Here is a 54,104-nt window from a genome sequence, read left to right on the forward strand (position 1 = left end):
ACCTCTGGCGAGTGCAGTGCAGCCGCCAGTTTCTTCATGTCGTCCGAGTCCTTGTTGTCCGGGCGGGCAACCAGGATGTTCACGTAAGGCGAGTCGCTGCCTTCGATGGCCAGCGCGTCTTTTTCCGGGTTCAGCTTGGCTTCCAGCGCGTAGTTGGTGTTGATCAGGGCAGCATCGACCTGGGTCAGCACGCGCGGGATTGTGGCGGCTTCCAGCTCACGGAACTTCACGTTTTTCGGGTTCTCGGCAACATCCTTCACGGTGGACAGGATGTTCTTGTTGTCCTTGAGCTTGATCACGCCTGCCTTGTCCAGCAGCAGCAGGGCGCGGCCGCCGTTGGTGGCGTCGTTGGGGATGACCACGGTGGCGCCGGAGGACAGCTCGTCCAGCTTCTTGATCTTGGTGGAATACACGCCCAGCGGCTCGATGTGCACGCCGGCCACGCTGACCAGGTTGGTGCCCTTGGCCTTGTTGAACTCATCCAGGTACGGCTGGTGCTGGAAGAAGTTGGCGTCCAGGCGCTTTTCGGCAACCTGTACGTTCGGCTGGATGTAGTCGGTGAATTCCTTGACCTTCAGCTCCACGCCTTCTTTGGCCAACTGCGGTTTGACGAAGTTGAGGATTTCGGCGTGCGGCACCGGGGTGGCGGCAACGGTCAGGGTATCGGCGTGGGCCGAGAAGGCCGCAACAGCGGCAGCGACAGCAAGCAGCTTCTTCATTGATCACTCCTTGTGAGGGCCGCGACGGCCCCCGAACGGGTCGGCCAGGCCGACCCCATTGGGGTTACTTACGGGAAAAATGCACGACCAGTTTGTCGCCCACGCTCTGCAGTACTTGAACCAGTACCAGCAGCAGTACCACGGTCACTACCATCACATCGGTCTGGAAACGCTGGTAACCGAAGCGGATAGCCAGGTCGCCCAGACCACCGGCGCCCACCACACCGGCCATGGCGGTGTACGAAACCAGGGTGATGGCGGTGACGGTAATAGCCGCGAAGATACCCGGACGGGCCTCTGGCAGCAGCGCACTGGTGATGATCTGGCGGGTGGTGGCGCCCATCGACTGGGTAGCCTCGATGATGCCGCGGTCCACTTCACGCAGGGCGGTTTCCACCAGGCGGGCGAAGAACGGCGTGGCACCCACCACCAGCGGCGGGATGGCGCCGGCAACGCCCAGCGAGGTGCCGGTGATCAGTACGGTGAACGGGATCATCACGATCAGCAGGATGATGAACGGCAGCGAGCGCAGGATGTTGACCACCAGCGACAGCAACGCGTACACGCCCTTCTGCTCGAACATCTGCTTTGGCCCGCAGAGGAACAGCAGCACACCCAGTGGGAGGCCCAGCAGCACGGTGAAGAACAGCGAGCCGAACAGCATGATCATGGTGTCGATGGTGGCCAGCCAGATTTCGGCCCAATCGACGTTGGCAAAGAAATTCAGGGCGTCCATCAACGCAGTACCTCCATATGTACGTCAGCTGCCTTGAAGCGGCCGAAGGCCGCTTCCATGTCACCGCCGATCAGGGCGAGGGTGAGCTGGCCATAGGGGACATCCTTGATGCGGTCGATACGCCCGGCGAGGATGCTGTAGTCCACACCGGTTTCGCGGGCCACGGTGCCCAGCAGCGGCGCGTACGTGGCGTCGCCCTGGAAGGTCAGGCGCACGATGCGGCCAGGTACGTGGGCAAAGTCGTCGCGCTGCTCGCCTTCGTCGACCTGCTCGTCTTCCTGGACAAAGCGCTTGGTGGTGGGGTGCTGCGGGTGCAGGAACACATCGGCCACCGAGCCTTGCTCGACGATCTGGCCGGCGTCCATCACCGCCACGCAGTCGCAGACACGGCGGATCACGTCCATCTCGTGGGTGATCAGCACGATGGTCAGCTTCAGCTCACGGTTGATTTCGGCCAGCAGTTGCAGGACCGAGGCCGTGGTTTGCGGGTCGAGGGCACTGGTGGCCTCGTCGCACAGCAGGATCTTCGGGTTGGTGGACAGGGCGCGGGCGATGCCGACGCGCTGCTTCTGGCCGCCGGACAACTGCGCCGGGTACTTTTTGGCGTGGTCTTGCAGGCCGACACGGGCCAGTAGCTCGGTGACGCGCTTGTCGATTTCGCTGCGCGACAGCTCGCCGGCCAGGGTCAGTGGCAGGGCGACGTTGTCGGCGACGGTCTTGGAGGCCAGCAGGTTGAAGTGCTGGAAAATCATCCCGACCTGCTGACGGAAGCCGCGCAGCTGGCTGGCGTTGAACGCGGTGACGTCTTCGCCGTCGACGATGATCTTGCCGCCGGAGGGTTCTTCCAGGCGGTTGATCAGGCGCAGCATGGTGCTTTTGCCGGCGCCGGAATGGCCGATCAGGCCGAACACCTGGCCATCTTCGATGGTCAGGCTGGTCGGATTCAGTGCGGGGATTTCCCTACCGGCAACGCGGTAGGTCTTATGTACCTGTTGGAACTCGATCACGTAGCGAACCTTGTGGGGCGCATTGAAATTTGGGTCAGCGGTTAGCTGGGGTCGCGCATTTTAGCCTTTTCCCATAGCTGTTCTTAGCATTTATTTCGTAATGCACCAATCCTTCGGGCATATCGCGACAACCGGTAATCCTGATTGAACGCTCGGCAACGCCCTCCAGTCACTACTTGGACAAGCCCTGAACGGGCAAGCCTTAAGACTGATGAGGAGAGCCGATCATGCCCAGCAAGAAAACGGACGCGCCCAAGCAGAGTGAAGCCGCCGGCACCCAGACCCCTGACCGGGCCAATACCAATGCCAAGCTGCAGAGCCTGGAGGCCGACCGCAGCGATGCGACCGGGCATGCGCTGCGCACCAACCAAGGCGTACGCATCGCTGACAACCAGAACACCTTGAAGGCAGGTGATCGCGGGCCTTCGCTGCTTGAAGACTTCATCATGCGCGAGAAGATCACCCACTTTGACCATGAGCGGATCCCCGAGCGCATCGTGCACGCCCGCGGTACCGGGGCCCACGGGGTCTTCCAGAGCTATGGCAACCACGCGGAGCTGACCAAGGCCGGCTTCCTGCAGGACCCGGAAAAGATCACCCCGGTTTTCGTGCGCTTTTCCACGGTGCAGGGCCCACGCGGTTCTGGCGACACGGTGCGCGATGTGCGGGGCTTTGCCGTCAAGTTTTACACCGACGAAGGCAATTTCGACCTGGTCGGCAACAACATGCCGGTGTTTTTCATCCAGGATGCCATCAAGTTTCCCGATTTTGTCCACGCGGTAAAGCCAGAGCCACACAATGAGATACCTACCGGCGGCTCGGCGCATGACACCTTCTGGGATTTTGTCTCGCTGGTGCCGGAGTCGGCCCACATGGTCATGTGGGCCATGTCTGATCGCGCCATCCCCCGCAGCCTGCGAATGATGGAAGGCTTTGGCGTGCACACCTTCCGCCTGATCAATGCCGAGGGTGTGGCCAGCTTCGTCAAGTTTCACTGGAAGCCGAGCCAGGGAGTGCATTCGCTGCTGTGGGACGAAGCCCAGAAACTGGCGGGCAAGGACACCGACTTCCAGCGCCGTGACCTGTGGGAAGCCATTGAAACCGGCGACTACCCGGAATGGGAACTGGGCGTGCAGATTGTGCCGGAGGCTGACGAACACAAATTCGACTTCGACCTGCTGGACCCGACCAAGATCATTCCCGAAGAACTGGTACCCGTCACCCCGCTGGGCAAGATGGTGCTGAACCGCAACCCGGACAACTTCTTCGCCGAGGTCGAGCAGGTTGCCTTCTGCCCTGGCCATATCGTGCCGGGTATCGACTTCACCAATGACCCCCTCCTGCAGGGCCGGCTGTTCTCCTATACCGACACGCAACTGAGCCGGCTGGGCGGGCCGAACTTCCACCAGATCCCGATCAACCGCCCTGTGGCGCCCAACCACAACAACCAGCGCGACGCGTTGCACCAGCACACCGTGCACAGGGGCCGTGCCTCGTATGAGCCGAACTCCATCGACGGCGGCTGGCCGAAGGAAACGCCACCCGCAGCACTGGATGGCGGCTTCGAGAGCTTCCAGGAGCGCATCGATGCGCACAAGATTCGCCAGCGCAGCGATTCGTTCGGCGACCATTTCTCGCAAGCGCGGTTGTTCTTCCAGAGCATGAGCCCGACAGAGCAACAACACATCATCAAGGCCTACAGCTTCGAGCTGGGCAAGGTCGAGCGCGAGGCCATTCGTGCCCGTGAGGTGAACGAGATTCTGGCCAACATCGATCTCAAGCTGGCGGCCGCCGTAGCCGCCAACCTGGGGTTGCCGGCACCCAAGGCGGGCACCGTTCAGGTGAAAGGCAGCAAGCTTGCCGAGTCCCCGGCATTGAGCCAGATGAACCACCCAGGGGTTGTGGGCATCAAGGGGCGCAAGATAGCTGTGCTGCTGGCCGATGGCGTGGATGCCGGCAGTGTCGACCGGCTGGTCAAGGCGCTTGAGGCGCACAGCGCGCGCATCATGCTGCTTGGGCCCACCTCGGCACCGGTCAAGGCTGCCGACGGCAAGGCACTGCCCGTGGATGCCTCGATGGAGGGCATGCCTTCGATCATGTTCGACGGGGTGCTGGTACCGGCCGGGAAGGCCGCGCTGGATGCGCTGGGGGCGAGTGGCCTGGCCAAGCATTTCCTGCTCGAGGCCTACAAGCACCTGAAGGCGATCGGCTTTGCCAAGGAGGGCAAGGTGCTGGTGGACGCGCTGGGCCTGAAGGAGGACAAGGGGCTGTTGCTGGGCGATGACCAGAAGACGCTGGACGCTTTCGTCAAAGCGGTCGAGGGGCACCGGGTGTGGGAGCGTGAAGCTGCTGCGGAGGCTGTACCGGCCTAAGGGGCTGCTTCGCACCCCATCGCGGCACAAGGCCGCTCCTACCGGAGATTGCATGCCCTGGTAGGAGCGGCCTTGTGTCGCGAAAAGGGGCGCGCAGCGCCGCCCGTGTTTTCAGCGCTGATGCGGTACCAGAACCACCTGCGCCGGCAGCGAGCGTTGAATCTCATGCTTCTGCTTCAGCTGGAACCCACTGTCGATCTTGCGCACGCGCTTCTCCAGCAAGTTCTTCAGCCACGGCGCATCGTCAGTGCGCGGCACCTGGAACACCACTTCGCAGTCATAGCTCACCACATCGGCGGCAATGTCATCGAGCTGGCGGCGCATGGCGCGGCTGTCAGTGGTCTTCAAGGCCACCACCGTGCTTGGCGCTGTCGGGTCGATGATGCGTGCCTTGGGCTTGGCCTCGGCGGCTTTCAAGGCAGCCTCTGCCTTCTCCAGCTCGGCCTTGCGTGCCTGGGACAGGGGATCGCCACCGGTCACTGCCGGGGCTTGCGGCATCAGTGCCCGGGCACGGGCCAGGGCGGTAGCGGCCGCATTCACATCACCCTTTTGCAGGACGATCTGGCTGCGTTGCAGGTAGGCTTCGGCCAACTGACGCTGGTATTGCTCCAGGCGCGCGTCGTCAGGCGACTGCGCTTGCAGGGCTGCCAGCTGGTCTTCGGCGGTGGCCAGCTCGTTGCTGGCGATGTTTTGTTGCAACTGCTGCCAGGCATCGGCTTGGGCAGGTGCGGGGGCCTGTTCGACCGGCGCGCTGGAACAGGCAGCCAGGAGCAGGGAAAACGCGGCAACAAGCAGATAACGGGAGGCGAACGGCTTCATTCCTGCGACTCTCTATTTGCGCAAAAAGCGAGCAAGTCTACACCCAGGTGCGCACGCTCGAAAACAGGTCTTACAGACCCTTTACCCGGCAAAAGGTTGCAAGGCGTGCCTTCACACGCCCTGCTGTTCAGCGTTTTGGCAGGGCCAGGCTCAGCAAGAATAGCACCGCCGCGCAGACCACGATCGACGGGCCGGCGGGGGTATCCTTGAACCACGACATGGCCAGGCCACAGCAGACCGCGGTAACGCCCAGCAGGCTGGCGCCCACGGCCATCTGCTCGGGGGAGCGGGCGTGACGCTGCGCCGCAGCCGCGGGGATGATCAGCAGCGAGGTGATCAGCAGCACACCGACGATCTTCATGGCCACCGCAATCACCACCGCAATCAGCAGCATCAGTGCCAGGCGCAGGCCGGCAACGGGCAGGCCTTCGACCGTGGCCAGTTCTTCGTGCACGGTGACTGCCAGCAGCGGCCGCCACAGCGCGGCAAGCAGCACCAGCACCAGCGCACTGCCGCCGAGGATCCAGGCCAGGTCGGTGGTGCTGATGGCCAGCAGGTCACCGAACAGGTAGGCCATCAGGTCGATGCGCACATCGTGCATGAAGCTCAGTACCACCAGGCCAAGCGACAGGGTGCTGGGGGCGAGGATGCCGAGCAGGGTATCGGACGCCAGCGGTTGGCGTTGCTGCAAGGTCACCAGCAGGATCGCCAGCAGCAGGCAGCCGATGGTCACTGCCAGTGCCGGGCTGACGTCCAGGGCAAAGCCCATGGCCACACCGAGCAAAGCGGCATGGGACAGGGTGTCGCCAAAATAGGCCATGCGCCGCCATACCACGAAGGAACCCAGCGGGCCGGCGACCAGCGCCAGGGACAAGCCGGCAAGCAAGGCGTAGAGAAGAAAATCAGCCATGCTTGCAGTGCTCTCCGTGAACATGGGTGCCAGGTGCGACCACCGAGCCGTGCAGGTCGTGGCTGTGGTCGTGGTGGTGGTGGTAGATGGCCAGGCTAGGTGCGGTCTGGCCGAACAGTTCGACGAACGCCGGGTCGCCGCTGACTTGCTCGGGGTGGCCCGAGCAGCACACGTGACGGTTCAGGCACACCACCTGGTCGGTGGCGCTCATCACCAGGTGCAGGTCGTGGGACACCATCAGCACGCCGCAGCCATGGCGGTCGCGCAGGCGGGTGATGAGGTTGTACAGCTCGGTCTGGCCGACCACGTCCACACCCTGCACCGGCTCGTCGAGCACCAGCAACTGGGGTTCGCGCAGAAGGGCGCGGGCCAGCAGCACGCGTTGCATCTCGCCGCCGGAAATGGTCTGGATCGGGCTGTCGATGACCTGTTCGGCGCCCACTTCCTGCAGCGCCGACAAGGCTGCGGCGCGGTCTACGCCGGGCACCAGGCGCAGGAAGCGCAGCACCGACAGCGGCAGCGTGGCATCGACCTGAATCTTTTGCGGCATGTAGCCAATGCGCAGCTTCGGCTTGCGCCATACCTTGCCGCGGTGTGGCTTGAGCAGCCCGAGTACGGCGCGCACCAAGGTCGTCTTGCCCGCCCCGTTGGGGCCGATCAGGGTGACGATCTGGCCTGGAGCGACCGACAGGTCGATGCTGTCGAGCACCGCCTCGCCGCCAAAGGTGACGCCGACCTGCTCAAGGCGGATCAGGGCGTCGCTCATGCCGCGCTCCGGCAGCTGCCGCACAGGCCGACCACTTCGACGGTTTGGGTCTCCACCGTGAAGCCGACGCCTTTGGCGCTGCTGATGATGGCCTCGCTGATGCTGCTCTGCTCCAGCTCGATGGCCACATGGCAGGCCCGGCAAATCAGGAACTGGCCTTGGTGCACGTGTTCGGGGTGGCTGCAGCCGATGAAGGCGTTGAGCGAGGCGATGCGGTGCACCAGGCCGTTTTCCAGCAGGAAGTCCAGCGCGCGGTACACCGTGGGTGGCGCGGCGCGGCGGCCGTCCTGCTCGCTGAGCACGGCGAGGATGTCGTAGGCGCCCAGCGGCTTGTGGCTTTGCCACACCAGCTCCAGCACACGGCGGCGCAGCGCGGTCAGGCGCAGGCCCTGGCGGGTGCACAAGGCGTCGGCTTCAGCCAGTGCGCTATGTACGCAATGGGAATGATCGTGAGGACGGTTGGCCAGCGGCGTGATGGACATGGGCAGCGACGGTTCTGGATGGAGACGTTATTATGTTACCTGTTTCTGACGACTCGAGTATCCACCGTGTCCCGATTCCTAGCTCTGTTTGTCGCTTTCATCGCATTTTCCGCCCAGGCCGATGTGCGTGTGCTCACCAGTATCAAGCCCTTGCAGCAGATTGCCGCTGCCGTGCAGGATGGCGTTGGCAGCCCTGACGTGTTGCTGCCGCCAGGTGCTTCGCCGCACCACTATGCCTTGCGCCCGTCCGATGTGCGCCGCGTAGGCGATGCCGACCTGCTGTACTGGATCGGCCCGGACATGGAGAGCTTCCTGCCGCGGGTGCTGGGCAGCCGTAGCAAGCCGACGGTGGCCGTGCAGTCGCTGACGGGCATGAAGCTGCGCCATTTTGGCGAGGACAGCCATTCCCATGAGGAAGAAGACCACGACGACCATGACCACGATCACCGTCCAGGCAGCCTGGATGCACATTTGTGGTTATCGTCGGTCAACGCGCGGGTAATCGCGGCCAGAATGGCGGCTGATCTGGCACAGGTCGACCCCGCTAACGCAGCTCGCTACCAGAGCAACCTGAAGGCCTTCGATGAGCGGCTGGATGCACTGGATGGGCGTATCAAGGCGCGGGTGCACGGTATTGCCGACAGGCCGTACTTCGTGTTTCACGAAGCGTTCGATTACTTCGAGGCTGAATATGGCTTGAAGCACACCGGCGTGTTCAGCGTGGCGTCCGAGGTGCAGCCTGGTGCGCAACATGTGGCAGCCATGCGCAAGCGCCTGCAGGAAGTGGGCAAGACGTGCGTGTTCAGCGAGCCGCCACTGCGACCGCGCCTGGCCGAGACCCTGACTGCCGGGCTGCCGGTGCGCCTGGCCGAGCTGGATGCACTGGGCGGCACCGATCCGGTGGATGGCAAGGGTTACGAGCGCTTGCTGGAGAAGCTGGGTGGTGAGCTGGCGGGGTGCCTGGAACAGCTGTAAGCCTGCACCGGCCCCTTCGCGGGCATGCCCGCGAAGAAGCAGACGGGGTCTAGAGGGCGAACGGCAGGTGCAAGGCCACTTGCTGGCGCTGTGCCAGGCGCACTTCGAACTCGCCCGGGTCGTGGATCATCACATCCATCCCGGCAAACGATTCGGCCGCGATCAGGCGCGACAGCCAGAAGCGCACGCAGCCTACCCGCAACATTTCCGGCCACAGCTCGGCTTCGGCGGCAGTGAACGGCCGCAGCGCCGCATAGGCTGCCAGCAATGCCTGGGCACGCGGTACATCCACCGCGCCCTTCTCATCCAGGCACCAGTCGTTCACGGTGATGGCGATGTCATACAGCATCGGCCCGGAGCAGGCGTTGTAGAAGTCGATCACACCGGTCAGGTGGGTGCCTTCGAACATCACGTTGTCGCGGAACAGGTCGGCATGCAGGTTGGCCCGTGGCAACGCCAGAATCTGCGCCTTGTGCGCGGTGATTTCATCCAGCGCCGGCTGCAGCAGTGCGGCCTGTTCGGCAGTCAGGCGCGGCAACAACTCGGCACCCGAGGCCAGCATCCAGTCCAGGCCACGGTCGGTGCGGCGCTCGATGATGTGCTCGCGGGTGGCCAGGTGAATGTGTGCCAGCAGCTCGCCGACCTGGGCGCAGTGCTGGTTGTTCGGCGCCTTGATGTGCTTGCCCGACAGCCGTGGCTGCAGCAGTGCCGGCTTGCCGCACAACTCGCGCAGGCCATTGCCGTCGCGGTCACGAATGGCATAGGGCACCGGCATGTCGGCGTCGTGCAGGGTGTCGAGCAGTTCGATGAAGAACGGCATGTCCTCGCTGGGCCCGCGCTCGATCAGCGTCAGGACGAACTCCCCCTGTTCGAGGCTGACGAAGAAATTGCTGTTCTCGGTGCCGGCGGCAATGCCCTGGAAGTCGAGCAGACGGCCCAGCTCGTACGGCGCCAGAAAGGTTTCCAGCTCAGGCCGGGTCACGGGGGTGAAGACTGACATGATGAAAAAATGCCCATACGGGCACTTCCGCCGGGAAGTGCCGGGTTGATGTGAACGGTGCGCGTCAGATTACCACTCGAAGATCTTCCAGGACGGAATCAGCATGTCCGGCTGGTCGGATCGAATGAAATTGGCATCAGTGCCATCAGCGCGTACCAGAAAATAAGGCTTGCCGTTTTTCGGCGTGATCTTGATCGCATACAGGAAGCCGTTCTGCCGGTACTCCTGGATGGTTTTGTCGCCTTCCGTGCGAATGGTCACCTCGGGATCGGCCGAGGGGGCGTCGTCCGCCGCCAGGGTGACGACTGGCGTGGTTGCCAACAGGCCGAGCAGTAACAGGCGATTGAGTGTACGCATGATAACCTAGTCCCTTTGTCGTCAATGATTCTGGCTATTCTAGCGCCGGACCCGTCGAAAAGGTTGATTCTGCTCATGAGCCAAGCCCCCCTCGTCCTGGTGGACGGTTCCTCCTACCTGTACCGCGCCTTTCACGCGCTGCCGCCGCTGACCACGTCCAAGGGCATGCCGACCGGTGCGGTGAAGGGTGTGTTGAACATGCTCAAGAGCCTGCGAAAACAGTACCCCGACAGCCTCTTCGCGGTGGTGTTCGACGCCAAGGGCGGCACCTTCCGCGATGCCATGTTTGCCGAGTACAAGGCCAACCGCCCGAGCATGCCTGACGACCTGCGGGTGCAGGTCGAGCCGCTGCATGCCAGCGTGAGGGCACTTGGCTACCCGCTGCTGTGCGTTGAGGGTGTCGAAGCCGACGACGTGATCGGCACCCTGGCGCGCAGCAGCGCCGCCCAGGGCCGCCCGGTGATCATCTCGACGGGCGACAAGGACATGGCCCAGCTGGTGGACGGGCACATTACCCTGGTCAACACCATGACCGGTAGCGTGCTGGACGTGGCTGGCGTGCACGAGAAATTTGGCGTCGGCCCGGAACATATCATCGACTTCCTGGCCCTGATGGGTGACAAGGTCGACAACATCCCAGGCGTACCCGGCGTTGGCGAAAAAACCGCGGTGGGCCTGCTGACCGGTATCGGCGGTGGCCTCAGCGACCTTTACGCCAACCTGGACAAGGTGCCCGCGCTGGCCATTCGCGGCGCCAAGACCCTGCCGGCCAAGCTGGAGGAGCACCGCGATGCGGCGTTCCTGTCCTACGAACTGGCCACCATCAAGGTCGATGTGCCGCTGGATGTCGAGGTCGAGGCACTGGTGTGTGGCGAGCCCGACCGCGATGCGCTGTTGGCGCTGTACACCGAGATGGAGTTCAAGAGCTGGGTTGCCGAGGTGCAGCGCGACGCGGCAAGGGCTGGTACTGAGGTTGCGCCGGTCGCAGAGCCGACGGCCAAGGTCGAGCCGCAGTACGAAACCATTCTGGACCAGGCCCGTTTCGACGCATGGCTGGAAAAGCTGCGCCAGGCGCCGCTGTTCGCCTTTGATACCGAAACAACCGGCCTGGATGCCCAGAAGGCGCGGCTGGTTGGCCTGTCTTTCGCTGTCGCGCCCCACGAGGCGGCTTATGTGCCGTTGGCGCACGACTATGAAGGTGCGCCGGCCCAGTTGGACCGCGAGGCTGTATTGCTGGCACTGAAACCACTGCTGGAAGACCCGGCCAAGGCCAAGGTCGGGCAGAACGCCAAGTACGACATCAATATCCTCGCCAACGGTTCGCCCGCCATCGAAATGCGCGGCGTGGCCTACGACACCATGCTCGAGTCGTACGTGCTGAATTCCACCGCTACCCGTCACGACATGGACAGCCTGGCGCAAAAGTACCTCGACCACACCACCATTGCCTTCGAGGACATCGCCGGCAAAGGCGCCAAGCAACTGACCTTCAACCAGATCCACCTGGACAAGGCCGGCCCTTACGCTGCCGAAGACGCCGACATCACCCTGCGCTTGCACCAGGCGCTGCAGGCGCGCCTGGCGCAGACGCCGGGCGTGCTGCCGGTGCTGATGGACATCGAAATGCCGCTGGTGCCGGTGCTGGCCAAGATCGAGCGCCAGGGTGCGCTGGTCGATGCCGCCCTGCTGCACGTACAGAGCGGTGAGCTGGGCGTGAAGATGGCCGAGCTGGAACTGCGGGCCTACGAGCTGGCCGGTGAAGAATTCAACCTCGGCTCGCCCAAGCAGCTGGGTTCGATCCTTTACGACAAGCTGGGCATGCCGGTGCTGAGCAAGACCGCCAAGGGCCAGCCATCCACCGCCGAAGCCGTACTCGATGAACTGGCCTTGCTCGGCTACCCACTGCCTGAGGTACTGATGCAGTACCGCAGCCTGAGCAAGCTCAAGAGCACCTACACCGACAAGCTGCCGGGCCAGATCAACCCGCGCACCGGGCGAATCCACACCTCCTATCAGCAGGCAGTGGCAGCCACCGGCCGGTTGTCGTCGAGCGACCCGAACCTGCAGAACATCCCGATCCGTACCGCCGAGGGCCGGCGTATCCGCCAGGCGTTCATTGCCAGCCCGGGCTACAAACTGCTGGCGGCGGACTACTCGCAGATCGAGCTGCGCATCATGGCCCACCTGGCCAAGGACGAAGGCCTGCTGCACGCCTTCCGCAACGACCTCGACGTGCACCGGGCAACGGCGGCGGAAGTGTTTGGTGTTGCCCTGGAAGACGTCACCACCGACCAGCGCCGCAAGGCCAAAGCCATCAACTTCGGCCTGATCTACGGGATGAGCGCTTTTGGCCTGGCCAAGCAGATCGGCGTCGACCGCAAGCAGTCGCAGGACTACATCGACCGTTACTTCGCCCGCTACCCGGGCGTGCTGGCCTACATGGAGCGCACCCGTGCGCAGGCCGCCGAGCAAGGCTTTGTCGAAACCCTGTTCGGCCGCCGCCTGTACCTGCCAGACATCAACGCCAAGAACCCGGCCCTGCGCAAAGGCGCCGAGCGTACGGCGATCAACGCGCCGATGCAGGGCACCGCAGCCGACATCATCAAGCGGGCCATGGTCAATGTGGATAACTGGCTGAGCGAGAGCGGGCTGGATGCCCGGGTGATCCTGCAGGTTCACGACGAACTGGTGCTGGAGGTGCGTGAGGACCTGGTTCAGCAGGTGAAAGATGAAATTCGCCAGCACATGAGCCAGGCCGCGCAGCTGGATGTGCCGCTGCTGGTGGAAGCAGGAATCGGTGCGAATTGGGACGAAGCTCACTGATTGAGCGGGGAAAGCTGTGTAGGATCTGCGACGTAGTGACGCGGATCCTGGCACTGCTCAGTGCCGTTGGTGCTGCAGTTTCATGAAACTATCGCAAATAGTTTTCAGGGCTTCGGAACTAAACCGGTGAAGCGGAACTCAGAGTAACTGAATGGCTGGTGAAGCCCTTCGATGCTCCTATGTTGTGTTAAGTGTTGGCAGATATCTGGACCCCGCCCTAGCGGTCCGGACTTGGACCCCGAACTTCCCCCTCCCCATACGAAGTCCGGGGTTTTTTTTGCCCGCAATTTGACGGGCAGCCGCTGCTGCTCCCCATTGTAGGAGCAGCCTCGTGCTGCGAAAGGGCCGGTATGGACAACAGATTTCTACAGCCTGTCATCGCCTCTTCGCAGCACAAGGCTGCTCCTACAGCGATCTGCCCAGGCCCTCAGGCCACTGGCTTGTCTTCCAGTTCCATCCAGCCCGCCAGCACGCGGTAGGCGTCTTCCACGCCCAGGCGCTTGGGTGCCGAGAACAGCTGGATAGTCACGCCATCACCCCAGCCCTTGCGGATTTCCGACTGCACTTTCAGCAAGGTGTTCTTGCCCGCGCCGTGGGTCAGCTTGTCGGCCTTGGTCAGCAGGATGTGCATGGGCATGCGGCTGGCCTTGGCCCAGTCGAGCATCATCTTGTCGAAGTCGGTCATCGGGTGGCGCACGTCCATCATCAGGATCACGCCGCGCAGGCACTCACGGCTGCCCAGGTAGGCTTCCAGATGTTTCTGCCAGTGCTGCTTGAGCGGGATCGGCACTTTCGCATAACCGTAGCCCGGCAGGTCGACCAAACGCCGTTCATCGTCCAGACTGAAGAAATTCAACAGCTGGGTGCGCCCCGGGGTTTTCGAGGTACGCGCCAGGCTGGCATGGGTCAGGGTGTTGAGGGCGCTGGATTTGCCGGCGTTGGAGCGGCCGGCAAAAGCCACCTCGTAACCCTGGTCTTCCGGACATTGTTCGACCTTGGCAGCGCTGAGGGCGAATGTGGCTTTCTGGCAGAGGCCGAGGATGGGGTTCTTGACTTGCATGGGATATCCGATGTGGGTGTTGCCTGACTCTGAAGGCCCGAGCCTGGCAAGCGGTGTCGTTTCCGTTTGGATGGCGGAAGTATATAATGCCCCAGTTTTTGTGTGCTCATTCTCCCAGCGAAGGGGAACGGGCATGGGGTGTCGAACAATAGCTCGCGCATCAGAACGCAGCGCGGCCCCCAACCCTGAAGGTCGTTCCGCATGGCGAAATGGCTGCTTGCTGTCGGTATGTTCCTGCCGGTTTTCAGCGCACAGGCTACACAGGATCCCGAGGTGTTGTACAACCGCACGTGTGCGGCCTGTCACACCGGGCAGTTGCCACAGGCACCCAGACAAGGTGACCGGGCAGCATGGGAGCCAAGGCTGGCGCAAGGCATGGATGTACTGGTGAAGCACGTGACCCAGGGTTTCAAGGCTATGCCGCCGCGTGGATTGTGCATGGACTGCAGTGCCGAGGACTACCGTTTGGTCATCCTTTGGATGAGCGGCAGTCCCGATACATAACATTTCACCCTTAGCCGTGTTGGATTAGCTGATGAACAAACTAGTCGTGAGTCTGCTGTTGACCCTGGGTGTCGCAGGTGCGGCCACTGCTGCGCAAACTGTCAAGGGCGATGCCGCCGCCGGTCAGGCCAAGACGGCCGTGTGTGGCGCCTGCCACAACCCCGACGGCAATAGCCTGGCACCAAACTTCCCGAAACTGGCCGGCCAGGGCCAGCGTTACCTCGAAAAACAACTGCACGATATCAAGTCGGGCAAGCGTACCGTGCTGGAGATGACCGGCATGCTGACCGCGTTCAGCGACCAGGACCTGGCCGATATCGCCGCCTACTTCTCCAGCCAGAAAGGCAGCGTGGGTGCCGCCGATCCCAAGCTGGTCGAACGTGGCCGTTCGCTGTTCAATGGCGGCGACCTGGAGAAAGGCATGCCTGCCTGCACCGGTTGCCACTCCCCCAACGGCGCAGGTATTGCTTTGGCCGGCTTCCCGCACCTGAGCGGCCAGCACTCGCAGTACGTGACCAAGCAGCTCACGGACTTCCGCGAAGGCAACCGCACCAACGATGGTGATGCCATGACCATGCGCACCATTGCCGGCAAGCTGAGCAACCACGACATCGAGGCGTTGGCCAGCTACATCCAGGGCCTGCATTAACCTTCAGTTAATGTTGTAGGCCAATGATGAAAGGGCGGCCGGGCCGCCCTTTTTTCAGTCCGCAGCCGTTACACTACAGAACTCGATCCCTTCCCGGCCTGTCTCAGTGCAGGTAGGGTCGTGGCGACCTATGACTGCTCAGGAGTAAAGCATGCGTAAACTGATTCTCAGCGCCGCGCTGGTCGCTGCCAGCGTATTTGGTATGACTGCCGTCCAGGCCGCCGAGCCTGTTGCTGGCAAGGAATACCTCGAGCTGAGCAACCCTGTTCCAGTTTCCGTGCCTGGCAAGATCGAAGTGGTCGAGCTGTTCTGGTACGGCTGCCCACACTGTTACCACTTCGAGCCGACCATCAACCCGTGGGCTGAAAAGCTGCCGGCTGACGTCAACTTCAAACGTGTTCCTGCCATGTTCGGTGGCCCATGGGACGCACACGGCCAGATGTTCCTGACCCTCGAAGCCATGGGCGTCGAGCAAAAGGTGCACGCCGCAGTCTTCGATGCTATCCAGAACCAGCGCAAGCAGCTGACCAAGCCGGACGACATGGCCGACTTCCTCGCCACTCAAGGCGTCGACAAGGACAAGTTCCTCGCCACCTTCAACTCCTTCGCCATCAAAGGCCAGGTTCAGAAGGCCAAGGAACTGGCGAAGAAGTACGAAATCACCGGCGTACCGAGCTTGGTCGTCAACGGCAAGTACCGCTTCGACCTGGGTACCGCTGGCGGGCCGGAAGGCGTACTGAACGTCGCCGATCAGCTGATCGCCAAGGAGCGCGCCGCCAAGTAGGCGGCGTAACCCATGCCCCGCTTCAGAACCACGCGTGGCATTGGCCTGCCCCAGCCGCAGGTCAACGAGCATCACCTGCAGGCTTCTGGCCTGCCCGAGGATGGTCGACTGCGGCTGCTCAGCTTCAACATTCAGGTTGGCATCAGCACCGAGCGCTACCGGCATTACCTGACTCGCAGCTGGCAGCACTTGCTGCCGCACAACGGGCGTGCCGGCAACCTGCAGAAAATCGGTGATTTGCTGGGCGACTTCGACCTGGTGGCCTTGCAGGAGGCCGACGGGGGCAGCCTGCGCTCAGGCTATGTAAACCAGGTCGAGCACCTGGCTCACCTGGGGGCCTTCCCCTACTGGTACCAGCAACTCAACCGCAACCTCGGGCGTTTCGCCCAGCACAGCAATGGCGTGCTCAGCCGCCTGAAGCCGCAAGCGCTCGAAGACCACCCATTGCCTGGCCCGGCCGGCCGTGGGGCGATCCTGGTGCGTTTTGGCGAAGGCGAAGATGCGCTGATCGTGGTGATGATGCACCTGGCGCTTGGCGCCAAGACCCGCGCCCTGCAACTGGGCTACATCCGCGAGCTGATTGGCGGTTACCGTCACCAGGTGCTGATGGGCGACATGAACACCCATGCCACCGACCTGCTGGAGCACTCGCCGCTGCGCGACCTGGGCCTGATCGCCCCGCAAGTCGAGGCGACTTTCCCCAGCTGGCGCCCCCAGCGTTGCCTGGACCATATCCTGCTCAGCCCAAGCCTCACGCTTGAGCGTGTCGAGGTGTTGGCGCGGCCAATTTCCGACCACCTTCCCGTCGCTGTCGAGATTCGATTGCCTGATGCATTGACTGTGGATACGCTGCCGGTCTTGAGCTAATTGCCATCACCGTTTGCGGACCCGGGCATGACTGAAGACGCTGAGCGCTGGAAAGAAAAATACCTTAAAAGCATCGAGCAGCAAGAAAAGCTCGAACGCCGCTGGGACGCCCGTCTCGACCTGCTGCGTCGTGGTCTGGTGCGCAGCACCCTGGCTGCCGAAGGCAGTGACAAGGTGGTGGACGCGTGCATGAAGGAAATGCGCGAGGTTATCCGCAGCGACAACATGGACGCCGGCCTCGCCGGGTTGATTCCGCGCCTTGAAAAAGCGGTGCTGGACTCCGAGCAGCGCCGGGAAACCCGCATGAACCAGGTCAGCGATGCGCTGACCGCGCTGGTCGGCCAACTGCAAGGCTTGCCGCTGCCCAGCGATATCTCGCGGCCGTTGAAAAAGCTGGCCAAAAAACTCGATGGTGGCGTTGCCCAGTCCCGCGACCTGCCGCCGCTGCTGGGCGAGCTGAGCGGCTTGCAGGGCCTTGCACTGTCGGCCCTCGGCAAACCGGGGGACGACACCCGGCCCGGCTTTTTGCAACGCCTGTTCGGTAGCCGCGAGGATGAGCCACAAGGCGAGCCCGCGCCCGCGCCGGCAGCGGTGCCTGCTGCTGAGGCGCCCCCGGCTGCACAGCACAGTATCGAAGCCCCCCAGCCAGACGATGTGGATGCGCTGCAACCGCTCTCAGCCTATACCGCCGAAGCGACGGTAGCGCCCGAACCTGAGCTGGAGATATCCGGCCCGGCGTTGATCGAAACAATTGAAACCCCGGCCGCCCAGCCACTGCCACAGGAAGAAGCGCCCGAGCCGGGAGCGGCCTTCAGCGAACCCTTGGCAGAAGAACAACCGGCACAAACACTTGAAGAAACCTTTGGCGAAGACGGCCCCTATGCGCTGCCCTACGCGGTAGAGCCGCCCTACAGCCAGGTTGCTGCGCACATCGAGAAGACCCTGATCGGCCTGCTCGATGACCTGAGCCTGCCCGAGCGGCACAAGGCCCAGGCGCTGGAAATGCGCGAGCGCGTTGCCCGGGGCCTGAACTGGTACGAGCTGATCCCGGTGCTGGATGACCTCGCCGTGCTCATGCTGGCGATCACCGACAGTGGCCAGCACGAGTTCGAAACCTACCTGCAGCAACTCAATGAGCGCCTCGAAGGCTTCCAGAGCCACCTGCACGAGGCCAGTGCAGGCCATGCGGACAACAGCTCTGCCGCTCGCGAGCTGGATACCCAGTTGCGTGAGCATGTCGATGGGTTGCAAAACAGTGTGCAGGGCGCCGCCGACGTCGATAGCCTCAAGCACATCCTGGACAACCGCCTGGAAGGCCTGCTGGTCACCATGGACGAGCACAAGCACGAGCGGGACCGCCGCGAGCAAGAGCTGGCGGGGCGCCTGCAAGGCTTGTCCGAGCGAGTGGCGAACATGGAGCACGAGGCGCTCGGTTACCGCGAGCACCTGGAAGAGCAACGCCAGAAAGCCCTGCTCGACCCCCTGACCGGTCTGCCCAACCGCGCGGCCTGGAGCGAGCGGGTCGAGCGCGAAATAATCGAATGGCAGGAGAATGGCGGCCATCTGGCCATGGCGATCCTCGACCTGGATCATTTCAAGCGCATCAACGACAGTTATGGGCATCTGGCCGGGGACAAGGTGTTGAAGATTGTCGCCGACCAGCTGCGCAAGCGCCTGCGGGGCCGTGACTTCATCGCCCGCTTCGGTGGCGAGGAATTCGTCCTGCTGCTGCCACAGACATCACCGGCCGCCGCTGCTCAAGTGGCGGAAATAATGCGGGCCACGGTGGAAGCCTGCCCGTTCCACTTCAAGGGCGAGCGGGTGGTGATCACCACCTCCATCGGCCTGGGTGCGTTCCGCTCCGGCGAGCGCGGCGACCAGGTGCTCAAGCGCGCCGATGCGGCGCTGTACCGGGCCAAGGAGCTGGGGCGCAACCGCGTCGAGCAGAACTAGCCTGCAAACACAGACCCACGGCAAGCGCGGCCATGGGGAGCACGTTATACTGTAGCGCTCATTCGCTGAGGCCACTGACGTGCTTTCCACGCTGAAAAAAACGCTGATTTCCTTTTTGCTGTTATCTGTCGCCGGTTGCTCGACGGGCCTGCGCATCGACCGCAGCCACCCCTCGGCCAACCAGGACAACCGCATCCAGTTCGTTGTCCTGCATTACACCAATGCTTCGCTGGAGCGCTCGCTCGCGTTGCTCACCCATGGTGAGGTCAGCAGCCATTACCTGATCGGCGACGGCCCTGCGACGGTGTATCAACTGGTGGATGAAAACCGCCGTGCCTGGCATGCCGGCGACAGCCAGTGGCAGGGGCGCACCTGGCTGAACTCCTCGTCCATTGGCATCGAGATCGTCAACCCTGGGTTCACCGACACACCCAATGGCCGGGTCTGGCACCCTTACAGCGAAGCGCAGGTCCAGTCGCTGATTGCGCTGCTCAAGGACATCGTAAAGCGCAACAACATCGAACCGCGGCACATCATTGGTCACAGTGATATCGCTCCATCACGCAAGCTGGACCCGGGGCCGCTGTTCCCGTGGAAGCGCCTGGCCGATGCCGGGCTGGGTATCTGGCCAGATGCCAACGCAGTGTCACGGCAGCAGGCCTACTTCAGCGTCAACCCGCCGAGCATTGGCTGGTACCAACAGGAACTGGCGCGGTTTGGCTATCAAATCGAGCAGACCGGGGTGCTGGATGTTGCCACCCGTCATGTGATCACTGCGTTCCAGATGCGCTTCCGCCCGCAGCGCTTCGACGGCATGCCCGATGCGCAGACGGCGGCGATGCTGCAGGTGCTCAACCGCAGGCGTTGAGCCCTGTAGGCCCAACCGTTTTGCACCATCACTCAGGCTGGCGCATCCACCCTGTGGGAGCGGGCGTGCCCGCGAAGAATGCGACGCGCGGTATGGCACCGGCTACGCCGGTGTTCGCGGCGGTTCGGCGCTCCGACACGCCCGCTCCCACAGTGATCGCGCAAACCTTTGGATTTTAATACGGCAGTCGCTCCCACAAAAAACAGTGTGGCGTGCAGCGAAGTGCCAGACGGTGAGGGTGATTCTCGATCCAGTTGCTATACCTTAATTATCAACTGGATGCCTTTGATGTCAGCCATCATCACCCTGCTGCGCCAAATTTTTTACCGTCCCTGGATGCTGGCCACGTTGGCAGCGCTGGCCAGCGCGGCCCTGTTGCTCTCTGCCAGCATCGGTATTGCCCTGCAACAGATGAAGCAAAGCGAGAGCGAACAGATGAACGCCCAGGGTGAGCGTTTTCTCGACCGCCTCGAACAAGTGTTTGGCCAGCTGCGTGAAGGGGTAGACCTGTTGCAGGCACAGCCCTTGCGTGGCTGCAGCCCAGCGATGCTGGCGGCCTTGCAGCAGGTGGGGCTGAGTTCGCGGTTCATTTATGAAGCGGCTTACGTGGATGGTGATATCGCCTGCTCCAACCGTGGTGATGAGCGGGCGTTCGAACCTTTGCGGGCACCGGATATCCAGGGGCCGACCTACAGCTACTGGTTGAACACCACCACCGAACCGAACGAGAACCTGGCTGCGCTCATGCTAGGCCGAGGCCAGTTCGTGGTCTCCACCTCGCGCGGGCACCTGACCGATGTGGTCGATCTGCCTCCGGGCGGCAGCCTGGTGGTGGTGCTGGATAACGGTGCCCGCGCCATCCCCGTGCTGGGGCCGCCACAAGTGTGGCCGCCGCCCTCGGCCTGGTCGACAAGCCACAAGTCGCTACTTGAACTCAGCGACCGCCTGATCTACCGCATGCCGACCAAGTCGCCGGATTACCAACTGGTGCTGATTGCCCCGCGGGCCAGCCTGCCATTGAGGATGAACGGCATGCTCTGGCTGCTGTTCCCCGGCAGTGTGTTGGCGGCGTGCTGCATTGGTTGGCTGGTGCTGCAATTGATCCTGCAGCGGCGGTCGATGAGCTCGGAGTTGCAGCATGCCTTGCGCCGCGGGGAGCTGCAGGTGCTGTACCAGCCGATCTTCGAACTCGACAGCCGACGCTGCGTGGGTGCCGAAGCGCTGGTGCGCTGGCGGCGCCCGGACGGCACCCTGACCAGCCCGGACTTGTTCATCCCGCTGGCGGAAAACACCGGGCAGATTCGCCAGATCACCGACTTTGTCCTGCAGCGCGTGCTCGAACAGCTGGGCCAGTTGCTGCGCTCGCACCCTAAACTGTACATATCGGTGAACCTGGCCGCTTGCGATGTGATGGTGCCGCGGATCGGCCGGGTGGCGGCCCGCCTGCTGGCCTTGCATCGGGTGGCGCCCAGCCAGATTGCCTTCGAGGTCACCGAGCGAGGCCTGGTGGATGTGGTGGTGGCCCGTGACAACCTGCAAGCGCTGCGCGCTTCGGGGCATCAGGTGCTCATCGACGACTTTGGTACAGGCTATTGCAGCCTGGCCTACCTGCAGACCCTACCCGTGGACTGCCTGAAGATCGACAAGGCGTTCATCGACGCGCTTGGCCACGATGCCGCCAGCAGTGGCGTTGCTCCGCATATCATCCGCATGGCCCATGACCTTCACCTGCGGGTGATAGCAGAGGGCATAGAGTGTGAGGACCAGGCGGTGCTGCTGAACAGTGAAGGGGTCAATTACGGCCAGGGCTGGCTGTTTGCCCGGCCGCTGAACGCCAGGCAGTTTGCCGAGCTGGTAACCCGCGGGCAGCTACCACGACGCGCAGAGCACTGAGTAATCCTGCCCGGCGGTGAGGCCGGTGCAGGCGACTGTCAAACCGGCAGCGCCATATAGAACTGGGTCCCCTGCCCCGGCCGGGAAAACACGCCCATCCGCCCGCCATGCAGCTGCACGATTTCTTTGCACAACGCCAGCCCCAGCCCTGCGCCCCCTTTCTTGCGGCCTACCTGCACGAAGGGCTCGAAGATGCGCCCCTGCTGCCCGTAGGCAATGCCCTCGCCATTGTCCTCGACACTGATGATCACCCGCTCCGCATGCCGTCTTGCATGCAAACGGATACGCCCGCCGTTGGCGGTATGGCGGATGGCGTTGTGCAGCAGGTTGTCCAGCACCCGGTCCAGCTGGGCAGCATCAGCCCGCAGGCGCGGCAGCGGCGGTTCCAGCTCCTTGGTCAACTCGATCTGCTTGTGTGCCGCCTGCTCGGCGAAACGCAGTTGCGCCCGCTCCAGCAGTTCGTCCAGGGCGCAGGGGGCGAGATCGAGTTTCTGCAGCCCGCTCTGGTAGCGGGAGAAGTTGAGCAGGTCGTTGATCAGCTGGGTCAGGCGCTGCATTTCTTCGCCGATGGTTTCCAGCAGGTCGTTTTCGCGCGCCTCGGCAGGGAACTTGACCCGCTCGCGCAACAGGCCGAAGGCCATGTGCATGCCGGTGACCGGGGTGCGTAGCTCGTGGGAGGCACGTAGCACGAACTCGCTGCGCACGCGTTCGAATGCCCGCTGCTCGGTCACATCGTGCAGCACCATCACCGCGCCAAGGATCGGGCCCTGCGGGTGGCTGACCGGGGTCAGGCTGTAGGTGAGCAGGCGCGCTTCTTCATCGACCTCCATGTTCAAGTCGTCCGGCGGCCGGTCCAGGCTGCCGCCGCGCAGCACCTGGCGCAGCTGCTGCTCCAGTTCCGGGCGCTGCAGGGCCTCGGCCAGGCTGCTGCCCACGCGGCTGTGGTTCCAGCCCAGTTGGCGTTGCGCCACCGGGTTGAGGTGCTCCAGGCGGCCTTGGCGGTCGATGATCAGCAGGCCGTCGTCGATGCTGTCGAGCACGGCCTGCAGCCGCTGCTGGCCGGCCAGCAGCTCGTCGACGTTGGTGGCCTGATGCTTGCGCAAGGCATCGGCCATGAGGCCGAAGCGGCGGGTCAGCTGGTTCAGCTCGGTGGCCTGGGTGACTGGCAGGGTGACGTCGAAATTACCTTTGCCCAGTTGGTCGGCCGCGATGGCCAAGGCTTCGATCGGCTGGCCGAACCGCCGGGCGATGTTGTGCGCGGTAATAAAGCCCAGTACCAGCACCACCAGGCCCATCAGGCCAAGCACACCACTGACCAGCAAGGCGCGGTCCCGGGTGCGTTCCTCGCTACGGGTAATCAGGTCCAATGCCTGCCTGTGGGAATCGATCAGGTCGCTGCGCACCTGGTTGAACGCGGCCCCCAGCGGTTGATCCACACCCATGCTGCGAGCGGGTGCGGTGCTGTCGCGATAGGCCTGGAGGAACGTCTGGTAATTGCTGCTGGCCTTGCTGAAACCGGTGCGCTCACCGCCTTGCTCCAGCCCTTGGTTTAGCAGGGCCTGGAAGTTTTCCTGCAACAGCCGCAGGCTTTCCGGGGCGGTGTCTTCATCAAGAATCAGGGTCAGCTGTTCACCCAGGTTCTGGCGCAACTTCAGCCCCACTTCCAAGGCATGGGTGGTCTCGCGCACTAGCTGCTGCTGCACCGTGGCCATCTGCAGCACACTGACCAGGCCCAACAACAACCCAAGCAATGCCACGGTCACGAGCGCCGAGATGCTGAGGAAAAGCCGCGTGCGCAGCTTCATGGGTGGCCACTTCATAGGTTGTACTGCTTGCGTTTGCGGTACAGGGTGGAGGCATCGATGCCCAAGGTCTTGGCGGCTTGGTCGAGAGTGTCGCTGGCCGCCAGCACGGCGCCGATATGGGCGCGCTCCAGCTCATCCAGGCTTAGTGCTGCACCCACGCGCGGGGCATTGCCGGCAGGTTGTTCGCCCATGCCCAGGTGGCTGATTTCCACACGTTCTTGCGGGCAGATGATGCTGGCCCGCTCTACCACGTTACGCAGTTCGCGAATGTTGCCGGGCCAGCGGTAGTTGAGCAGGGCCGAGCGTGCTTCGTCGCTGAAGCCCCGGGCGGGGCGGGAGTATTCCTTGACGAAGCGGGCGAGGAAGCGGTCAGCCAGGGTCAGGATGTCCTCGCTGCGCTCGCGCAGGGGCGGCAAGTGCAAGGTAATGACATTGAGGCGGTACAGCAGGTCTTCGCGGAAGCGGCTTTCGCGCACCATCTCTTCGAGGTTGAGGTTGGTGGCTGCCAGAATGCGTACATCGGCGCGCCGGGTAACCGGGTCACCGACGCGCTCGTATTCCTTGTCCTGAATGAACCGCAGCAACTTGGGCTGCAAGGCCAGCGGAAAATCGCCGATCTCGTCAAGAAAAAGCGTGCCCCCGTCGGCCTGGCTGACCCGTCCAAGGGTACTTTCGCTGGCGCCGGTGAAGGCGCCGCGGGTGTGGCCGAACAGTTCGCTTTCCATCAGCTCGGCGTTCAGCGACGGGCAGTTGATGGTCACGCAGGCTTTGCGTGCACGCTTGCTCCAGCCATGGATGGCCCGGGCCAGCTCGCCTTTACCGGTGCCGGACTCGCCCAGGATGAGGATGTTGGCGTCGGTGGTGGCGACCTGGCGGGCGGTTTCCAGCACCGCCATCATGGCCGGGGTGTGCGAGTCGAGGCCGTCCTTGGGTTTGCGCACTTCACCTTCCAGTGCCTCCAGGCGCGCGGAAAGGTGGCGCACCTCCAGCTGCTTGGCGGTGGCCAGGCGCAGCTGGTCGGGGCTGCAGGGCTTGACCAGGTAGTCGGCGGCGCCGGCCTGGATGGCGTCCACCGCTGTGTCGATCGCCGAGTGCGCGGTGACAATCACCACGCGCATCCAGGGTGCCTGGATGCGCATCTGCGCCAGTACGTCTAGGCCGTTGTCCTCGCCCAGGCGCAAATCGAGGAAGCACAGGTCGAACACCTGGCGCTGCAGCAAGGTTTCGGCCTGGGCGGCGCTGTTGGCCGTGGCCACGCTGTAGCCCTCGTCTTCCAGGCAATAGCGGAAGGTGCGCAGGATCGCGGACTCGTCATCCACCAGCAGAATGCGGCCTTGGTTGTCCTGGGCTGATTCCATTTCCTGTGCTCCTTAGGGATAGATCTTTATTTAGTGTGGGAAAAATCGGGCAAGTTGCATGGTCAATTCTGAAGGATTCTGTCCTTTGCATGCTAGCCAATGGCCAAACGATGCCTGCAGACCGCGATATTCCAATGATTTGGTTAGAGGCACGCGGTGGCACATTGGTTGCGATGATTTTCAGATTTTGCCTACGAAGGAGGCACTGCCATGCCCTTTTACCTGCGTACAGCTGTTTTGGCAGCCACCCTGCTGCCAATATTTACACCGGCCTTCGCCGACCCTGTGCAGGACGCGCGCCTGGAAGGCGCCCTGCAAACCGCGCTGTCATTGAACCGCATGCTCAACCCATTTCGTATCAAGGTAGAAGTGGACGGAAAGCAGGCGCGGCTTTCAGGTGAGGTGGAGAACGAGGTCGAGCGGCAGCTGGCTGAAGATGTGGCCCGGGCCACCCGGGGCATCGAACAGGTGGAGAACCACCTGCAGCTCAATGCCCAACTGGTTGAGCGCCCGCTGGAGCTACGTGCCTACGCCCAGCGCCTGGAGGACGCCACCCTGGCGGCGGTGATCCGTGCCCGGCTGTTGTGGAGCCGCACCACCGAAAAGGCCCCTATAGAAGTACAAAGCAGTGACGGCGTGGTGACGTTGCGCGGCAGGGTCGACAGTGCCGAAGCCAAGGAGCTGGCAGGCGTGGTGGCGCGTACCACCGACGGCGTACACCTGGTCAACAACCTGGTCAGCCTGGATACCGCAGCCATGGCCAAGGCGCGGGAAACGCCAGTGGGCGCGCCAACCGGGCCGCAGCCGAGTGACAGCTGGATCATCGACAAGATCCACAATAGCTACCGCTTCAGCCGCAATCTCGATGGCCTGAACCTGAAAGTGGCCAGCGAAGCGGGGATGGTGCGGCTGTCGGGCGAGGTAGTCAGCGCTGAGCAGAAAACCATCGCCGTGGAGATCGCCCGGCAGATCATCGGTGTACGCGGCGTGGATGCCGACTTGCTCAAGGTGGCGACCAAGGTGGAAGGCTGATCGTGCAATTCGCACGACCCCACAGGCGCCATCGTGCAGGATACGAGCTAGGGGTCCCTGCGCTATCTAGTTAACTAATTGATTTATAAGGATTTTATTTAATTGGCAAGGCTGGCATGCAGGCTGCAATTACCTGTTCAGGTTTGAACAAAAATTACAGCAGGAGGAGCCGGCATGAACCGCCAATCCGTCAACCGCTCGCAGATAGCTGCACTGCCCCTGCGCCAGATGCTGACACTCGGCATGGCGCTGCTGCTGACCTTGGCCGCTGGCCTCTTTTACTACAGCTGGCAGACCGCGCGCCTGGCTGAGCAGGTAGCAGCGCAGACTGCACTGTTGACGCAGATTCAGGCAACCCGTGCCCATACCCTGGTCAAGGCCGCTGACCCGCTGCCAGCTGGCCAGGCGACTGCCTCCCCGGCCACCTTGGAAAATGTCGTACCACAGGACCGTTGGGTCTTCTGACCTGCCGGCCGGACCGATTCTGAAAAAGAAAGGAGAACCACCATGCTGAGTTGGGCTATCACTTTCCTCATCATCGCCATTGTCGCTGCCGTACTGGGCTTCGGTGGTATCGCCGGCGCTGCGACGGGTATCGCGAAGATCCTGTTTATTGTCTTCCTGGTGCTGTTCGTAGCCTCCTTCTTCTTTGGACGTGGACGAGGTTGAAGATGGGCAGGATGCTTTCAACAGCCCTGGCTGCCGCCCTGCTGATGGGTGGCAGTGCGGCGGCGATGGCGGCCAATGACGGCCAGGTCCGGGTCGACCAGTTGCTCGGCTCGGACCCGGAGTACCGGGAAACCTGGCAAGACACGATCAAGGGCGAGGAACGCCTGCCCGATTGGGTGGTCAATCTGACCGGCAGTGCCCAGGAGCAGATGTCCGCGGTTAGCGAAGATGGCGACAAGTACCTGGTCGGCCCCCTGTGCGAGGCCCAGGACAAGTGCACCTACAAGCGCCTGATCGTTGCCTTCAGCTGGGACAAGGATGATGCCTACGGGATGCTCGTGGAGGTACCTGAAGGATTACCGAGCGACAAGTCGCCTACTCGCCATGCGCAGTACCGTTGGCTGGGCGAACCCGACGACGGCATGAAGGCGATGCTTCGGGAGCAGCTCAAGCGTGACCCGAACTGGTATTGAGCATTTATTGCGGGTACGGATGAAAGGTCACCGACTGTCACGTAATAGAAGCTGAACCTTTCTATAGTTCAGCCTTCTATGATGCGCCGCCCCGAGGAGGGGCAGCACATGACCAAGGGGTCGGGCTGTTCTGATTGCTACAGGATCGGAGTGGCCTAGGGGTACAGGGAGTACCTCCAGCAATGGGCCGGGTCAGGAAAGGCGGAATCGGAAGTATCAGGTCTGCGGTGTCACAGGGATACCTTGGCAGACCTGACTTCCGAGGAGCCCTGTAGGAAACGTCGCTTTCCTTGCGCGTTTTTTCCCCTGAGACACATTTTGTCTCGACCGTACATCAAATTTTTTTCGACCTCTTGGCTGCTTCTACAAGTGGCATTTACGCCATTCGGATTGTCGAACAAGCCATCTTCTTCGCCCTTTGTGTACCGTTAAATCTGCCGAAATCTGGCGGTTTGGTCTTGTTCGGGATTCCGAACGTTATAAATCAAGCACTTGCGAACGCCCTCTTTTCGTGCAAATCGATATGCATAAACGGTATGGGGTATGCGTTTCCGGCATTAGCTTTCGCCCCTTGCCGTCGCAATAGTTGCCGCCTTTTTCGCTGGCCAGAGCGCCCTGTCGCTCGCCTGCGGTGTCCTTACATGAAGTCGCCGGACGGAATCTTCTGCTGTACGTGACCTTGCCAATGGCTTTGTTACGCGTGCATCCGCCAGGTGCCATGACCACTAGAACAAAGGGTAAAGACATGAAGAAGGCAAAACTGAGCCTCGCCTGGCAGATCGTTATCGGTCTGGTGCTGGGTGTTGCAATCGGCGCGCTACTGAATCATTTCAGTGCAGAAAAGGCATGGTGGATCAGCAACGTCCTTCAGCCTGCTGGTGACATCTTCATTCGCCTGATCAAGATGATCGTCGTCCCGATCGTGATTTCGTCGCTGATCGTGGGTATCGCCGGGGTAGGCGATGCGAAGAAACTGGGCAGCATCGGCCTGAAGACCATCATCTACTTCGAAGTGGTGACCACCATCGCCATCGTCGTGGGCCTGGTGCTGGCCAACCTGTTCCACCCGGGTGCCGGTATCGACATGAGCACCCTGGGTACCGTGGACATCTCCAAGTACCAGGCCACTGCGGCTGAGGTGCAGCATGAGCACGCGTTCATCGAAACCCTGCTGAATCTGATCCCGTCGAATATCTTCGCAGCGCTGATGCGTGGCGAAATGCTGCCGATCATCTTCTTCTCGGTAATGTTCGGCCTGGGCCTGTCGAGCCTGCAGGCAGAACTGCGCGACCCACTGGTACGCACCTTCCAGGCCGTCTCGGAAACCATGTTCAAGGTCACCCACATGATCATGAACTACGCCCCGATCGGCGTGTTCGCCCTGATCGCCGTGACCGTGGCCAACTTCGGCTTCAGCTCGCTGCTGCCGCTGGCCAAGCTGGTGCTGCTGGTGTACTTCGCCATCGCCTTCTTCGCCTTCATGGTGCTGGGCCTGGTGGCCCGCGTGTTCGGCTTCTCGGTGATCAAGATCATGCGCATCATGAAAGATGAGCTGATCCTGGCGTACTCCACCTCCAGCTCCGAAACCGTTCTGCCGCGCGTGATCGAGAAAATGGAAAAGTACGGCGCGCCGAAGTCGATCTGCTCGTTCGTGGTACCGACCGGCTACTCCTTCAACCTTGACGGTTCGACCCTGTACCAGAGCATCGCGGCCATCTTCATCGCCCAGCTGTACGGTATCGACCTGTCGTGGAGCCAGCAGCTGCTGCTGGTGCTGACCCTGATGGTCACTTCCAAAGGCATCGCTGGCGTGCCGGGGGTATCGTTCGTGGTCCTGCTGGCTACCCTGGGCAGCGTGGGCATCCCGCTGGAAGGCCTGGCCTTCATCGCCGGTGTCGACCGCATCATGGACATGGCCCGTACCGCGCTGAACGTGGTGGGCAACGCCCTGGCGGCACTGGTCATCGCCCGTTGGGAAGGCATGTACGACGCGGCCAAGGGCGAGAAGTACTACGCCTCGCTGATGGCCGACAAAAAGGAAGCTGTAGTCGCTGGCGAAACCGCCAAGCGCTGAGCCTGACCGCTGGTTGATGAAGAGCCCCGACCTGTCGGGGCTTTTTATTGTCTGTGAGATCTTGGGGCCGCGATACGAGGGCGCAGCCCTCGTCTGCGATCGCCAGTCAGGGGCTGCGATACGCTATCATTCGGGCATTTTTCAGGGGGAACACGCGGATGCTCAACGGCCTTTGGCTTGGCTTTTTCCTGGTGGCGGCGGTGTCCGCCCTGGCCCAATGGCTGGTAGGCGGCAACGCTGGCATCTTCGCGGCAATGGTCGAAAGCATCTTCGCCATGGCCAAGCTGTCGGTCGAGGTGATGGTGCTGCTGTTCGGCACACTGACCCTGTGGCTGGGCTTTCTGAAGATCGCCGAGAAGGCCGGTATCGTCGAATGGTTGGCCAAGGTGCTGGGCCCGCTGTTTGCCCGCCTGATGCCTGAGGTACCGCCCGGCCACCCTGCCTTGGGCCTGATTACCATGAACTTTGCCGCCAACGGCCTGGGCCTGGACAACGCCGCCACGCCGATCGGCCTGAAGGCCATGCGCGCACTGCAGGAGCTGAACCCCAGCAGCACCACCGCGAGCAACGCGCAGATCCTGTTCCTGGTGCTCAATGCCTCGTCGCTGACGCTGCTGCCGGTCACCATCTTCATGTACCGGGCCCAGCAGGGCGCGCCCGACCCGACCATGGTGTTCCTGCCAATCCTGCTGGCGACCAGCGTCTCGACCCTGGTCGGCCTGCTGTCGGTGGCTGTGATGCAGCGTTTGCGTCTGTGGGACCCGGTGGTGCTTGCCTACTTCATCCCCGGCGCTTTGCTGCTGGGCGGTTTCATGGCGTTTCTTGGCACCCTGTCGGCCGCCGCGCTGGCTAGCCTGTCATCGATCCTGGGCAACCTCACGCTGTTTGGCGTGATCATGCTGTTCCTGGTGATTGGTGCCATGAGGCGGGTGAAGGTGTATGAAGCCTTTGTCGAAGGCGCCAAGGAAGGCTTCGACGTGGCCAAGAACCTGCTGCCGTACCTGGTGGCGATGCTGGTGGCGGTGGGTGTGCTGCGCGCCTCTGGCGCCCTGGAGCTGGCCCTGGACGGTATCCGCCATGCGGTGAACTGGATGGGCCTGGATACCCGCTTCGTCGAGGGCCTGCCCACCGCGCTGGTCAAGCCGTTCTCCGGCAGCGCAGCTCGGGCCATGCTGATCGAGACCATGCAGACCCAAGGCGTGGACAGCTTCCCGGCCCTGGTAGCGGCAACGATTCAAGGCAGCACCGAAACCACCTTCTACGTACTGGCCGTGTACTTTGGCGCCGTGGGCATCCAGCGCGTGCGCCATGCGGTGGGTTGCGCACTGCTGGCCGAGTTGTCCGGGGTGATTGCGGCGATCTTCATCTGCTACTGGTTCTTCGCCTGAACCTTCAATTGAGCCTGGTTGGCCTGGCCAATGGTCCAGCCCACCACCTGCCCCACCAGCTGGTCGCTGGCCTGGCCGAAGCCGGCGACCACCGCTGACACCTGCTTGTCGGCAAGCGGCTGGCGGATTTCGAAGCGCTTGCTGGCCAGGATGCGCTGGTCGCGCCCCTGGACCAGACGCGCGTCGTAGCGGATCACCACCTCCACTGCCCCGCCCGCGCGGTATTCACTCTGAAAGGCCTGCAGCTCGCCAGCCAGCTCGTAGTCGGCCTGCAGGTTGCTGTCGTCGGCGCTCAGGCGCTGCACCTGGCCGTCACGCTGAAAACCATCGAGCAGGCGGTTGCGCAGCAGCACCGGGGCCGCATCGCTCCAGCGCGCGCCCTTGTAACTGCTGACCACATCGCCCTGCGGGATGACGGCAATGCGCGGCCCCGCCAGCACTTCACTGGCCAGCGGCTTGTTCAGGCGCAAGGACCAGTCCAGCGGCACCGCCGTGCGGCTGGGCTGGTTTACCGGCAGGCGATAAAGGTCGAAGGGTTCGGTCTTGGGCAGGATTGAGCAGGCACTGGCCAGGCTAAGCGCGGCCGCGAGGGCCAGCAGGCGCATCGACGGTTTCATGGCTGGAACTCCTTGTTGTTGTCGCGGCCGAGCAGGTAGCCGCTCGGGTCGGCCTCCAGTTGCCGGGAAATGCCTTTGAGCGCGTTGAGGGTTTCGCGCAGCTCACGAATGGCTGGGGTGAGCTGGTTCAGGCCCTGGGCGCCGTCGCCGATGGCCTCGCTGTTGTTTTTCAGCAAGTTGTTGATCGTGGCAGTGCTTTCGGCCAGGGATTGCATGGCCTGTTCGGCACTGCCGATTGCCTGCTTGCCATCGCTGGCCAGCAGGCCGTTGGCATTGCGCATCAGTGCCTGGGTTTCGGCCAACGTGGCACTGGCCTGCTTGCCTACCTGCACCAGTTGCTCGATGGCCTGGGCGATGCTGCCGTGCTGGCCGGCGAAGGCCCCCGTGGTCTTGTCGAGGTTGGCCAGGGTGCTGCTGAGGTGTCCGATGTTGTCTTCGGAGAACATCTGGTTGGCGTTGTGCAGCAGCAGGTTGATGTTGGTGACCAGGTCACTGCTGTCGTTGAGCAGTCGCGAGATCGGCGACGGCGAGGCAATGATCACCGGCAGCTTGCCATCCTTGCCTTTCAGTTCCGGGCTTTGCGGGGTGCCGCCGCTGAGCTGGATGAACGAGTTGCCTGTCACGCCGGCCAGGGTCAGCTTGGCCTGGGTGTCTTCTTTTACCGGGGTGTCACCGCTCAGGCGCACCCGGGCCAGTACCCGGCGCGGGTCGTTCGGGTCCAGCCGCAGGGTAGACACATCGCCCACCTTGATGCCGTTGTACTGCACCGGGCTGCCACGCGACAGGCCGGAAACGGCTTCGTTGAACACCACTTCGTAATCCTTGAAGGCGTCATCGACACTGGACTTGGTCAGCCAAAGGCCGAACAGCATGGCACCCGCCACCACCAGGACGGTGACCAGGCCGATAAGAACGTGATGGGCTCGGGTTTCCATTGCTCAGCGCTCCTGCCCGGCACGGGTGGCGGCCTGCTCGGCGGCGCGCCCGCGTGGGCCGTGAAAGTATTCTTGAATCCAGGCGTCGTTGGTCTGTTCGACCTCGGCCAGCGGGCCGGCCACCAGGACCTTTTTCTGCGACAGCACCGCGATGCGGTCGGTAATGGTGTAAAGGGTGTCGAGGTCGTGTGTGATGAGGAACACCGATAGGCCCAGTGCATCGCGCAGGGTCAGGATCAACTGGTCGAACGCGGCGGCGCCGATCGGGTCCAGGCCGGCGGTGGGCTCGTCGAGAAACAGGATGTCCGGGTCCAGGGCCAGGGCCCGGGCCAGCGCTGCACGCTTTATCATGCCCCCTGACAGCGAGGACGGGTACTTGTCGGCGGCCGAGATCGGCAGCCCGGCCAGGGCCAGCTTCACGCCGGCCAGGTGCTCGGCATCGGCGCGGGACAGCCCGGCGTGTTCGATCAACGGCAAGGCCACGTTCTCGGTGACGGTCAGCGAAGAGAACAGCGCGCCCTTCTGGAACAGCACGCCGAAGCGCCGTTCGACCAACGAGCGCTGTTCTTCGCCCAAGCCGGCAAGGTCCTGGTCGAACACTTTGATCAGCCCCTCATTGGGCCGTCGCAGCCCAATGATGCTGCGCAGCAGTACCGATTTGCCGCTGCCCGAACCACCGACCACGGCGAGGATTTCGCCACGGTACAGGTCAAGGTCAAGGTTTTCATGCACAACCTGGGGGCCGAAGCGGTTGCAGATGCCGCGGGCTTCGATCACTTTTTCCCGATCAATCACCAACCCATCTCCATGAAGAACAGCGCGGCCACGGCGTCCAGCACGATGACCACGAAAATCGACTGCACCACCGCCGAGGTAGTGTGTGCGCCCACCGATTCGGCGCTGCCGCTGACCTTGAAGCCTTCGAGGCAGCCGATGGCTGCGATCAGGAAGGCGAAGAACGGCGCCTTGGCCAAGCCCACCAGGAAGTGTTGCACGCCTATATCGGTTTGCAGCAGCGACAGGAACATGGCCGGCGAGATATCCAGCGACAGGGCGCATACCACCGCGCCGCCGACAATGCCGCAGATCATCGCGATGAAGGTGAGCAAGGGCAGCGAAATCAGCAGTGCCAGAACCCGTGGTACCACCAGCAGCTCCATTGGGTTCAGGCCCAGGGTGCGGATGGCGTCGATTTCTTCGTTGGCCTTCATCGAGCCGATCTGCGCGGTGAAGGCGCTGGCGGTGCGGCCGGCCATGAGGATGGCGGTGAGCAGCACGGCGAACTCGCGCAGGAACGAGAACGCCACCAGGTCGACGGTGAAAATGGTCGCGCCGAACGCGGCCAGCACCGTGGCACCGAGGAAGGCCACCACCGCGCCTACCAGGAAGGTCAGCAAGGCAACGATAGGGGCCGCGTCCAGCCCGGTCTGCTCGATATGTGCCACAACCGGCGTTAGGCGCCAGCGGTGCGGTGTCAGGGCGCGGCGCAGCAATGTCTCGAGGATGACACCGATGAAGCCGAGCAACTGCAAGGAGTCTTGCCACAGTGTGGCGACGGCGCGGCCGATGCGCTCCAGCAGCATCAGCAGTACGTTGCGCTCGGGTTCCTTGACAGGGATGCAGTAGTCCTGGACCGAGCAGTAGACGCTCTTGAGCAGCGCGCGGCTGGCTTCGGGCAGGTCCTGGGTACAGTGCGCCAGGCGCTCGGAGCCGAGCAGCTCGGTCAGCAGCGAGGCCCCGGCGGTGTCCAGGCGCCCCAGCTGGCTGAGGTCGGCGATGGTGTCGGCCGTGTATTGCGCGCGCAGTTGTTCGCTCTCGCGCTTGAGGCTGGCGTAGTGCGCCAGGGTCCAGTCACCGGTTATGCGCAGGCAGGCCGGTTGGCTGCTGGCGTCCAGGGTGGCGCTGGGGGTGGTCATAGGCTCCATGCAATTGACTCGGCGCTAAGGCTTAGGGGCTGATCATAGCGCAGCGGGCATGGGCTGTTTGGTGATTATGTGCTGTCTCTTGGTTCGGCATCGCGACCTGTAGGAGCAGCCTTGTGCTGCGAAGAGGCCGTGAGCGCCCACAAAAGTGGTTTACGGTACAGGCCCCTTCGCAGCACAAGGCTGCTCCTACACAGGTAATGCGTAAGCATGGATTTCAACTTCCAACCGGTGCATCGTCGACCACCTTGAAGCGCAGTACGCCAATCACCTGGCCATCTTCGGTCAGCACCCTCACCTGCCACTTGCCCACCGGGTTTGGCGGGAAGTTCTGTTTGTGGGTCCAGGCCCGGTAGCCTTCCTTGCGCCCGCCGTGGATATCCAGGGCGATGCGGTCGACCTCTTTACCGTCCTTTTGCCACACATGGTAGATCCGCTCGTTCAGGCCGCGTGGCGCGTTGATGGCGGTATAGGCGTACAGGCCGCTGCTGCGTATGCGGCTGGCGGCAATTTCATCCAGCGACTCGCCTGGCTGGCGGTTCAGCACTTCGGTACTCACCGCCACCTCGGTCATCCACAGGGTGGCCGGCGGTACCCAGGAGCGCAGCAGCCAGCCCCCGGCACCGACCGACAGGGTAACCAGTACCAGCGCCACGGCGCGGCGCCAGTTGTTGATCGGGAAGCTGCTGGCCAGGCTGGGGAACGACAGGGCCATGGCCGCGATCAAGGCCAGCTTGAAGCTTTGCGCGGTGGTCAGGTGCAGGATGATCGGCAGCGCGGTCAGCAAGGCGGCGAACAGCGTCAGGGTATGCAGCGCCAGGAACAGCCAGCGCCGCGGTGCCAGCCATTTGTAGTACAGCGGATCGATGATCGAAATCAGGCCCGCAGCGCCGAGCAAACCGGTGAACACCAGCTGTCCGCTGTTCCAAGTGGTGGTGATGAAGAAGAACGGCAGCACGAAGAACAGCGTTTCCTGGTGGATCATCTGCGTTGCGTAGCGCAGCAGCGGCTGCGGGATTTCGCGGTTGAAGGTGCGCGCAAACAGGCCGGTGAGGGTGTTTTCCAGCATCAGCCAGACCCAGCTGACCAGCATGAGTACGGCAACCCAGCTGGCCAGGCCGGCCTGGCGGTCGACCAGGATGAAGCTGCCGATACCGGAGAGGAAACCGCCGAGCGCGATGATGCCGGGGTAGCGTTTGAGCAGTTCGATGATGCGCTGGACGATATGGGGGATTTGGGGCATTGGGGGCTACAACAGAAAGGATGAGGTGGCTGTACGGCCCCTTCGCGGGCTTGCCCGCTCCCACAGGGTTCGGCGATAACGCCCGCGAAGGGGCCGGTACTGGCAAAAGGATACCGCCGATTCACCGCTCCCGTGTAGCACCACTCGGCCGTTCAGGCCCATGACGTCGCCAGCGCAGCAACCCTGCCGCCAGTATCAGCCCCACAAGCAAGGCGGCCAGCCCGTAAAGCTCGTCGTAGCCAAGCAACGGTTTCTCGATACGCAGGTAGCCCTCTTCCCTGAGCAGTTCTTTCAGCGCCGCGTTGGCCTGTTTCAGGCTGACCTGGCGCAGCTTGCGCACCGGGTTGGCAAAACGCCCGTCGGTATAGTCGTTCAGCGCGCCCCAGTAATAGTCGGCCAGGGCGCTGTTGCCTTGGGTGCTCCAGCTTTCCTTGGCGACGCTAGCGTCCTTGATGCGGGCGAAGGTGTCCGGGTCCAGGCCTTCCTTGCGCAGGTGCTCGAACAGGGCCTGCATTACCTTTACCGCTTTGTCGATGTCATCGCGCTCAAGGTCGGCGTTGAGGCTGAGCAGGCCGGTGTCGCCAAAGCTCTCACGCTGCACCGAGGGACCGTAGGACAGCCCGTTGCGCAGGCGTAGCTGGTCGTACAGCGCCCAGTCCAGGTAGCGCGACAGCAGGTCGAGGGTGGCCTGGTGGTCGTTGTCCAGCACCGGCTCGATGAACAGCCAGTGCAGTTTGACGCTGTCACCCAGCCAGCCCCGGGTCAGGTCGCGACGTTGTTCGGCCTGGTGGGTGATGCTCTCCAGGTTGCGGCGCTCCTCCGGTTCGGTGGCTGGCAGTTCGCCAAAGGTGCGTTCCAGATAAGCCGGCAGCAGGCGGTCGAGGCCGCCGACCATGATCAGGGTCATGTTGTTGGCCGCGTACCAGCGGTCACGCAAGGCTTGCACCTGCTCCAGGGTCATGTCGTCGATATTGGAGCGCTCCGGGCATTTCAGGCCCAGCTCGGTGGCCAGCTGATCGCTGGCGGGGTGACCGATGTCCTGGCGGTCGAGCCAGCGCTGCAGGTGGCCATAATGGCCGCCATCTTCGCGTTCGATGATGCGCTTGGCGGTGGCCAGGGCCTTGGCATCGATAGGGGTGTCGCGGATGACCGCCAGCAGCAGGTCGAGTACCTTGCGCTGGTTGCGCGCCGGGGCTTCGATCACGAAGGTGGTGTCGGCGCTGCTGGTATAGGCGTTCCACTCGCCGCCCAGGGTTTGCAAGCGCTCTTCCAGGCCGCCCTCGCCTGTTTCGTCGATGCCGCTGAACAGCAGGTGCTCAAGCAGGTGCGGCAGTTCTTTCTGCTCGCAATCGAAGTCGTCCAGGCCTACCCCTACCACCAGGCGGATCGCCACATGGTCACGCTCGTAGCCGTCTTTCAGGATGACCTGCAGGCCGTTGGGCAGCAGGTAGCCCTCAACGCGTGAGCGGTCGAGGGCCAATGAGGGCAGGCTGCAGATCAGCAGGCAAACGAACATCAGGCAACGCATGGGCGAGCGAGAATCCTCTGGTAGGCAAAATCAGGGCAGACGGGCTTCGTCCGGCACGCTGTCGAGCATCAGGCCGCCGGTGTCCGAGCCGCCCAGTACCACATAGGCACTGCTGCAGAACAAAGAGTTCAACCGCTTCATGTCGGCAATCAGCTCCAAGTGTAGCGAACTGGTCTCGATACTTTGCACCACCTTACGCTGCAAGCGGCTGACATGGGCGTGCGCCAAGCGCCGTTCCTGGGCGCGAAAACGGCGTTTTTCACGCAGCAGCAAGCGGGCGCTCTCCGGGTCGGCACTGAGAAACACCGACAGGCCCAGGCGCAGGTTGGCCAGTAATTGCTCCTGCAGGCCGGTGAGCTCCTCCAGGCCTGTCTGGGAAAACTCCCGGCGCTGACTGGTTTTCTGCTGCTGGACCTTGCGTAGCATGCGCTCGATCAGGTCGCAGGCCAGCTTGAGGTTGATCGCAAGCTCGATGATCTCGGCCCAGCGGCGGTTGTCCGGCTCGCTGAGGTCCTCGCGCGACATTTGCGCCAGGTACAGCTTGATCGCGCTGTACAGGGCCTCGGCGTCTTCGCCCAGGACGCGGACCTGCTGCGGCAGGGCGGTCTGGGTGCCGCGCAGGGCACCGAGCACGGCTTCGAGCAGGCTGTCGACGATATCGCCCAGGCGCAGGGTTTCGCGGCAGGCGTTGGCCAAGGCCAGGCTGGGCGTTTCCAGTGCCGAGGCGTCGAGGTGGCGTGGGCGCACTTGTCCGTTGCCGGCTTCGCGCTCGGGCAGCAGGGTATTGCACAGCCGGCCCATCAGTTTGACTGTGGGTAGCATCAGCAGGCAGCGCAGTGTGTTGTAGAGCAGGTGGAAGCCGATCACCAGCTCTTGCGGGCTGAAGCTGAGCGAGTCCATCCACTCCACCAGCGGGTGCAGCACGGGAATGATCAGCAGCAGGCCGAGTAGCTTGTACAGCAGGCTGCCCAACGCCACCCGGCGCCCGGCGGTGTTCTGCATGCTGGTGCTGATGAAGGCCAGCAAGCCACTGCCGATGTTGGCGCCGACCACCAGGCCGATGGCCACCGGCAGGCTGATGACTTCGGCGCCTGCCAACGTTGCGGTGAGCAGCACGGCGGCCAGGCTGGAATAGGAAACCATGGCGAACATGGCGCCGACCAAGGCGTCCAGCATGATGTCGCCGGTTAGTGAAGCGAACAGCACTTTCACGCCTTGGGCATGGGTGATCGGCGCAGCTGCCTGCACGATCAGCTCCAGTGCCAGAATGATCAGGCCAAGCCCGATACCAACCCGGCCCAGTTGGCCTGCCCGTGTCTGCTTGCGCGAGAGGAAGAAGATTACACCCAGGAAGATCAGCAGCGGTGACAGCCACGACAGGTCGAAGGTCAGTACACGGGCCATCAGCGCGGTACCCACATCGGCACCCAGCATGATCGCCAGGGCCGGGGTCATGGCCATCAGGCCCTGACCGACGAAAGATGTGACCAACATGGCCGTGGCGTTACTGCTCTGCACCATGGCGGTGACCAGAATGCCGGCGATGAACGCCAGCGGTCGCTTGTCCATGTTCTGGCTGATGATGCGCCGCAGGTTCGAGCCGAATACCCGGAGGATGCCGGTACGCACGATATGGGTGCCCCAGACCAGAAGCGTCACGGCTGAGAGCAGGTTGAGCAGGGTCAGCATGGCGAAGGCCCCCTGTTGCACTGGCCCACCGGGCCAAGAAAAGATACGTGAGCTTTTGAAGAATTTTCAGTGCTCACTCAAAGCTTTAGTTGTTTTGCGCAGCTGTCGCCAGCTTCGCATGGCTGTCATTTGTTTGAAACCGATCAGACATGAAAAAAGGGCCCTGCGAAGGGCCCTTTCTGTTTTGCACTTCCGGGTTTTATTGACCCGGAATGTCTTTGCGCAGTTTCACTGGGTCTTGCTCTTTGCCCTCTTTGCGGGCTGAGGCGGTGCGCATGCGGATGTTGATGGCTTCCACCGCCAGCGAGAACGCCATGGCGAAGTAGACGTAACCCTTAGGTACGTGCACCTCGAAAGCCTCGGCGATCAGCACGGTACCGACCACGATCAGGAAAGACAGTGCGAGCATCTTCAGCGACGGGTGTTTGTCGATGAAATTGCTGATGGCACCGGCGCACAGCATCATCACCAGCACGGCTACGACGATGGCGGCGATCATCACCGGCACGTGAGAAACCATGCCCACTGCGGTGATTACCGAGTCCAGCGAGAACACGATGTCGATGATGGCGATCTGGATGATGGTATAGAAGAACTTGCCACCCGCGCCTTTGGGCTCATCCGGGCTTTCATCTTCGCCTTCCAGGCCGTGGTAGATCTCTTGCGAGCTTTTCCACAGCAGGAACAGGCCACCGAAGAACAGGATCAGGTCCCGTCCGGAGATGCCCTGGCCGAACACCACGAACAGGTCGGCAGTGAGGCGCATGACCCAAGTGATCGACAGCAGCAGCAGGATACGGGTGACCATGGCCAGGGCCAGGCCGAAGATCCGGGTGCGCGGCTGCATGTGCTTGGGCATGCGGCTGACCAGGATCGAGATCATGATGATGTTGTCGATCCCGAGGACGATCTCAAGCGCGGTGAGGGTAAAAAAGGCAACCCAGATTTCCGGGCTGGTCAGCCATTCCATGTAATTTCCTTCGAGCGGTAATGGCAACGCGCCCCAGTCAGGGCGCGTTGCGTAGGTTATACGTATGTATTAAAGACTACTGAACAGCGGGAAAATCCCCATCAGCAGCGCGGCGAGCATTATGCACAGGCACACCAGCACTGCCCACTTGAGCGTGAAGCGCTGATGATCGCCGAACTCGATGCCGGCCAGGGCCACCAGCAGGTAGGTGGAGGGTACCAGTGGGCTGAGCAGGTGTACCGGTTGCCCGACGATCGACGCACGGGCCATTTCTACCGGGGTGATGCCGTAGTGGCTGGCGGCTTCGGCCAGCACCGGCAATACGCCGTAGTAGAAGGCATCGTTGGACATGAAGAAGGTGAACGGCATGCTCACGATCGCGGTGATTACCGCCAGGTACGGGCCCAGCGCTTCGGGGATGACGGCCAGCAGGCTCTTGGACATGGCGTCGACCATGCCGGTACCCGACAGGATGCCGGTGAAGATGCCAGCAGCGAAGATCAGCCCGGTCACGGCCAGAACGCTGCCGGCGTGGGCGGCGATGCGGTCCTTCTGCTGCTGCAGGCACGGGTAGTTGACGATCATGGCGATGCTGAAGGCGATCATGAACAGCACGGGCAGTGGCAGCACGCCGGCGATCAGCGCGGCCATCAGGGCGGCGGTAAGGGCACCGTTGAAGTACAGCAGCTTGGGCCGGCGTGCTTCCGGGAATTGCGAAACGGTGATTTCGCTGTGGTCGATGTCGTCGGTCGGCAGGTGCAGTTCGCCCAGGCGGGCACGTTCACGCTTGCCGTACATGTAGGCAATGGCCAGGATCGCCACCACGCCGAACAGCATGGCCGGGATCATCGGCACGAAGATGTCCGAAGGGTCCACATGCAGGGCACTGGCGGCGCGGGCGGTCGGGCCACCCCAAGGGGTCATGTTCATCACGCCGCCGGCGAGGATGATAAGGCCGGCCATGATCCGCGGGCTCATGCCCAGGCGGCTGTACATCGGCAGCATGGCGGCGCAGCAGATCATGTAGGTGGTGGCGCCGTCACCGTCGAGCGAGACCACCAGGGCCAGCACGGCGGTACCGACCGAGACTTTGAGCGGGTCGCCCTTGACCAGTTTGAGGATCTTGCGCACGGCCGGGTCGAACAGGCCGGAGTCGATCATCAGGGCGAAGTAGAGGATGGCGAACATCAGCATCACGCCGGTAGGCGCGAGCTTGCTGATGCCTTCGAGCATCATGGGGCCGATCTTGGCGGAGAAACCGCCGAACAGGGCGAACAGGATCGGTACCAGGATCAGTGCGATCAAGGCCGACAGGCGCTTGGTCATGATCAGGTACATGAAGGTGATGACCATGGCAAAGCCGAGGAAGGTCAGCATGGCAATACTCCAGGCGTGGCGCGGCGAAAGGAAAGTCGATTCGGGCGGATCAGCGCGTCAGGCGCTGCGCAGGGAGCATGCGAAGGGGGACTGCAGGAAGGCGGGCACAGGAATACATCAGAATCACCATTGTTGTTGTTGATTGGGCCGGGCGCGGTGTTTACCGGGTGCCCTGGCTGACCGGTCTAGTGCCGGTAGTGGCGGCTATCCTATGAGGGCAAGCTTTCAGCCAGCTTTCGCTGAGGCAAAGGCGACGAGAGGTAGGTGATGCAGAATGTGACCGAAGGGGGCTGCCATTGCGGCGCCTTGCGTTACCGGTTGGAGGGTGACCTGACAGACATTGCCCACTGCCACTGCACGATTTGCCGCCGGGTAAGCGGTGGGCTGGTGGTGACCTGGCTCACCTTGCCCCGTTCGGGGTTTGTGTGGCTGGCGGGTGAACCGCACTGCTATGTGGCACCGGCCAGTTGCAGCCGGTACTTCTGCGGGCAGTGTGGGGCGCACGTCGCGCTGGTGACCACGCACAGCCCTGAGACGATCGACGTGACGGTGGCGACGCTGGATCACCCGGAGCGGGTGCGGGCCAACCGGCATATCTGGGTGGGCAGCCGGTTGCCCTGGTTGCATCTGGATGAGGATTTGCCGTCGGAGGCGCAGGAGAGCCTGTAGGCTTTGTACTGCCTGTGCTGGCTTCTTCGCGGGTAAACCCGCTCCGACAGGCTACGCATACCCCTGTAGGAGCGGGTTTATCCGCGAAGAGGTCGGCACCGGCAACATCACAATTGCAGGCCACCCGCAGCTTTGTGCAGCGCCCGCAAATGCTCTCCGATCTGCTTCACATTGGCCTCGACCGCGGCAATTTCCTTGGCCCGTGATGGTTCCAGCAGCGCCCTCACCTCTTTGTCCAGGCTGGTGCTCAAGCGCAGCAGCAGCGCCTGGCGTTCGCTGCTGACCTGCTCGAGGTGCTTGCGCTCTTCGGGTTGTGGCAGCCCGTAGCCCTTGGCATCGAGCAACTCTGCCGGGCGGCTGAGGAAACCGCTGTTGGCGAGCATCTGCTTGAGGGTGGCGTCAGCTTTGTTGATGCTGCCATCTTTCCGCGCCGCGGCATTCAGGTAACGTTGCTTGACCTCGTCCTGTGCCAGTAGCAGTTGCCGGCGCAAGCTGGCCTGTTCAAGCAGCAGCAACGCAGCGCTGGTGCGCAGGTCGGCCTTGGCGAACCAGGGGCGGCGCTGTTCGGCATCCTGGGCCAGCCAGTCTTCAACCAGGGTTTGCTTGATCGGCAGCTGTTTCCTCAGTACCTCGAACATGGCCTGGTAGCGGTCGCGGTAGGAGTCGAAGCGGTAGCCCAGGCGCAACGCCTCGCGTGGGTCGTCGAGTACGCTGGTGTCGGCCAGCCCCCTGCCCTTGAGCACGGCCAGCAAACCGTTGGGCATGATGCTGTCGAGGTCGTTCAGGCGTGGGTTGGCGGTGCCGCTGCGCAGCAGTTTCAGTGACTCCACCGCACAGTTGTTGGACAGGAACCAATAGTTGCCGTCATAGCTCCAGTGCATCTCGGCGGCCTGACGCACCAGGTTCTCGACTTCATCGCGGCTGAGCTTCAGGGGTACCGAGGCCAGGCTACGCAGTTCGGTCTTGGTGTACTCATCGATCACCTGGCCCAGCGGCAGTACGAACAATCGCGAGGGGTAGACACCGACCAGGCCGTCCCAGCTGGACAGCTGCACGTCGTTGACGAAGGCGCGGTACGACAGCACCAGGCTCTGGTCGAGGTCCAGGCGGCAGTCCGGCCCGCGTGGGCGGCCGGGCTTGCAGATCACCAGGCGCAGCATGCTGTGGCCCCACCGGCTGACCAGGTTCTGGTTGGCTTCGGCCAGCAGGTAATCCACTTCATACACCCGCTCGGGGTCGATTTCACCCAGCGGCTGGCGGGCGAAGTCGCTGCCCGCGTTGATGAACGGCAGGCCCTTGGCGCAAGTGTCCTGTTGGGGTGCCCAGCCGAAGTGTTCGCGCAGGTATTGGTTGAGCGCCGGGCGGCGGCAGCCGTAGCTCGGGTCGAGGAGGAAGTACTCCATGTTGACCGCGATGTACTCCTTGGGGCTGCTCAGCTCATAGCTGTCGGGGCTGCGCACGAATTGGCCATTCTGCTGTTCGCGCTCCCCGCGTCGGCCCACGTATTGCTGCCAGCCGGCCAGGTCGAGCAGGCGCGGGTCGTCGCTGAGGGTGAAGCGGCGCTCGGCCTGGCCGCGGCATTCTTCGGGCAGGCCAATCTTGCCCAGCGTGCCTTGCTGGCGCTTGCAGCGGGCAATCAGCGAATTTTCCGCACCGGTCCACAGGCGGGCACGGTCGTAGATATGGGTGACCTCGTGCAACACGGTGGCCAGCAGTTCTTCACGTACGGTGCCGTGTGGGCGGTTGGTGCGCTCGGTGGCTGCGCTGCCGTCGGTGAGGCTGGGCAGCAAGCGACGGTTGAGCTCAAGGGTGGACACCAGCGATGCCTGGCCGTAGGCATCGGCCGGCATGGTGTCGCTCCAGCTCACCCGCACGCGGCGGTCCAGCTGCTGCTTGAAGCGAGGGGGCAGCTTGCCCATGGCCTCGTCAAGCAAGGCCTGGGTGGCTTGGGTTTGTTCTGGGTCGAGGCCGGATGCCTGCAGCTGGAGCTGCAGGTCGGCCAATGCGGGCGTACCGAGCAGCGTCAGGGCGCAGCCGAGCAGCCAGGTACGCATGCGGTTCACAGCGCGAGGATGGCTTCGGCCAGTACCTGGTCGCTGGCGCCGCGTGCTTCTGGTACACGCTCGCGCAGGGTGCTGAAGGCGGCCTCAAGCTGGACACCGCGAATGTCGCCATTGCTGGCGACGAAGCTGGCGGCGTCATCGTGGGCTTCGCGTACCACTTTGGAGTCGCGAATTGAGGTGGTGGTGTCTGAGGTGAAGTCGATCGAGCGGCCAAAGGCACGCACGATGATGTTGCTGGTGGCCACCAAGGTCTGTGCATGGGCCAGGTCGGCCAGCAGCAGCATGCCGAGGGTAGCGGCAATCAGCGGTTTACGCATGGAGCATCTCCGAAAAAATACAAGGAGTCAGATGTAGCTATTGGACGAGAATTGCCTGCGCCAGTTCCAGATCGCCGACGGCGTGCTGTGAACAATTGTGGCGTAATGATTCCAGCGCGGCCTCCAGCCGCACACCGCGGATCTGGCCGTCACTGGCAACGAAGGCGGCAGCATCGTCGCGTGCCTGGCGGACCACTTTGCGATCAAACGGTGCGCTGGTGACCTGGCTGGTGACATAGCCAGTGATGACCAGGCTTTGCGTGGTGGTATCCATGGCATGGGCACTGGCCATACCTGCAACGGAGAACAGCAGCGGCAACAGATAACGCATGGGCTCTATAACGGCTGGGAAAGTGGGCGACAAAGGCGGGTGCAGCTGTGCGTGTGGAAACCCGCACAGCTGAACGGCTCAGCCGGGGTCAGAGCGCCAGGATGGCCTGGGCCAGTTGTGCATCGCTTGCTTGCAGAGCCGGCATCTGCGAGCGGATGTGCAGGAAAGCGCTTTCCAGCTTGGCACCGCGGATGTCGCCCTGGCTGCCAACGAAGCTGGCGGCGTCGTCACGGGCGGCCTGGACGATCTTGTCGTCACGGAACGAAGAGGAGATATCGGAAGTGGCATCGGTGGACGCGGCCACTGCGCCAACGACGGCGTCGGTGGTGACAACGAAGCTGGTGGCGTTTGCGGTGCCGGCCAGGCTCAGCATCAGGGCGGCGCCAATCAGGTGTTTACGGGACATGATGGTGGACTCCTGGACTAGGATCGAGTGGTTCTGCTTATCGGACGCTCACACAGCTCGTCGCGGTACGTTTAACAGTGGGTTTCAACAGACTGTTAAGCCAAGCGTATCACGCGCCGTTGTTTGTGGAGGTTAATGAACGGCACGCCAATTAACTGTACCTGTATGTTTTTGGTTTATTTAAAACTGTACTGGTAAGCCTACGAGCGGCTCTAGCGTGCGGCCTGGAAATAAAAAACCCGTCGCAGTTACCTGCAACGGGTTTGGGAATTAGCGGTGCCGGCCGAAGCCGGCAAGCCGGTGCTTAGCGCCAGAAAGGCTTGCTCAGCTCTTCGTAACGCTGCGACTCGCTGATGCCGGCGTCGGCCAGCAGACGGCTGTCCAGGCGAGCCAGTTGACGGCGGCTGGCCATGCGGCGCTGCCACAGCAGCAGGGTGGACAGTGCGCGCAGCGGCATCGAGGCGTTGGATTGCTGGGCGTTGCTTTCAAAAACCAGACCGGAACTGAGGGTACGTTCCATGATGCTTCATCCTTCCGCTTATGGCGGGATTAGGTAGTGATTTAACTGATGCCAATGATCCTCCCCTGCTGTCCATAACAGTAGATACAGTTATGCAGTAAGACGATGGCTCAGTTAACTGTGTAACCCTACTGTTGCACTCCAAATAGGCGCAACTGTACTGGTCTGCACTTTGTTGGTGCATTTTCATGCTAGACAGGGGATTGCTCAGGCGAGACGCAGCGATACGACCAGTACAGTAGTACAGTTTGTTTCGCTGTTGAGGGTGGGGTGTTCTAGCACAGGGATTTGACTGTTATGGCTCTTTCGCGGGCTTGCCCGCTCCCACAGGTGATGTGCTGCGCATAGGGCTGCGCCTGACCTGTGGGGGCGGGCAAGCCAGCGAAGAGGCCGGAACAGCAGAAGCAGGGCCGCCGTTCCGTCCGGTGTGGGGGTCAGCTAGCCAGCATACGGCCAGTTTCTTCCAGGTTCTCGTGCCAGCTCAGCGCTTCACGCAGGATGTGCGGGGTATGGCCACCGCGCTGGCAGGCGCGATCGAAGTAGTCGTTCAGCGCTGCGCGGTAGTCTGGGTGCACACAGTTGTCGATGATCGCCCGTGCCCGCTCGCGTGGCGCCAGGCCACGCAGGTCGGCCAGGCCTTGCTCGGTGACCAGGATGTCCACGTCGTGCTCGGTGTGGTCGACATGGCTGACCATCGGCACCACGCTGGAAATCGCGCCGCCTTTGGCAATCGACTTGGTGACGAATACTGCCAGGTGGGCGTTGCGGGCGAAGTCGCCCGAGCCGCCAATGCCGTTCATCATCCGGGTACCGCACACGTGGGTGGAGTTGACGTTGCCGTAGATATCGAACTCCAGGGCGGTGTTGATACCAATGATGCCCAAGCGACGTACCACTTCCGGGTGGTTGGAGATTTCTTGCGGGCGCAGCACCAGCTTGTCCTTGTACCGCTCCAGGTTGCCGAAAACGTCGGCATTGCGGCGGCCGGACAAGGTGATCGAGCTGCCCGACGCGAAGCTCAGCTTGCCGGCGTCGATCAGGTCGAAGGTGGAGTCCTGCAGTACTTCGGAGTACATGGTCAGGTCTTCGAACGGCGACTCGATCAGGCCGCACATCACCGCGTTGGCGATGCTGCCGATACCGGCTTGCAGCGGGCCGAGCTTGTTGGTCATGCGGCCGGCTTCAACTTCATTCTTGAGGAAGTTGATCAGGTGGTCGGCGATGCCCTGGGTTTCGTCATCCGGCGGCAGTACGGTGGACGGTGAGTCCGGCTGGTTGCTGATGACAATGCCGACAATCTTGGCCGGGTCGATCGGGATGGCGGTGCTGCCGATGCGGTCGTCGACCTTGACCAGCGGGATTGGCGTGCGGGTCGGGCGGTAGGTCGGGATATAGATGTCGTGCAGGCCTTCGAGGTTGGGGTTGTGCGAGAGGTTGATCTCGACAATCACCTGCTTGGCAAAGATCGCGAAGCTGGCCGAGTTGCCTACCGACGTGGTTGGCACGATGTGGCCTTGCTCGGTGATGGCCACCGCTTCGATGACTGCGATGTCCGGCAGCTTCAGCTGCTGGTTGCGCAGTTGCTCGACGGTTTCCGACAGGTGCTGGTCGATGAACATCACCTGGCCGTCGTTGATGGCCTTGCGCAGGGTGCTGTCGACCTGGAACGGCATTCGGCGAGCCAGCACGCCGGCCTCGGTCAGCTGCTTGTCCAGGTCGTTGCCCAGGCTGGCGCCGGTCATCAGGCTGATTTTCAGTGGCGACTGCTTGGCACGTTCGGCCAGTGCATGCGGTACGGCCTTGGCTTCGCCGGCGCGGGTGAAACCGCTCATGCCGACAGTCATGCCGTCCTCGATCAGACCAGCGGCATCAGCCGCACTCATTACCTTGCTGTGCAGGGAGGACAAGCGGATACGATCACGGTACATGGATTGTTATCTCGGGCTACTGAAACTACTGCAGCGCAGTCTAGAGATTTAGCCCATTGCCGTCCCACGACCATGGTCGTATGAGAAGCCTTGAAGTAGAGCCGTTGATCCGGATCAATAAAAGCAAAGCCCCGGCAGAATCTGACCGGGGCTTCCTTTATATCAGTTGGTTTGCAGCGGCGTTTCTCACTCCACCGCCTTCACCATGTCTTCGATGACCTTCTTGGCATCACCGAACACCATCATGGTCTTGTCCAGGTAGAACAGTTCGTTGTCCAAGCCGGCGTAGCCGCTGGCCATGGAGCGCTTGTTGACGATGATGGTCTTGGCCTTGAACGCTTCGAGGATTGGCATGCCGGCGATTGGCGATTTGGGGTCGTTCTTCGCCGCCGGGTTGACCACGTCGTTGGCGCCCAGCACCAGCACCACGTCAGCCTGGCCGAACTCGGCGTTGATGTCGTCCATCTCGAACACCTGATCGTACGGTACTTCGGCCTCGGCCAGCAGCACGTTCATGTGCCCGGGCATGCGGCCCGCCACGGGGTGGATGGCATACTTCACGGTCACGCCGTTGTGGGTCAGCTTCTCGGTCAGCTCCTTCAGCGCGTGCTGGGCACGGGCCACCGCCAGGCCATAACCCGGGACGATGATCACGCTGTCGGCGTTGCTGAGCAGGAAGGTGGCATCGTCGGCCGAACCGGACTTCACCGGGCGCTGCTCTTTCGAGCCTTGCGCTGCGCCGGCGTCGGTATCGCCGCCAAAGCCACCGAGGATGACGTTGAAGAACGACCGGTTCATCGCCTTGCACATGATGTACGAGAGGATGGCACCGGACGAACCCACCAGGGAGCCTGCGATGATCAGCATCGAGTTGTTCAGCGAGAAGCCGATACCGGCCGCCGCCCAGCCCGAATAGCTGTTGAGCATCGACACCACCACTGGCATGTCGGCGCCGCCGATCGGGATGATGATCAGCACGCCCATGACGAAGGCCAGGGCTAGCATCAGGGTGAAGGCGCTGTAATGACCAGTGAAGGTGAACAGCAGGCCCAAGGCGATGGTGGTCAGACCCAGGATCAGGTTCAGCTTGTGCTGGCCGGGGAACTGTACCGGTGCGCCCTGGAACAGGCGGAACTTGTACTTGCCCGACAGCTTGCCGAAGGCGATCACCGAACCGGAGAAGGTGATTGCACCGATGGCTGCGCCGAGGAACAGCTCCAAGCGGTTACCGGTGGGGATCGGGTCGCTGATTGCGGCAACGATGCCCATCGACTGCGGCTCCAGCACGGCGGCGATGGCGATGAACACCGCAGCCAGGCCGATCATGCTGTGCATGAAGGCGACCAGTTCCGGCATCTTGGTCATCTCGACGCGCTTGGCCATGATCGAACCGGCGGTACCACCGACCAGCAGGCCGACGATGACGTAGCCAATACCCGCGGTAGCCAGTTCGGCGCCCAGCTTATAGATGAGGCCAGCCGTGGTGAGCATGGCGATGCCCATGCCGATCATGCCGAACAGGTTGCCGCGCCGCGACGTGGTCGGGTGCGACAGGCCTTTGAGCGCCTGGATGAAGCATACCGAAGCGACCAGGTACAGAAGTGTTACCAGATTCATGCTCATGCTTACTTCTGCCCCTCGTTCTTGGCTTTCTTCTTGAACATCTCAAGCATGCGGCGGGTGACCAGGAAGCCACCGAACACATTGACCGCGGCCAGGGCCACGGCGAGGGTGCCCATCAGCTTGCCGGCAGGGGTCACGGTGAGGGCGGCGGCCAGCATGGCACCGACGATAACGATGGCAGAGATGGCGTTGGTCACGGCCATCAGCGGCGTGTGCAGTGCCGGGGTGACGTTCCACACCACGTGGTAGCCCACATAGATGGCCAGCACGAAGATGATGAGGTTGTAGATGCCATGGGAAATCAGCATGTCTTCCATTGTCGTGCTCCTTAGCCGTTCTTGCGGACGACTTGACCATCACGGCACATGAGGCAGGCCGCGACGATGTCGTCTTCGAGGTTGATGACCAGCGCGCCGTCTTTGTCGAACAGCAGCTTCATGAAGTCCAGCAGGTTGCGCGCATACAGCGCCGATGCATCGGCACCCAGCTGGGCCGGCAGGTTGGTCGGGCCGACGATCGTCACGCCGTTTTCCTTTACCACCTGGTCAGCAACGGTGAGCGGGCAGTTGCCACCCTGGGCTGCAGCGAGGTCGATGACCACCGAGCCGGGTTTCATCTGCGCAACGGTTTCGGCGCTGAGCAGAGTGGGTGCCTTGCGGCCTGGGATCAGCGCCGTGGTGATGACGATATCCGCTTGCCTGGCGCGCTCGTGCACGGCCTGGGCCTGGCGTTGCATCCAGCTGGCTGGCATGGGGCGGGCGTAACCGCCAACGCCTTCAGCGCACTCGCGTTCCTCATCGGTCTCGTAAGGCACGTCGATGAACTTGGCACCCAGCGACTCGATCTGCTCCTTCACGGCCGGGCGTACGTCGGACGCTTCGATCACTGCACCCAGGCGTTTGGCGGTGGCGATGGCCTGCAGGCCGGCAACACCCGCCCCCAGGATCAGCACGCGCGCGGCCTTCACGGTACCTGCGGCGGTCATCAGCATGGGCATGAAGCGTGGGTAGTAATGGGCAGCCAGCAACACGGCCTTGTAACCGGCAATGTTGGCCTGCGACGACAGCACGTCCAGGCTCTGCGCCCGCGAGGTGCGTGGCGCGGCTTCCAGGGCGAAAGCGGTGATGCCGCGTTCGGCCATCTTGCCGATCAGGTCACTGTTGAAGGGGTTGAGCATGCCCGCCAGCAGGCTGCCACTGTTGATCAGGGCCAGCTCCTGGTCGTTGGGGGCGACCACCTTGAGTACCAATTGGGCGCCGTAGGCATCGGCTGCGCTCCCAAGGGAAGCGCCCACGGCCTCATAGGCACTGTCCGGAATGCTGGCGTTGAGCCCTGCCCCCCGTTGGACGGTGACCTGATGGCCCTGGCCAATCAGTTTCTTGATGGTTTCCGGGGTCGCAGCGACCCTTGTCTCACCGGTCTGCGTCTCGAGAGGAACACCAATGTGCACGACTATTTCTCCTGCGGTGACCTTTTGTCTTTGTAAGAGCCAGCGCACTTCGGATGGTGCGCTGGGGCGGCTGTGGAGCGCCGACCCGCCGAATCCCGGGCGGGCGAAGCATTTTGCAGACGAACCCGGGGGCCTTCAACCGGTTATGGAGTGAAACGAAGTTAAAACTACAAGTCACCCTGTGACCGCTTGTCGCAGTTATAAGGTTGCAGCCCCTCAAACATGGGCTATTGGGAGATTAGGAGAAAAAATGAAAAATATTTGGGTCAGTACGCTCACGGCACGGTAGATGTCGCAAAATCACCCGCAAAGCAGCGTGGTTAGCAGGGTTAAAGGGTGTTTTCATCTGGGCATAACAGTTTATGCATATGCGACAAATACATACATCTGTAGGTGTTTAAAATAATTGACTACAGGGTCAATTTGTCGCACTTGGTCAAGTGGCTGAGGTGTAGGCCTGGGCCTGGCCAACCAGCCAGTCGCGGAAGGCGCGCAGTGAGGCCGACTCTACCTTGCGCTCCGGAATCATCAGATAGTAGGCCTTGTCGCTGATCAGGGCATGCCTGTTAGCGACCACCAGCCTACCCTCCCCCAGCTCGCGCTGGATCAGGAACGGCGGAATCAGCGCGATCCCCATTTCATGTATGGCCGCCTGGGCGAGCATCGAGAATAGTTCATAGCGCGGGCCTGTCATGTCGCGTTCTACATTCATCCCCAAACTGCCGAACCACTGCCGCCAGGCATACGGGCGTGTGCTTTGTTGCAGCAAGGGCAGGTGGGCGATGCGCTGTGCTTCAAGCATGCCCTGCCCGGCCAGCAATGCCGGGCTGCAGACGGGGACCGGGTTCTCCCCCATCAGCCGGTGCGACTGGGTGCCGGACCAGTCGGCATCACCGAAATAGATAGCGGCATCGAAGGGGGTGTCGGCGAACAGGAATGGCCGGGTGCGGTTGGTGAGGTTGACCGTGACCTCCGGGTGGCGTTGCTGGAAGTCCTTGAGGCGCGGAAGCAGCCATTGGGTACCAAAGGTAGGCACTACGGCCAGTTCGATCACGCTGGCGCCCTGCTGGCCCATCACCGACAGGGTATCGCGCTCTACGGCGTCCAGTTGTGCGGCAACCTGGCGGCTGTAGGAAAGACCGGCCTCGGTCAGCTTCACGCCGCGGCGCGAACGGCGGAACAGTTCCACATTTAGGAAGGACTCGAGGCCGCCAATCTGCCGACAAACGGCACCCTGGGTCAGGGCGAGTTCCTGCGCAGCCTTGGTAAAGCTCTCGTGGCGTGCCGCTGCCTCGAAGCAAACCAGGGCGGTGGTGCTGGGGATCTTGCGGCGCATGTACGTCAACCTCACTCGTAAGGCTGTTTATAAGGTGTTTTACCGATTTACGAAGTGACAAATTATCACTAATTGGTGCGCAATCCTCGTTTGTCCCGGCGGCCGATCAGGCCTAGGCTCAAAGGCACAAGAAACTGCCCCCTATTTCGAGGATTTCGCTCATGGCCGGTAAAGCAAGCTTCCACTGGATCGACCCGCTGCTGCTCGATCAGCAGCTCACTGAAGAAGAGCGCATGGTGCGTGACAGCGCTTATCAGTTCGCCCAGGACAAGCTGGCACCACGTGTGCTCGAGGCTTTCCGTCACGAGCAGACCGACCCGGCGATCTTCCGCGAGATGGGGGAGATTGGCCTGCTGGGTGCCACCATTCCCGAACAGTACGGTGGCAGCGGCCTTAACTACGTGTGCTATGGCTTGATCGCCCGAGAGGTCGAGCGTATCGACTCAGGTTACCGCTCGATGATGAGCGTGCAATCGTCGCTGGTAATGGTGCCCATCAACGAGTTCGGCACCGAGGCCCAGAAGCAGAAGTACCTGCCCAAGCTGGCCAGTGGCGAGTGGATCGGTTGTTTTGGCCTGACTGAGCCGAACCATGGCTCCGACCCTGGCTCGATGATTACCCGTGCCAGGAAGGTCGACGGTGGTTACCGGCTGACCGGCAGCAAGATGTGGATCACCAACAGCCCGATCGCTGATGTGTTCGTGGTCTGGGCCAAGGACGATGCGGGGGATATCCGCGGCTTTGTCCTGGAAAAGGGCTGGCAGGGGCTCAGTGCCCCGGCAATCCACGGCAAGGTCGGCCTGCGCGCCTCGATCACCGGTGAAGTGGTCATGGACAATGTTTTCGTACCAGAAGAGAACATCTTCCCGGATGTGCGCGGCCTCAAAGGTCCGTTCACCTGCCTCAACTCTGCCCGGTATGGCATCTCATGGGGGGCGCTGGGTGCGGCCGAAGCCTGCTGGCACACCGCGCGTCAGTACACCCTGGACCGTCAGCAGTTCGGCCGCCCTCTGGCTGCCAACCAGCTGATCCAGAAGAAGCTGGCCGACATGCAGACCGAAATCACCCTGGCACTGCAGGGTTGCCTGCGCTTGGGGCGCATGAAGGATGAAGGCACCGCTGCCGTGGAAATCACCTCGATCATGAAGCGCAACTCCTGCGGCAAGGCGCTGGATATCGCCCGCATGGCGCGCGACATGCTGGGTGGCAACGGCATCTCCGATGAGTTTGGCGTGGCCCGTCACCTGGTAAACCTTGAGGTGGTCAACACCTATGAAGGTACTCACGACGTGCATGCACTGATCCTGGGGCGTGCGCAGACCGGTATCCAGGCCTTCTATTAATAAGGAGCCAGCCCATGGGCGCGCTATCACATCTGCGGGTGCTGGACCTTTCGCGCGTGTTGGCCGGCCCATGGTCTGGCCAGATTCTCGCTGACCTGGGCGCTGACGTTATAAAGGTGGAGCGCCCGGGCAGTGGTGACGATACCCGCGCGTGGGGGCCGCCCTTCCTCAAGGATGCCGGGGGTGAAAACACCAGTGAGGCGGCTTACTACCTGTCGGCCAACCGCAACAAGCGTTCGGTGACCATCGATTTCACCCGGCCTGAAGGGCAGCGCCTGGTGCGTGAGTTGGCGGCGAAGTCCGATATTGTCGTCGAGAACTTCAAGGTGGGTGGTTTGGCGGCCTATGGGCTGGACTACCAGAGCCTGAAGGCGATCAACCCACAGCTTATCTATTGCTCCATTACTGGTTTCGGCCAGACTGGGCCGTATGCCAAGCGTGCGGGTTATGACTTCATGATCCAGGGGCTGGGTGGGCTGATGAGCCTGACTGGCCGCCCGGAGGGTGAGGAAGGCGCGGGGCCGGTCAAGGTGGGTGTGGCGCTTACCGACATCCTTACCGGGCTGTACTCAACGGTAGCCATGCTTGCCGCCCTTGCCCATCGGGAGCAGACCGGGGTGGGCCAGCATGTCGACATGGCGTTGCTCGATGTACAAGTAGCCTGCCTGGCTAACCAGGCCATGAATTACCTGACCACGGGCAACCCGCCTCGGCGCCTGGGCAACGCGCACCCTAATATAGTGCCCTACCAGGACTTCCCTACGGCGGACGGCGACTTCATTCTTACCGTGGGCAACGACAGCCAGTTCCGCAAGTTCGCAGAAGTGGCCGGGCAACCACAATGGGCGGACGATCCACGTTTCCTTACTAATAAGCAGCGGGTGGCCAACAGAGCCGAGCTGATTCCACTGATTCGCCAGGCCACGGTATTCAAGACAACCGCCGAATGGGTTGCCCAGCTGGAGGCTGCTGGGGTGCCGTGCGGGCCTATCAATGACCTGGCGCAGATGTTCCAGGACCCACAGGTGCTGGCGCGTGGGTTGGCGGTGAACATTCCGCATCCATTGGCGGGTAGCGTGCCGCAGGTAGCCAGCCCTATACGGTTGTCGGAGACGCCGGTGGAGTATCGACGGGCGCCGCCGCTGCTGGGTGAGCATACCGAGGCGGTATTGGTGGAGCTGCTGGGGCTAGAGGCAGGTGAGGTGCAGCGCTTGCGCGAGGCCGGCGTGCTGTAGAAACGGCTGGTGCTACATAAGAGCAGGGAGGCCGCCAGGCCTCCCTGCTTTGCTTTTCAGCGATATTAAGGTTTCTTGAAATTAAAGGTTGACGCCCTTCCGAATCCCCTTATAATGCGCCCCACTTCCAGCGACATCGGAACGATAAACTCCTTGAGATTCAATGAGTTAGGTAGTTAAGGTGCTGCTGAAAGGGCTACGATCGAAAGATCGCAAGCGGTTGAAATGGTGGTTGACAGCGCTTCTAAACGCTGTATGA

The 54,104-nt window shown here is 62.5% G+C and carries 49 protein-coding genes and 1 pseudogene (1 of these 50 cut by a window edge); 19 read left to right on the forward strand and 31 right to left on the reverse strand.

The genetic code is table 11. The annotated features are described in order from the left end of the window. From SB756_RS22350 to SB756_RS22360, 3 genes are all read right to left on the reverse strand, one after another. Positions 1 to 719, reverse strand: partial view of a MetQ/NlpA family ABC transporter substrate-binding protein gene (locus SB756_RS22350; RefSeq protein WP_410911887.1) — the 5' portion only. Its footprint begins 52 nt before the window's first position; 719 of the gene's 771 nt are visible here — the first part of the coding sequence; the start codon lies at positions 717 to 719; the stop codon falls past the left edge of the window. 64 nt (positions 720 to 783) lie between these two features. Beyond that, on the reverse strand, positions 784 to 1,455 hold the full coding sequence (locus tag SB756_RS22355) for a methionine ABC transporter permease (protein ID WP_012269918.1): 672 nt from the start codon (positions 1,453 to 1,455) through the stop codon (positions 784 to 786). Next, complete coding sequence (locus SB756_RS22360) at positions 1,455 to 2,462, reverse strand: methionine ABC transporter ATP-binding protein (RefSeq protein ID WP_410911889.1); 1,008 nt, start codon at positions 2,460 to 2,462, stop codon at positions 1,455 to 1,457. The genes SB756_RS22355 and SB756_RS22360 overlap by 1 nt, the downstream gene beginning before the upstream one ends. A 227-nt stretch (positions 2,463 to 2,689) precedes the next feature. Between SB756_RS22360 and katE the strand changes: the two genes are divergently transcribed. Then, the gene (gene katE, locus SB756_RS22365; protein WP_410911891.1) at positions 2,690 to 4,834 is read left to right on the forward strand and encodes a catalase HPII; all 2,145 of its coding nucleotides are present in this window, start codon (positions 2,690 to 2,692) and stop codon (positions 4,832 to 4,834) included. A gap of 111 nt (positions 4,835 to 4,945) precedes the next feature. Here katE and SB756_RS22370 read toward each other — a convergent pair whose 3' ends face one another. The 4 genes from SB756_RS22370 to zur form a co-directional block, all read right to left on the reverse strand. Then, positions 4,946 to 5,653, reverse strand: a complete 708-nt coding sequence (locus SB756_RS22370; protein WP_410911892.1) for a PA5502 family lipoprotein — start codon at positions 5,651 to 5,653, stop codon at positions 4,946 to 4,948. A gap of 127 nt (positions 5,654 to 5,780) precedes the next feature. Beyond that, a complete protein-coding gene (gene znuB, locus SB756_RS22375; protein WP_016497414.1) occupies positions 5,781 to 6,563 on the reverse strand; it encodes a zinc ABC transporter permease subunit ZnuB in 783 nt (260 codons plus the stop codon). Continuing rightward, the gene (gene znuC / locus SB756_RS22380; protein ID WP_012269923.1) at positions 6,556 to 7,329 is read right to left on the reverse strand and encodes a zinc ABC transporter ATP-binding protein ZnuC; all 774 of its coding nucleotides are present in this window, start codon (positions 7,327 to 7,329) and stop codon (positions 6,556 to 6,558) included. Before znuC ends, znuB begins: the two co-directional genes overlap by 8 nt. Further along, positions 7,326 to 7,811: a zinc uptake transcriptional repressor Zur gene (zur, locus tag SB756_RS22385; protein ID WP_241800268.1), complete on the reverse strand. Its 486-nt coding sequence runs from the start codon at positions 7,809 to 7,811 to the stop codon at positions 7,326 to 7,328. Before zur ends, znuC begins: the two co-directional genes overlap by 4 nt. 18 nt (positions 7,812 to 7,829) lie before the next feature. Between zur and SB756_RS22390 the strand changes: the two genes are divergently transcribed. Then, a complete protein-coding gene (locus SB756_RS22390; protein WP_410911894.1) occupies positions 7,830 to 8,786 on the forward strand; it encodes a zinc ABC transporter substrate-binding protein in 957 nt (318 codons plus the stop codon). A gap of 49 nt (positions 8,787 to 8,835) precedes the next feature. Here the strand turns inward: SB756_RS22390 and SB756_RS22395 are convergent, their stop codons facing one another. Next, a complete protein-coding gene (locus tag SB756_RS22395; RefSeq protein WP_341797220.1) occupies positions 8,836 to 9,786 on the reverse strand; it encodes a homoserine kinase in 951 nt (316 codons plus the stop codon). A gap of 69 nt (positions 9,787 to 9,855) precedes the next feature. Continuing rightward, on the reverse strand, positions 9,856 to 10,143 hold the full coding sequence (locus tag SB756_RS22400; protein ID WP_003252997.1) for a DUF2782 domain-containing protein: 288 nt from the start codon (positions 10,141 to 10,143) through the stop codon (positions 9,856 to 9,858). A gap of 75 nt (positions 10,144 to 10,218) precedes the next feature. Between SB756_RS22400 and polA the strand changes: the two genes are divergently transcribed. Continuing rightward, complete coding sequence (polA, locus tag SB756_RS22405; protein ID WP_410911895.1) at positions 10,219 to 12,966, forward strand: DNA polymerase I; 2,748 nt, start codon at positions 10,219 to 10,221, stop codon at positions 12,964 to 12,966. A gap of 427 nt (positions 12,967 to 13,393) precedes the next feature. On the opposite strand, the gene yihA is transcribed toward polA, so the two are convergent. Further along, complete coding sequence (gene yihA, locus SB756_RS22410) at positions 13,394 to 14,026, reverse strand: ribosome biogenesis GTP-binding protein YihA/YsxC (protein ID WP_016497419.1); 633 nt, start codon at positions 14,024 to 14,026, stop codon at positions 13,394 to 13,396. A 201-nt stretch (positions 14,027 to 14,227) separates the two neighbouring features. Between yihA and SB756_RS22415 the strand changes: the two genes are divergently transcribed. From SB756_RS22415 to SB756_RS22445, 7 genes and pseudogenes are all read left to right on the forward strand, one after another. After that, the gene (locus SB756_RS22415) at positions 14,228 to 14,530 is read left to right on the forward strand and encodes a c-type cytochrome (RefSeq protein ID WP_016484276.1); all 303 of its coding nucleotides are present in this window, start codon (positions 14,228 to 14,230) and stop codon (positions 14,528 to 14,530) included. A 31-nt stretch (positions 14,531 to 14,561) separates the two neighbouring features. Further along, complete coding sequence (locus SB756_RS22420; RefSeq protein WP_016497420.1) at positions 14,562 to 15,179, forward strand: c-type cytochrome; 618 nt, start codon at positions 14,562 to 14,564, stop codon at positions 15,177 to 15,179. A 151-nt stretch (positions 15,180 to 15,330) separates the two neighbouring features. Continuing rightward, positions 15,331 to 15,963, forward strand: a complete 633-nt coding sequence (gene dsbA, locus SB756_RS22425) for a thiol:disulfide interchange protein DsbA (protein ID WP_063424554.1) — start codon at positions 15,331 to 15,333, stop codon at positions 15,961 to 15,963. Between the two features lie 34 nt (positions 15,964 to 15,997). Beyond that, positions 15,998 to 16,830 (forward strand): annotated as a pseudogene (locus SB756_RS22430) (endonuclease/exonuclease/phosphatase family protein). 27 nt (positions 16,831 to 16,857) lie between these two features. Then, positions 16,858 to 18,783 carry a diguanylate cyclase gene (locus tag SB756_RS22435; RefSeq protein ID WP_410911898.1) on the forward strand — a complete coding sequence of 642 codons (1,926 nt, stop codon included), beginning with the start codon at positions 16,858 to 16,860 and terminating at the stop codon, positions 18,781 to 18,783. Positions 18,784 to 18,862: 79 nt separating this feature from the next. After that, positions 18,863 to 19,651 carry an N-acetylmuramoyl-L-alanine amidase gene (locus tag SB756_RS22440; protein WP_410911899.1) on the forward strand — a complete coding sequence of 263 codons (789 nt, stop codon included), beginning with the start codon at positions 18,863 to 18,865 and terminating at the stop codon, positions 19,649 to 19,651. A 288-nt stretch (positions 19,652 to 19,939) separates the two neighbouring features. Then, positions 19,940 to 21,544 (forward strand): EAL domain-containing protein, encoded by a 1,605-nt coding sequence (locus tag SB756_RS22445; protein ID WP_049273074.1) that lies wholly within the window; start codon positions 19,940 to 19,942, stop codon positions 21,542 to 21,544. Positions 21,545 to 21,582: 38 nt separating this feature from the next. Here the strand turns inward: SB756_RS22445 and SB756_RS22450 are convergent, their stop codons facing one another. Both SB756_RS22450 and algB read right to left on the reverse strand, forming a co-directional pair. Then, positions 21,583 to 23,364, reverse strand: coding sequence for a KinB sensor domain-containing domain (locus SB756_RS22450; RefSeq protein ID WP_410911901.1), 1,782 nt, complete (start codon positions 23,362 to 23,364; stop codon positions 21,583 to 21,585). After that, a complete protein-coding gene (gene algB / locus SB756_RS22455) occupies positions 23,361 to 24,707 on the reverse strand; it encodes a sigma-54-dependent response regulator transcription factor AlgB (RefSeq protein ID WP_341797224.1) in 1,347 nt (448 codons plus the stop codon). The genes SB756_RS22450 and algB overlap by 4 nt, the downstream gene beginning before the upstream one ends. A gap of 210 nt (positions 24,708 to 24,917) precedes the next feature. Here algB and SB756_RS22460 point away from each other — a divergent pair, with 210 nt between their 5' ends. The 6 genes from SB756_RS22460 (at position 24,918) to SB756_RS22485 (ending at position 30,343) form a co-directional block, all read left to right on the forward strand. Continuing rightward, positions 24,918 to 25,739 (forward strand): BON domain-containing protein, encoded by an 822-nt coding sequence (locus SB756_RS22460; RefSeq protein ID WP_410911902.1) that lies wholly within the window; start codon positions 24,918 to 24,920, stop codon positions 25,737 to 25,739. Between the two features lie 174 nt (positions 25,740 to 25,913). Then, the gene (locus SB756_RS22465; RefSeq protein ID WP_410911904.1) at positions 25,914 to 26,204 is read left to right on the forward strand and encodes a hypothetical protein; all 291 of its coding nucleotides are present in this window, start codon (positions 25,914 to 25,916) and stop codon (positions 26,202 to 26,204) included. A 42-nt stretch (positions 26,205 to 26,246) separates the two neighbouring features. After that, positions 26,247 to 26,408 (forward strand): DUF1328 domain-containing protein, encoded by a 162-nt coding sequence (locus tag SB756_RS22470; RefSeq protein WP_003252966.1) that lies wholly within the window; start codon positions 26,247 to 26,249, stop codon positions 26,406 to 26,408. Positions 26,409 to 26,410: 2 nt separating this feature from the next. Then, entirely contained in the window at positions 26,411 to 26,881 is a 471-nt protein-coding gene (locus SB756_RS22475) for an inhibitor of vertebrate lysozyme family protein (RefSeq protein ID WP_341797227.1), read from the forward strand. A gap of 745 nt (positions 26,882 to 27,626) precedes the next feature. Continuing rightward, a complete protein-coding gene (gene gltP, locus SB756_RS22480) occupies positions 27,627 to 28,955 on the forward strand; it encodes a glutamate/aspartate:proton symporter GltP (RefSeq protein WP_016497431.1) in 1,329 nt (442 codons plus the stop codon). 158 nt (positions 28,956 to 29,113) lie between these two features. Further along, positions 29,114 to 30,343 carry a nucleoside recognition domain-containing protein gene (locus SB756_RS22485; protein WP_063424563.1) on the forward strand — a complete coding sequence of 410 codons (1,230 nt, stop codon included), beginning with the start codon at positions 29,114 to 29,116 and terminating at the stop codon, positions 30,341 to 30,343. Here SB756_RS22485 and SB756_RS22490 read toward each other — a convergent pair. The 9 genes from SB756_RS22490 to SB756_RS22530 form a co-directional block, all read right to left on the reverse strand. Further along, entirely contained in the window at positions 30,325 to 30,960 is a 636-nt protein-coding gene (locus tag SB756_RS22490; RefSeq protein ID WP_341797229.1) for an ABC-type transport auxiliary lipoprotein family protein, read from the reverse strand. The two genes, SB756_RS22485 and SB756_RS22490, sit on opposite strands and share 19 nt — an antisense overlap. Further along, positions 30,957 to 31,895, reverse strand: coding sequence for an MlaD family protein (locus SB756_RS22495; protein WP_341797230.1), 939 nt, complete (start codon positions 31,893 to 31,895; stop codon positions 30,957 to 30,959). The genes SB756_RS22490 and SB756_RS22495 overlap by 4 nt, the downstream gene beginning before the upstream one ends. Positions 31,896 to 31,898: 3 nt before the next feature. Continuing rightward, positions 31,899 to 32,690: an ABC transporter ATP-binding protein gene (locus SB756_RS22500; protein WP_341797231.1), complete on the reverse strand. Its 792-nt coding sequence runs from the start codon at positions 32,688 to 32,690 to the stop codon at positions 31,899 to 31,901. Beyond that, complete coding sequence (locus SB756_RS22505; protein ID WP_410911906.1) at positions 32,687 to 33,820, reverse strand: ABC transporter permease; 1,134 nt, start codon at positions 33,818 to 33,820, stop codon at positions 32,687 to 32,689. The genes SB756_RS22500 and SB756_RS22505 overlap by 4 nt, the downstream gene beginning before the upstream one ends. 214 nt (positions 33,821 to 34,034) lie before the next feature. Next, positions 34,035 to 35,060 carry a DUF5924 family protein gene (locus SB756_RS22510; protein ID WP_410911907.1) on the reverse strand — a complete coding sequence of 342 codons (1,026 nt, stop codon included), beginning with the start codon at positions 35,058 to 35,060 and terminating at the stop codon, positions 34,035 to 34,037. A 121-nt stretch (positions 35,061 to 35,181) separates the two neighbouring features. Continuing rightward, a complete protein-coding gene (locus SB756_RS22515; protein ID WP_341797234.1) occupies positions 35,182 to 36,588 on the reverse strand; it encodes a M16 family metallopeptidase in 1,407 nt (468 codons plus the stop codon). A gap of 30 nt (positions 36,589 to 36,618) precedes the next feature. Further along, positions 36,619 to 38,277: a Na/Pi cotransporter family protein gene (locus SB756_RS22520; protein ID WP_016497438.1), complete on the reverse strand. Its 1,659-nt coding sequence runs from the start codon at positions 38,275 to 38,277 to the stop codon at positions 36,619 to 36,621. A 199-nt stretch (positions 38,278 to 38,476) separates the two neighbouring features. Next, on the reverse strand, positions 38,477 to 39,247 hold the full coding sequence (locus SB756_RS22525) for a TerC family protein (protein WP_341797236.1): 771 nt from the start codon (positions 39,245 to 39,247) through the stop codon (positions 38,477 to 38,479). Positions 39,248 to 39,316: 69 nt separating this feature from the next. Next, complete coding sequence (locus tag SB756_RS22530; RefSeq protein ID WP_341797237.1) at positions 39,317 to 40,624, reverse strand: CitMHS family transporter; 1,308 nt, start codon at positions 40,622 to 40,624, stop codon at positions 39,317 to 39,319. Positions 40,625 to 40,891: 267 nt separating this feature from the next. Here SB756_RS22530 and SB756_RS22535 point away from each other — a divergent pair, with 267 nt between their 5' ends. Next, positions 40,892 to 41,293, forward strand: a complete 402-nt coding sequence (locus tag SB756_RS22535; protein ID WP_410911910.1) for a GFA family protein — start codon at positions 40,892 to 40,894, stop codon at positions 41,291 to 41,293. 107 nt (positions 41,294 to 41,400) lie between these two features. Here SB756_RS22535 and SB756_RS22540 read toward each other — a convergent pair whose 3' ends face one another. The 10 genes from SB756_RS22540 to SB756_RS22585 all read right to left on the reverse strand — a co-directional run bounded on the left by SB756_RS22540 (position 41,401) and on the right by SB756_RS22585 (position 51,267). Then, positions 41,401 to 43,356 (reverse strand): DUF4105 domain-containing protein, encoded by a 1,956-nt coding sequence (locus tag SB756_RS22540; RefSeq protein WP_410911912.1) that lies wholly within the window; start codon positions 43,354 to 43,356, stop codon positions 41,401 to 41,403. Continuing rightward, positions 43,353 to 43,673: a DUF2388 domain-containing protein gene (locus SB756_RS22545; protein WP_019473446.1), complete on the reverse strand. Its 321-nt coding sequence runs from the start codon at positions 43,671 to 43,673 to the stop codon at positions 43,353 to 43,355. Before SB756_RS22545 ends, SB756_RS22540 begins: the two co-directional genes overlap by 4 nt. 37 nt (positions 43,674 to 43,710) lie before the next feature. Further along, the gene (locus tag SB756_RS22550) at positions 43,711 to 44,004 is read right to left on the reverse strand and encodes a DUF2388 domain-containing protein (RefSeq protein WP_410911915.1); all 294 of its coding nucleotides are present in this window, start codon (positions 44,002 to 44,004) and stop codon (positions 43,711 to 43,713) included. Positions 44,005 to 44,092: 88 nt separating this feature from the next. After that, positions 44,093 to 44,410, reverse strand: a complete 318-nt coding sequence (locus SB756_RS22555; RefSeq protein ID WP_410911917.1) for a DUF2388 domain-containing protein — start codon at positions 44,408 to 44,410, stop codon at positions 44,093 to 44,095. Positions 44,411 to 44,714: 304 nt separating this feature from the next. Further along, on the reverse strand, positions 44,715 to 44,930 hold the full coding sequence (locus tag SB756_RS22560) for a DUF1127 domain-containing protein (RefSeq protein WP_012269957.1): 216 nt from the start codon (positions 44,928 to 44,930) through the stop codon (positions 44,715 to 44,717). Between the two features lie 434 nt (positions 44,931 to 45,364). Further along, positions 45,365 to 46,858: an acetyl-CoA hydrolase/transferase family protein gene (locus SB756_RS22565; protein ID WP_049273105.1), complete on the reverse strand. Its 1,494-nt coding sequence runs from the start codon at positions 46,856 to 46,858 to the stop codon at positions 45,365 to 45,367. A gap of 186 nt (positions 46,859 to 47,044) precedes the next feature. Further along, positions 47,045 to 48,481, reverse strand: coding sequence for an NAD(P)(+) transhydrogenase (Re/Si-specific) subunit beta (locus SB756_RS22570; RefSeq protein WP_410911919.1), 1,437 nt, complete (start codon positions 48,479 to 48,481; stop codon positions 47,045 to 47,047). 2 nt (positions 48,482 to 48,483) lie between these two features. Continuing rightward, positions 48,484 to 48,798, reverse strand: coding sequence for an NAD(P) transhydrogenase subunit alpha (locus SB756_RS22575; RefSeq protein WP_016484308.1), 315 nt, complete (start codon positions 48,796 to 48,798; stop codon positions 48,484 to 48,486). Positions 48,799 to 48,809: 11 nt separating this feature from the next. Next, positions 48,810 to 49,931, reverse strand: coding sequence for a Re/Si-specific NAD(P)(+) transhydrogenase subunit alpha (locus tag SB756_RS22580; RefSeq protein WP_341797240.1), 1,122 nt, complete (start codon positions 49,929 to 49,931; stop codon positions 48,810 to 48,812). A 436-nt stretch (positions 49,932 to 50,367) separates the two neighbouring features. After that, the gene (locus tag SB756_RS22585) at positions 50,368 to 51,267 is read right to left on the reverse strand and encodes a LysR family transcriptional regulator (protein WP_410911921.1); all 900 of its coding nucleotides are present in this window, start codon (positions 51,265 to 51,267) and stop codon (positions 50,368 to 50,370) included. A 161-nt stretch (positions 51,268 to 51,428) separates the two neighbouring features. Between SB756_RS22585 and SB756_RS22590 the strand changes: the two genes are divergently transcribed. Together SB756_RS22590 and SB756_RS22595 are read left to right on the forward strand one after the other, a co-directional pair. Continuing rightward, positions 51,429 to 52,610 carry an acyl-CoA dehydrogenase gene (locus tag SB756_RS22590; protein ID WP_016497451.1) on the forward strand — a complete coding sequence of 394 codons (1,182 nt, stop codon included), beginning with the start codon at positions 51,429 to 51,431 and terminating at the stop codon, positions 52,608 to 52,610. A gap of 14 nt (positions 52,611 to 52,624) precedes the next feature. Continuing rightward, the gene (locus tag SB756_RS22595; RefSeq protein ID WP_410911922.1) at positions 52,625 to 53,845 is read left to right on the forward strand and encodes a CaiB/BaiF CoA transferase family protein; all 1,221 of its coding nucleotides are present in this window, start codon (positions 52,625 to 52,627) and stop codon (positions 53,843 to 53,845) included. Positions 53,846 to 54,104 lie beyond the last annotated feature (259 nt).

This window comes from Pseudomonas sp. SIMBA_068 (assembly GCF_046534705.1).
Taxonomy (GTDB): domain Bacteria; phylum Pseudomonadota; class Gammaproteobacteria; order Pseudomonadales; family Pseudomonadaceae; genus Aquipseudomonas; species Aquipseudomonas putida.

Bases quoted from the DNA above. Each gene is read 5' to 3' on its own strand.
- SB756_RS22355 (WP_012269918.1), bottom strand. From the start codon at position 1,455: ATGGACGCCCTGAATTTCTTTGCCAACGTCGATTGGGCCGAAATCTGG.
- katE (WP_410911891.1), top strand. From the start codon at position 2,690: ATGCCCAGCAAGAAAACGGACGCGCCCAAGCAGAGTGAAGCCGCCGGC.
- SB756_RS22370 (WP_410911892.1), bottom strand. From the start codon at position 5,653: ATGAAGCCGTTCGCCTCCCGTTATCTGCTTGTTGCCGCGTTTTCCCTG.
- znuB (WP_016497414.1), bottom strand. From the start codon at position 6,563: ATGGCTGATTTTCTTCTCTACGCCTTGCTTGCCGGCTTGTCCCTGGCG.
- znuC (WP_012269923.1), bottom strand. From the start codon at position 7,329: ATGAGCGACGCCCTGATCCGCCTTGAGCAGGTCGGCGTCACCTTTGGC.
- zur (WP_241800268.1), bottom strand. From the start codon at position 7,811: ATGTCCATCACGCCGCTGGCCAACCGTCCTCACGATCATTCCCATTGC.
- SB756_RS22390 (WP_410911894.1), top strand. From the start codon at position 7,830: ATGGAGACGTTATTATGTTACCTGTTTCTGACGACTCGAGTATCCACC.
- SB756_RS22395 (WP_341797220.1), bottom strand. From the start codon at position 9,786: ATGTCAGTCTTCACCCCCGTGACCCGGCCTGAGCTGGAAACCTTTCTG.
- SB756_RS22400 (WP_003252997.1), bottom strand. From the start codon at position 10,143: ATGCGTACACTCAATCGCCTGTTACTGCTCGGCCTGTTGGCAACCACG.
- polA (WP_410911895.1), top strand. From the start codon at position 10,219: ATGAGCCAAGCCCCCCTCGTCCTGGTGGACGGTTCCTCCTACCTGTAC.
- yihA (WP_016497419.1), bottom strand. From the start codon at position 14,026: ATGCAAGTCAAGAACCCCATCCTCGGCCTCTGCCAGAAAGCCACATTC.
- SB756_RS22415 (WP_016484276.1), top strand. From the start codon at position 14,228: ATGGCGAAATGGCTGCTTGCTGTCGGTATGTTCCTGCCGGTTTTCAGC.
- SB756_RS22420 (WP_016497420.1), top strand. From the start codon at position 14,562: ATGAACAAACTAGTCGTGAGTCTGCTGTTGACCCTGGGTGTCGCAGGT.
- dsbA (WP_063424554.1), top strand. From the start codon at position 15,331: ATGCGTAAACTGATTCTCAGCGCCGCGCTGGTCGCTGCCAGCGTATTT.
- SB756_RS22435 (WP_410911898.1), top strand. From the start codon at position 16,858: ATGACTGAAGACGCTGAGCGCTGGAAAGAAAAATACCTTAAAAGCATC.
- SB756_RS22445 (WP_049273074.1), top strand. From the start codon at position 19,940: ATGTCAGCCATCATCACCCTGCTGCGCCAAATTTTTTACCGTCCCTGG.
- SB756_RS22450 (WP_410911901.1), bottom strand. From the start codon at position 23,364: ATGAAGTGGCCACCCATGAAGCTGCGCACGCGGCTTTTCCTCAGCATC.
- algB (WP_341797224.1), bottom strand. From the start codon at position 24,707: ATGGAATCAGCCCAGGACAACCAAGGCCGCATTCTGCTGGTGGATGAC.
- SB756_RS22460 (WP_410911902.1), top strand. From the start codon at position 24,918: ATGCCCTTTTACCTGCGTACAGCTGTTTTGGCAGCCACCCTGCTGCCA.
- SB756_RS22465 (WP_410911904.1), top strand. From the start codon at position 25,914: ATGAACCGCCAATCCGTCAACCGCTCGCAGATAGCTGCACTGCCCCTG.
- SB756_RS22470 (WP_003252966.1), top strand. From the start codon at position 26,247: ATGCTGAGTTGGGCTATCACTTTCCTCATCATCGCCATTGTCGCTGCC.
- SB756_RS22475 (WP_341797227.1), top strand. From the start codon at position 26,411: ATGGGCAGGATGCTTTCAACAGCCCTGGCTGCCGCCCTGCTGATGGGT.
- gltP (WP_016497431.1), top strand. From the start codon at position 27,627: ATGAAGAAGGCAAAACTGAGCCTCGCCTGGCAGATCGTTATCGGTCTG.
- SB756_RS22485 (WP_063424563.1), top strand. From the start codon at position 29,114: ATGCTCAACGGCCTTTGGCTTGGCTTTTTCCTGGTGGCGGCGGTGTCC.
- SB756_RS22490 (WP_341797229.1), bottom strand. From the start codon at position 30,960: ATGAAACCGTCGATGCGCCTGCTGGCCCTCGCGGCCGCGCTTAGCCTG.
- SB756_RS22495 (WP_341797230.1), bottom strand. From the start codon at position 31,895: ATGGAAACCCGAGCCCATCACGTTCTTATCGGCCTGGTCACCGTCCTG.
- SB756_RS22505 (WP_410911906.1), bottom strand. From the start codon at position 33,820: ATGGAGCCTATGACCACCCCCAGCGCCACCCTGGACGCCAGCAGCCAA.
- SB756_RS22510 (WP_410911907.1), bottom strand. From the start codon at position 35,060: ATGCCCCAAATCCCCCATATCGTCCAGCGCATCATCGAACTGCTCAAA.
- SB756_RS22515 (WP_341797234.1), bottom strand. From the start codon at position 36,588: ATGCGTTGCCTGATGTTCGTTTGCCTGCTGATCTGCAGCCTGCCCTCA.
- SB756_RS22520 (WP_016497438.1), bottom strand. From the start codon at position 38,277: ATGCTGACCCTGCTCAACCTGCTCTCAGCCGTGACGCTTCTGGTCTGG.
- SB756_RS22525 (WP_341797236.1), bottom strand. From the start codon at position 39,247: ATGGAATGGCTGACCAGCCCGGAAATCTGGGTTGCCTTTTTTACCCTC.
- SB756_RS22530 (WP_341797237.1), bottom strand. From the start codon at position 40,624: ATGCTGACCTTCCTCGGCTTTGCCATGGTCATCACCTTCATGTACCTG.
- SB756_RS22535 (WP_410911910.1), top strand. From the start codon at position 40,892: ATGCAGAATGTGACCGAAGGGGGCTGCCATTGCGGCGCCTTGCGTTAC.
- SB756_RS22545 (WP_019473446.1), bottom strand. From the start codon at position 43,673: ATGCGTAAACCGCTGATTGCCGCTACCCTCGGCATGCTGCTGCTGGCC.
- SB756_RS22550 (WP_410911915.1), bottom strand. From the start codon at position 44,004: ATGCGTTATCTGTTGCCGCTGCTGTTCTCCGTTGCAGGTATGGCCAGT.
- SB756_RS22555 (WP_410911917.1), bottom strand. From the start codon at position 44,410: ATGTCCCGTAAACACCTGATTGGCGCCGCCCTGATGCTGAGCCTGGCC.
- SB756_RS22560 (WP_012269957.1), bottom strand. From the start codon at position 44,930: ATGGAACGTACCCTCAGTTCCGGTCTGGTTTTTGAAAGCAACGCCCAG.
- SB756_RS22565 (WP_049273105.1), bottom strand. From the start codon at position 46,858: ATGTACCGTGATCGTATCCGCTTGTCCTCCCTGCACAGCAAGGTAATG.
- SB756_RS22570 (WP_410911919.1), bottom strand. From the start codon at position 48,481: ATGAGCATGAATCTGGTAACACTTCTGTACCTGGTCGCTTCGGTATGC.
- SB756_RS22575 (WP_016484308.1), bottom strand. From the start codon at position 48,798: ATGGAAGACATGCTGATTTCCCATGGCATCTACAACCTCATCATCTTC.
- SB756_RS22585 (WP_410911921.1), bottom strand. From the start codon at position 51,267: ATGCGCCGCAAGATCCCCAGCACCACCGCCCTGGTTTGCTTCGAGGCA.
- SB756_RS22590 (WP_016497451.1), top strand. From the start codon at position 51,429: ATGGCCGGTAAAGCAAGCTTCCACTGGATCGACCCGCTGCTGCTCGAT.
- SB756_RS22595 (WP_410911922.1), top strand. From the start codon at position 52,625: ATGGGCGCGCTATCACATCTGCGGGTGCTGGACCTTTCGCGCGTGTTG.